Below are 55,357 nucleotides of genomic sequence, written 5' to 3' on the forward strand. Positions count from 1 at the left end.
GAAGCGGCCCTAAACCTTACACCGCGCAGTGCCTGGCACTACACGGCGTTCTCATTCGGGCTGCTTCGCAGCCCAGCGCGGGGCAAGCCCGCTCACCACAGAGGCCGTGTTGCACTTAACGAACTGGCATTCAGGCGTTCAGACGCACCTGTTTTTCCAACTCGGCCTTAAGGCCCGGCTCAAGCTTGAGCTGCCGGGCGAGTTCGTCGAGGTAGGCCTTTTCCATAAAGTTTTCCTCATCCACCAGCATGACGCTGGCGATGTACATCTCGGCGGCCATTTCCGGGGTGTTCGCGGCGCGGGCCACGTCGGCTGGGTCGAGGGGTTTGTTGAGTTCGGCGTGCAGCCAGTTTTGCAGTTCGCGGTCGTTATCCAACTTGGTGAACTCGCCTTCGATCAGCGTGCGTTCGCGCTCGTCGACGTGTCCATCGGCCTTGGCGGCGGCGACCAGGGCCTTGAGGATGGCCTGGCTGTGTTGCTCAACCTGGGCCGGTGGCAGGCGGTCGATGGTTTGCGGCTCGCCTTTGGGCGCATTGGCCTGTTGCGCCTGCCAGTTGCCGTAAGCCTTGTAGGCAATGACGCCCAACGCCGCCAGACCGCCATAGGTGAGAGCCTTGCCACCGAATTTGCGGGCTTTCTTGTTGCCCAGCAGCAGGCCCATGGCGCCGGCCGCCAGGGCACCACCGCCCGCGCCACCGAGCAAGCTTCCCAGGCCACCACCGCCGAGCAAGCCGCCCAGCGCACCTTTATCGTCCTGTTTACTCTGGCCGCCGGCCTTGTTTTGCAGCATGTCCTGGCCAGATTTGAGCAGTTGATCGAGCAATCCACGGGTATTCATTCGCGGCCTCCAGGCACTTGGGTTCGTAGGAGCAATAGGCCCCCAGCGTAAAACTAAGTGCCAAAAAACCCTGTTCTAGAGTGCTTCCAGATGTAACGCCGCTGACGTTCGCATAAATCGATATACACTCGGGCAAATCGATAAAAACACCCCACTGGTACTTCCAGCATGATGACGTTGCGTCAAATCCGGCATTTCATCGCCGTGGCCGAGACCGGCTCGATCTCTGCGGCCGCGCAAACCGCGTTTATTTCCCAGTCCACCCTGACCCTGGCGATCCAGCAACTGGAACAGGAAATCGGCGTCACCCTGTTCAACCGCCATGCCAAGGGTATGACCCTGACCCACCAGGGCCATCAGTTCCTGCGCCAGGCGCACCTGATCCTCGCGACTGTCGACAACGCCAAGCGCAGCCTGCAACAGAGCACCGACCAAGTGGCCGGGCAGTTGATCATCGGCGTGACCAGCCTGGTGGCCGGCTATTACCTGGCCGATTTGCTCACCCGTTTCCAGCGCGCCTACCCCAATGTGGAGATCCGCGTCATGGAGGATGAGCGCCCCTACATCGAGCACTTGCTGGTGAGCGGCGAGATCGATGTGGGCGTGCTGATCCTCTCCAACCTCGAAGACCGCCACGCCCTGCAAACCGAAGTGCTCACCCACTCGCCCCACCGCCTGTGGCTACCGGCGCAACACCCGCTGCTGGAGCACGACAGCATTAATCTCGCCGACGTGGCGCGTGAGCCGCTGATCCAGTTGAACGTGGATGAAATGGGCCAGAGCGCCCAACGCCTGTGGACCGGCGCGGGCCTGCAACCGCGCGTCACCCTGCGCACGGCGTCCACCGAAGCGGTGCGAAGCCTGGTGGCGGCGGGCCTGGGCGTGTCGATCCAACCGGACATGACCTACCGCCCCTGGTCACTTGAGGGCGACATTATTGAAGCACGGCCCATTGCTGACCTTAGCCAGACCCTCGACGTCGGCCTGGCCTGGCGCCGTGGCACGGCGCGGCCTGCGCTGGTAGACCCGTTCCTCACGGTAGCCCGCGAACAGCCCCACCCACGCAAGCCATCTATTTAATCGAATGCTGCATTCAGTATTTAGTATTTGTTGACCTCGCGCTTGACCACTAGTCTCTGCTGATCCCGTAGGAGAAGGTCAGGCGCCTCGTAAGAGAACGCCCATGATCGAACAACAAAAGAGATCGCGAAAAATGTCCGGCGCGCCCACCCCGCTGCTTACTGCGTTGCTGATCGACGGCGAACTGGTCCAGGGCCAGGGTTTCGTCGAGCCGATCCTCAATCCGGCCACCGGCGAAGTACTGACCCAGATCGCTGAAGCCAGCACCGAGCAGGTCGAAGCCGCGATCCTTGCCGCCTACCGTGCCTTTACCGGCTGGTCGCGCACCACGCCGCAGCAACGTTCGAACATTCTGCTGGCCATCGCCGACGCCATCGAACAACAAGCCGACTACCTGGCCCGCCTGGAATCCCTGAACTGCGGCAAGCCATTGCACTTGGCGCGCCAGGATGACTTGAGTGCCACGGTGGACGTGTTCCGCTTCTTTGCCGGTGCCGTACGTTGCCAGACCGGCCAGCTCAGCGGCGAATACCTGCCGGGCTACACCAGCATGGTGCGCCGAGACCCAATCGGTGTGGTGGCGTCAATTGCGCCGTGGAACTACCCGTTGATGATGGCCGCGTGGAAGATCGCGCCAGCGCTGGCCGCCGGTAATACCCTGGTGTTCAAGCCGTCGGAACACACGCCGCTGTCGATCCTGGCGCTGGCCCCTGCCCTCAGCCAACTGCTGCCGCGCGGCGTGATCAACATCTTGTGTGGCGGTGGCGAAGGCGTGGGCAGTCATCTGGTCAGCCATCCCAAAGTGCGCATGGTCTCGCTGACCGGCGATATCGTCACCGGGCAGAAGATCCTGCAAGCCGCGTCCAAGACCCTGAAGCGCACGCACCTGGAACTGGGCGGCAAGGCGCCGGTGATCGTGTGCAACGACGCCGACCTGCAAGCGGTGGTCGAAGGCGTACGCGCCTATGGTTACTACAACGCCGGCCAGGATTGCACCGCCGCGTGCCGCATCTACGCCCAGGCGGGGATCCACGACACGTTGGTCGCCGAGTTGGGGGCGGCGGTCAGCAGCCTGCGTTTTGCCGGCAAGCGTGACGCCGACAACGAACTCGGCCCGCTGATCAGCACGCGCCAACGCGACCGCGTGGCCAGTTTTGTCGAACGCGCCCTCGGCCAGCCGCACATCGAACGCATCACCGGTGCCGCCGTGCATTCCGGTGCGGGCTTCTATTACCAGCCCACCCTGCTCGCTGGTTGCAAGCAAAGCGATGAAATCGTGCAGCGCGAAGTGTTCGGCCCAGTGGTCACCGTGACCCGCTTCGAAGAACTGGAACAGGCGGTGGACTGGGCCAACGACTCCGAATACGGCCTGGCCTCCTCGGTCTGGACCCAAAACCTGGACAAGGCCATGCAAGTGGCGGCGCGCCTGCAATACGGCTGCACTTGGATCAACAGCCACTTCATGCTGGTGAGTGAAATGCCACACGGCGGGTTGAAGCGCTCAGGGTATGGGAAGGATCTGTCCAGCGATTCGCTACAGGACTACAGCGTGGTGCGCCACATCATGGCGCGCCACGGCCAGCATCTCTAAAAACAACAACTAAGCTTTTTGCGTGACCGGTTTCACACACTGCCCCGACCATAATTAAAGAAGAGGGAACCCCTATGTCCGCGCACACGACCGCACTGCTCAGTGCCTTGACTACCGCGCTGCTGGCCAGCGCCAGCCTGCAGGCTGCCGAACCGCTCAAAGCGGTCGGTGCCGGCGAAGGCCAGTTGGATATCGTCGCCTGGCCCGGCTATATCGAGCGGGGCGAAAGCGACAAGGCCTACGACTGGGTTACCGGTTTCGAGAAGGAAACCGGCTGCAAAGTGAATGTGAAAACCGCCGCCACCTCGGACGAAATGGTCAGCCTGATGGCCAAGGGCGGTTATGACCTGGTGACCGCATCCGGCGATGCGTCGCTGCGCCTGATCGGCGGCAAGCGCGTGCAACCGATCAACACCGCATTGATCCCCAACTGGAAGTCCATCGACCCGCGCCTCAAGGATGCGCCGTGGTACGTGGTCGGCCAGCAGACCTACGGCACCCCGTACCAGTGGGGCCCGAACGTGTTGATGTACAACACCAACGTGTTCACAACCCCGCCCACCAGTTGGAACGTGCTGTTCGAGGCGCAAAACCTGCCAGACGGCAAGCCGAACAAAGGCCGCGTGCAAGCCTATGACGGCCCGATCTACATCGCCGACGCGGCGCTGTACCTCAAAAGCGCCAAGCCGGAATTGGGCATCCAGAACCCCTATGAATTGACCGAAACCCAGTACAAAGCCGTGCTCGACCTGTTGCGCGTCCAGCAACCGTTGATCCACCGCTACTGGCACGACACCACCGTGCAAATGAGTGACTTCAAAAACGAAGGCGTGGTGGCCTCCAGCGCCTGGCCGTACCAGGTCAACGGCTTGCAGAACGAGAAACAGCCGATCGCTTCGACCATCCCCAAGGAAGGCGCCACCGGCTGGGCCGACACCACCATGTTGCACAGCGAGGCCAAGCACCCCAACTGCGCCTACAAGTGGATGGATTGGTCGCTGCAACCCAAGGTTCAGGGCGATGTGGCGGCATGGTTCGGCTCGCTGCCGGCGGTGCCTGCGGCGTGTAAAGAAAGCGAACTGTTGGGTGCCGAAGGGTGCAAGACCAACGGTTTCGACCAGTTCGACAAGATCGCCTTCTGGAAAACCCCGCAGGCTGAAGGCGGCAAGTTCGTGCCGTATAGCCGTTGGACCCAGGATTACATTGCGATCATGGGTGGGCGCTGAGGTGTCACTGGCGACCTGAATCCAATGTGGGAGCGGGCTTGCTCGCGAATGCGGTGTGTCAGTTGACACATGTATGTCTGATGTACCGCATTCGCGAGCAAGCCCGCTCCCACATTTGGACCGAGTCAGATTCAGAACCGAGTTTACTGTCCAGAAGCCTCACCGGGCCGCTGCGACGACCCCTGCTTTTTCGGAGCTCCGCACCATGACGCTTGCAGTTCAATTCACTCACGTCAGCCGTCACTTCGGCGATGTCAAAGCCGTGGACCGGGTCTCCATTGATATCCAGGACGGCGAGTTCTTTTCCATGCTCGGCCCCTCTGGGTCCGGCAAGACCACCTGCCTGCGCCTGATCGCTGGGTTCGAGCAACCCAGCGCGGGCTCGATCCGCATCCATGGCGCCGAAGCCGCCGGTTTGCCGCCGTACCAGCGCGATGTGAACACGGTGTTCCAGGACTACGCGCTGTTCCCCCATATGAATGTGCGCGACAACGTGGCCTATGGCCTGAAAGTCAAAGGCGTGGCCAAGGCCGAACGCCTCAATCGCGCCGAAGAAGCCTTGGGCATGGTCGCCCTCAACGGCTACGGCGACCGCAAGCCGGTGCAGCTCTCCGGCGGCCAGCGCCAGCGCGTGGCCCTGGCCCGTGCGCTGGTCAATCGCCCACGGGTACTGCTGTTGGATGAACCGCTGGGGGCGCTTGACCTCAAGCTTCGCGAGCAGATGCAAAGCGAACTGAAAAAGCTGCAACGCCAGCTGGGCATCACCTTTATTTTCGTGACCCACGACCAGACCGAAGCGCTGTCGATGTCCGACCGTGTGGCGGTGTTCAACAAGGGCCGTATCGAGCAGGTCGACACCCCGCGCAACCTGTACATGAAGCCGGCCACGGCGTTTGTCGCCGAGTTCGTCGGCACCTCCAACGTGATTCGCGGCGAGTTGGCCCAACGTCTCAGCGGCAGCACCCAACCCTTCTCGATTCGGCCCGAACACGTACGCTTTGCCGAAGGCCCGTTGGGTGCCAACGACGTAGAAATCAGCGGTGTGCTGCACGACATCCAATACCAGGGCAGCGCCACCCGCTACGAGCTGACACTGGAAAACGGCCAGACGCTGAATATCAGCCAGGCCAACCACCAATGGCTGGACATCAGCTGCGGCCACCAGATCGGCCAGCCGATCACCGCCCGTTGGGCGCGCGAAGCCATGACCCCGCTGACCGACAGCGCAGGCGAGGTGTGACATGAGCCCTGCCCTTTCCCAAGCGCCGATGCGCAGGTTTTCCAACCTGCTGTACCGCAAGCCCAACCTGTACCTGGCGATGTTGCTGGTACCGCCACTGATCTGGTTCGGCGCGATTTACCTGGGCTCGTTGCTGACCTTGCTGTGGCAAGGTTTCTACACCTTCGATGACTTCACCATGGCGGTCACCCCGGACCTGACCCTGGCCAACTTCGCCGCGCTGTTCCAGCCGTCGAACTTCGACATCATCCTGCGCACCTTGAGCATGGCGATTGGGGTGTCCATCGCCAGCGCCATCGTCGCCTTTCCCATCGCCTACTACATGGCGCGCTACACCACGGGCAAGACCAAGGCGTTTTTCTACATCGCCGTGATGATGCCGATGTGGGCCAGCTACATCGTCAAGGCGTACGCCTGGACCTTGCTGCTGGCCAAGGGCGGCGTGGCGCAATGGTTTGTGCAGCACCTGGGGCTGGAGCCGGTGTTGCAGTTCGTGTTGGGCATTCCCGGTGTGGGTGGCAGCACCCTGAGCACCTCGCACCTGGGGCGGTTCATGGTGTTCGTCTATATCTGGCTGCCGTTCATGATTCTTCCGATCCAGGCGTCACTTGAGCGGTTGCCGCCGTCGTTGCTGCAAGCCTCGGCCGACCTTGGCGCGAAGCCGCGCCAGACCTTCCTGCAGGTGATTCTGCCGTTGTCGGTGCCGGGGATTGCCGCCGGTTCCATCTTCACGTTCTCGCTGACCCTGGGGGATTTCATCGTGCCGCAGCTGGTGGGCCCGCCGGGGTACTTCGTCGGCGGCATGGTGTACGCCCAGCAAGGCGCCATCGGCAATATGCCCATGGCGGCGGCGTTCACCCTGGTGCCCATCGTGCTGATCGCGATCTACCTGTCCATCGTCAAACGCCTGGGGGCCTTCGATGCACTCTGACAAAGCGTCTATCGGTTTGCGCATTGCCGCCTGGGGCGGGTTGGTGTTTTTGCACTTCCCGATCCTGATCATCTTCCTCTACGCCTTCAACACCGAAGAAGCCGCGTTCAGCTTTCCACCCCAGGGTTTCACCTTGAAGTGGTTCAGCGTGGCCTTTGCGCGGCCGGACGTGCTGGAGGCGATCAAGCTGTCATTGCAGATCGCGGCCATCGCCACGTTGATTGCCATGGTGCTGGGTACGCTGGCCTCGGCGGCGTTGTATCGCCGGGAGTTCTTCGGCAAGCAAGGCGTGTCGCTGATGCTGATCCTGCCGATTGCGCTGCCGGGGATCATCACCGGTATCGCGTTGCTGGCGACCTTCAAGACCCTGGGCATCGAGCCCGGCATGTTCACCATCATCGTCGGCCACGCGACCTTCTGCGTGGTGATCGTCTACAACAACGTCATCGCCCGCCTGCGCCGCACCTCCCACAGCCTCATCGAAGCCTCGATGGACCTGGGCGCCGACGGCTGGCAGACCTTTCGCTACATCATCCTGCCCAACCTGGGCTCGGCACTGCTGGCCGGCGGCATGCTCGCCTTTGCGCTGTCGTTCGACGAAATCATCGTCACCACCTTCACCGCCGGCCATGAACGCACCTTGCCGCTGTGGCTGCTCAACCAACTGAGCCGCCCACGGGATGTGCCGGTGACCAACGTGGTCGCCATGCTGGTGATGCTGGTGACGATGTTCCCGATTCTCGGTGCCTACTACCTGACACGCGGTGGTGAAAGCGTGGCCGGTAGTGGCGGTAAATAACGGTTTTTTCAAGGAGCCAATCCCATGCAATTCCAGTTTCTACTTCCTACCAAAATTGTCATGGAGCCCGGCCTGCGTGCACGTACCGCCGAGCATTTGCAGCCGCTGGGGCTCAAACATGTGTTGCTGGTGACCGATGCCGGGGTGAAAAACGCCGGCCTGCTGGAAGACATCTACACCAGCCTGAACCAAGCGGGCATTCGCTTCGATGAAATCAGCGACGTCAAGCCCAACCCCCGCAGCGAGGACTGCAACCGCGCCGCCGAGCGCTTTCGCAACACCGGCATCGACGGCCTGCTGGCCGTGGGCGGCGGCAGTGCGATGGACGCGGCCAAGGCCATCAGCGTGCTGTTGACCCACGAAGGCAAGGTTGAAGACTACGAAGGCGCGTTCACCCTCAAGCATGCGGTACTGCCGATTGTCGCCATCCCCACCACCGCCGGCACCGGCAGCGAAGTGACGTTCTTCTCGGTGATCACCGACACCCAGCGCCACTTCAAAATGAGCCTGCTGGACTACCGCCTCGGCCCGGTATTGGCGCTGCTGGACTCCAACATCACTGCCACCCTGCCACCGGCCATTGCCGCCAGCACCGGGATGGATGCACTGACCCACGCCATCGAGGCCTACACCGGCAAGCCGGCCAACCCCATCAGCGATGGCCTGGCCCTGCATGCGATCCGCCTGATCAGCCGTCATCTGCTGCCCGCCGTGCGCGAGCCCGACAACCTCAACGCCCGCGAACAGATGCTGGTGGCCAGCCTGATTGCCGGCATGGCCTTCGGCAACGCCGACATCGCCAGTGTGCACTGCATCTCTGAAGCCATCGGCGGCATGTACGACACGCCCCATGGCGTGGGCAACGCGATTTTCCTACCGTTCGTGTTCAGCCATAACCGCGATGCCGACCTGGAACGGCACGCCGATGTGGCCTACGCGCTGGGTATCGACCCCAACCTCAACGCCGCCGACGCCGCGCAAGCAGCGGTGGAGCGGCTGTTCAACATGAGCCGGGAATTGGGCATTCCGAGTTTCAGCGAGGTGAAGGGCGTGCGTGAGGAAGACTTCCTGACCATCGCCGAAAAGTCCAAGAGCAATATTTCCGATGCCAGTAACGCCAAGCCCATGACCGTGGAGAGTTATCTCCAAGTCATCCGCGACGCCTTTCATTACGCCTCCTGACATTAAGAGCCTTCGCAATGAGCACTGACACTGAACATTTGAAACGAACCCTCGGCCCGGTTTCCGTGGTGCTGTTTGGCCTGGCCTTTATTGCCCCGCTGATTGTATTCGGCACCTACGGCGTGATCGCCGAGGCCAGCCAGAACACCGTGGCGCTGTCCTACCTAGTGGCCTCCATCGGGGTATTTTTCACCGCGTTGAGCTACGGGCGCATGGTGCGCGTGTTTCCGGTGGCGGGCTCGGCCTACACCTACACGCGCAAAATGCTCAACGCCAACTTCGGCTTTATGGTGGGTTGGGCGGCGCTGCTGGATTACTTCTTTATCCCGATGCTGATCTGGCTGCTGGGCGCCAGCTACCTGGCCCTGGCCTTTCCCGATGTGCCGCAGTGGTGCTGGATCGCGGCGTTTATTGTGTCGACCACGCTGCTGAACATCCTTGGCATTCAGATCGCCAACCGCTTCAACATTTTTCTGATGCTGGTGCAGATCTCGATCATCGTGGTGTTTATCGCCCTGTGCTGGCACTACGTGTCGGCGGCCAATGGCGTGGGCGGCCTGTTGTCGGCCAAGCCGTTCTTCAATGCCCAAGTGCCGTTCTCGGCGACCATGGCGGGCGCGGCGATTGCGGCCTACTCGTTCCTGGGCTTCGATGCGTTGTCGACCTTGAGCGAAGAAACCGTCAACCCGAAAAAAACCATTCCCCAGGCAATCCTGCTGGTGGCCCTTATCGGCGGCACGGTGTATGTGGGTGCGGCGTACTTCATGTACATGGCGCACCCGCTGCCGGAGTTCGCCAATATCGACGGCGCCGCGTTCGAGATCGCCAAGATGATCGGCGGTGACCTGTTCTTCACCGTGGTATTGGCGGGCATCATCCTGGCGCACTTTGCCGCTGGCCTGTCCTTCCAGGCCAGCGTCGGGCGCCTGCTGTTTGCCTTGGGTCGCGACAACCTGTTGCCGCGTGCGCTGTTCGGCGTGCTGCACCCGCGCTTCAAGACCCCGGTGTTCAACATCCTGCTGGCCGGCGTGTTCGGGTTTGTCGGCCTGGGCCTGACCATCGCCACCGCCACGTCCCTGGTGAACTTCGGTGCGTTCCTGGCGTTTACCTCGGTGAACCTGTGCGCATTGAAATTGACCTTCGACAAGGTGGTTGGCGACCAGCCCGGCGTGTTTCGTGGCGTGATCTGCCCGTTGATCGGCGCCACCACCTCCGCGTGGATGCTGATCAGCCTGGACAAGGACGCGCTGATCCTCGGCTGCCTGTGGCTGCTGCTCGGCGGCCTGTACCTGGCGTTCATGACCCGCGCCTTCCAACGCCCGGCGCCGGAAGCTGCGCTCTGAATTTTGTGCAACAAGTGGAGAACCACCATGCAAATCAAACTCTTGATCAATGGCCAGTTGGTGGCCGGTGAAGGTCCGGCCCAGCCGGTGTTGAACCCGTCGCTAGGCCAAGTGATCGTGCAGATCAACGAGGCCAGCGAAGCCCAGGTGGATGCCGCCGTGCGTGCGGCGGATGCAGCCTTTGAAAGCTGGTCGCAGACTGCGCCCAAGGACCGATCCTTGCTGCTGCTGAAACTGGCAGACGCAATCGAAGCCCACGGCGAAGAACTGGCCAGGTTGGAGTCGGATAACTGCGGCAAGCCCTACAGCGCCGCGCTGAACGATGAGATTCCGGCAATTGCCGACGTGTTCCGCTTCTTTGCCGGGGCCAGCCGCTGCATGAGTGGCTCGGCCGGTGGCGAATACTTGCCGGGGCATACGTCGATGATCCGTCGTGACCCGGTGGGTGTGATCGCCTCGATTGCGCCGTGGAACTACCCGTTGATGATGGTCGCGTGGAAAATCGCCCCCGCCTTGGCCGCCGGTAATACCGTGGTGCTAAAACCGTCGGAACAAACCCCGCTGACGGCGTTGCGTTTGGTGGAGCTGGCATCGGAGATTTTCCCGGCGGGTGTACTCAACCTGGTGTTCGGCCGTGGGCCGACAGTGGGCAGCCCGCTGGTGAACCATCCGAAAGTGCGCATGGTGTCGTTGACCGGTTCCATCGCCACCGGCGCAAATATTATTTCCAGCACCGCCGACAGCGTGAAGCGCATGCACATGGAACTGGGCGGCAAGGCGCCGGTGATCATCTTCAATGACGCGGATATTGATGCCGCTGTGGAAGGCATTCGTACCTTTGGTTTCTACAATGCCGGGCAGGATTGCACGGCGGCGTGCCGGATTTATGCCCAGGCCGGCATCTACGATGCGTTCGTCGAGAAGCTTGGCGCGGCGGTGGCAAGCATCAAGTACGGTTTGCAGGATGACCCGGCTACCGAGTTGGGCCCGCTGATTACCGCGCAACATCGCGACCGGGTCGCCGGTTTTGTCGAGCGCGCTGTGGCGCAGCCGCATATTCGCCTGGTAACAGGTGGCAAGGCGGTGGCGGGCGATGGGTTCTTCTTTGAGCCAACCGTGCTGGCCGATGCGCAGCAGGACGATGAGATTGTGCGCCGCGAGGTGTTCGGGCCGGTGGTGTCGGTAACCCCGTTCAGCGATGAGGCGCAGGTGCTGGGCTGGGCCAACGATTCGGACTACGGGCTGGCGTCGTCGGTGTGGACCGCCGATGTGGGGCGCGCCCATCGGCTGGCGGCGCGCTTGCAGTACGGCTGCACCTGGGTGAATACCCACTTCATGCTGGTCAGTGAGATGCCCCACGGCGGTCAGAAACTGTCGGGGTATGGCAAGGATATGTCGATGTATGGGTTGGAGGACTACACCAGCGTACGGCACGTAATGTTCAAGCACTGATGGCCACTTTGTAGTGAGCGGGCTTGCCCCGCGCTGGGCGGCTTCGCCACCCAGCGCGGGGCAAGCCCGCTCACTACAAATCGCGTAAAGCGTCGATCACGCCACCTGCTTGATCCCAGCCTTGGCTTCCAGCTCACGTACCAGCGGCAACACGCGCTTGCCGAAGTACTCCACTTCTTCCTGAAAGTGCAGGAAACCCGCCAGCACCAAATCCACGCCCACGGCCTTGAGCGCGACAATGCGCTCGGCGATCTGCTGTGGCGTGCCGATCAGGTTGGTCTTGAAGCCATNGGAAACGTCTTGTTTCACATGCAACGCCATCACCCCGCTATCAATCATTTTTCCTACGTCATCGAACCGCTTAAGCTATCCGGCGTCTGTTTATTGTCCGTTGCGTTTGGCCGAAGGCATGTCCGAACCGTAATTTCTTATCCGCTACGCGCCAGGAACGGCGCGGGATTTGCTCACGACAGGTTGTCTCTATGCACCGCAGGAATTTGCTCAAAGCGTCCATGGCCATTGCGGCTTACACCGGTTTATCGGCCAGCGGCCTGCTCGCCGCACAGGCGTGGGCCGGGAACCGTGCTGCCGATGGCAAGGCCGTGTCGTTCGATTTTGAAACGCTCAAAGCCCAGGCCAAGCAACTGGCCGGCACCGCGTATAAAGACACCAAGCAAGTGCTGCCGCCCACGTTGGCGACCATGACTCCGCAGAATTTCAACGCCATCGGCTATGACGGCCAGCATTCACTGTGGAAAGAATTGAACGGTCAACTGGACGTGCAGTTCTTCCACGTGGGCATGGGTTTCAAGACGCCGGTGCGCATGCACAGCGTCGACCCCAAGACCCGCGCATCCCGCGAGGTGCATTTCCGCCCTTCACTGTTCAACTATGAAAAAACCACGGTGGACACCAAGCAGCTCACCGGCGACCTGGGTTTCTCTGGCTTCAAGCTGTTCAAGGCGCCGGAGTTGGATCGCCATGACGTGCTGTCGTTTCTTGGCGCCAGCTACTTCCGCGCAGTGGATTCCACCGGCCAATACGGCCTGTCCGCCCGTGGCCTGGCCATCGATACCTACGCGAAAAAGCGCGAGGAGTTCCCTGACTTCACGCAGTTCTGGTTCGAAACCCCAGACAAGGATGCTACCCGCTTCGTGGTCTACGCCCTGCTCGACTCGCCAAGCGCCACCGGTGCCTATCGCTTCGATATCGACTGCCAGGCCAACCAGGTGGTGATGGCCATCGATGCCCATATCAATGCGCGTACTACCATCGAACAACTGGGCATCGCACCGATGACCAGCATGTTCAGCTGTGGCACCCATGAGCGCCGCATGTGCGACACCATCCACCCACAAATCCACGACTCGGACCGCCTGGCCATGTGGCGCGGCAACGGCGAGTGGATCTGCCGTCCGCTGAACAACCCGGCCAAGTTGCAGTTCAACGCCTTCGCCGATAAAGACCCGAAAGGCTTCGGCCTGGTGCAGACCGACCATGAGTTCGCCAGCTACCAGGACACCGTGGACTGGTACAGCAAGCGCCCAAGCCTGTGGGTCGAGCCGACCACCGCCTGGGGCGAAGGCTCCATCGACCTGCTGGAAATCCCCACCACCGGCGAAACCCTGGACAACATCGTGGCCTTCTGGACCCCGAAAAAACCCGTGGCCGCTGGCGACTCGCTCAACTACGGCTACAAGCTGTACTGGAGCGCCCTGCCACCGGTAAGCACGCCGTTGGCGCAGGTCGATGCCACCCGTTCGGGCATGGGCGGTTTTACCGAAGGCTGGGCCCCGGGCGAGCACTACCCAGAGGTGTGGGCCCGTCGTTTTGCCGTGGACTTCAAGGGCGGCGGCCTGGATCGCCTGCCGGCCGGCACCGGGATCGAACCGGTGGTGACCTGTTCTCACGGTGAGGTGAAGGATTTCAGCGTGCTGGTGCTGGATAACATCAAGGGCTATCGCATTCTGTTTGACTGGTACCCCACCAGCGACAGCGTGGAGCCGGTGGAACTGCGTTTGTTTATCCGCACTCAGGACCGCACCTTGAGCGAGACCTGGTTGTACCAGTACTTCCCGCCGGCGCCAGAACAGCGTAAGTACAGCTGATGCAAAAAGTGGGAGCAGCAACTGCTCCCACTGTTTTAGAGGGTCTAGAACCGCGACACACTCCTCATCGCCCCAATCAGATACCGCATCGCTACCTGATCACTCTCGGTCAGCGCACGGTACTGCGCCACCAACTCTGCCTCTTCCAGACTCAACCTGCGGCCACGCAAGGACAACCTGCGGGTGAGAAATGACGCCACTGCACCCGCCACACCATAGGACTTGGCCATGGATTGCTACTCCTGATATCAATCAAACACTCCTGGTGCCCACCACCCGCCACCCGTGACGCGCAATGCCTCAGCGGGCAAACACACTGACTCCCTGGGCCAGAAATCAGACTCACCCTAAGCGTAGAAACTATCTCGCCCACTGTGGGATTTTTTTAGAGTATTCACTTAAAAAACTACTGCGGTAACAAATACCTACAGGCATATCTCACTCTACAGGTAATAAAAAACCCACCGGATAAGAGTGGGTTCTGGTGCAGCGTCTGTAGGCTCAATCCCTCAAGTCAGACTCATGGATCGGCTGATCACGGTGAGTGGCCCGTTGGTATTGTGCCGGCCAGATCGCCTTGCGGCCGCCCAGGTCATCGTCGGCATGCAGCGGCCAGTACGGATCACGCAGCAGCTCCCGAGCCAAAAAGATGATATCGGCCTGGCAAGTGCGCAGGATGTGCTCGGCCTGGGCCGGTTCGGTGATCATGCCAACGGTGCCGGTGGCGATGCCCGACTCCTTGCGCACACGCTCGGCAAAGCGTGTCTGGTAGCCGGGGCCGGTGGGGATTTCGGCATTGGCGGCAGTGCCGCCAGAGGACACGTCGATCAGGTCTACGCCGAGGTCTTTGAGGCGGCGCGCCAGCTCCACGGTTTCGTCGGGGTTCCAGCCGTCTTCCACCCAGTCGGTGGCGGACACCCGTACAAACAGCGGCAGCTCCTGGGGCCATACTTCGCGCACCGCTTGGGTAACCTGCAACACCAACCGGATACGGTTTTCAAACGAGCCGCCGTATTGGTCCTGGCGCTGGTTGCTGATGGGAGAGAGGAATTGATGCAGCAGGTAGCCATGGGCGGCGTGGATCTCGACCACCTCGAAACCGGCGGTCAACGCGCGTTTTGCAGCGGCGACAAAGTCGGCGATCACTTGCTGGATCTGCCCTGCATCCAATTGCTTGGGTTGGGTGTGCTGGGGGTCGAAAGCAATCGGCGATGGGCCCACCGGCGTCCAGCCACCGTCTTCGGGCTTGACGCTGCCGTGCTTGCCGATCCACGGCCGGTGGGTGCTGGCCTTGCGCCCGGCGTGGGCCAGTTGGATGCCCGCCACGGCGCCTTGGGCCGCGATAAACCGAGTGATGCGTTGCAGCGGTTCGATCTGGGCGTCGTTCCATAGGCCCAGGTCTTGGGCCGTGATGCGGCCATCGGCGGTCACCGCAGTGGCCTCGGTAAAAATCAGCCCGGCACCGCCCACGGCGCGGCTGCCGAGGTGCACCAGGTGCCAGTCATTGGCTAGGCCATCTTCAGAGGAGTATTGGCACATCGGCGACACCGCAATGCGGTTGGGCAGGGTCAATTGGCGCAGGGTATAGGGTTCGAGCAGCTGACTCATGGCGCACCTCTTCTGGGTTCTGTGGGCACTTCTGTAGGAGCGAGCTTGCTCGCGAAGGCCTCAATGTCGCCGCGTCCATCCAGGATTTACGCGTTACCGTTGACGTTTTTCGCGAGCAAGCTCGCTCCTACAGAGCCTAGTCGACAACGCCCGATTGCACAGGGTTCAGAAGCAAAGCGGGAGCCGATTGCCGGCTCCCGTGCTGCCAACGCTTACATTTCGACCTGGGTGCCCAGCTCGATCACCCGGTTTACCGGGAGTTTGAAGAAGCGCAGGTTACCGTTGGCGTTCTTCAACATGAAGGCGAACAGACTCTCGCGCCAGCGCGCCATGCCCTTGATGCGCGAGGCGATGACCGTCTCGCGGCTGAGGAAGTAGGTGGTGCGCATCGGGCTGAAATCCAGGTTATCCAGATGGCATAGCTTCAGCGCTTCGGGCACGTCCGGCTCATCGGTGAAGCCGAAATGCAGGATGACGCGGAAGAAGCCGTCACCAAAGGAGTCCACTTCGAAGCGCCGCTCCACCGGCACCCGTGGGATATCTTCATAAACGACTGTCAGCAACACCACTTGTTCATGCAGCACCTGGTTATGCAGCAGGTTGTGCAACAGCGCGTGGGGCACGGCGTCTGGGCGGGCGGTGAGGAACACCGCCGTGCCCTGTACGCGATGGGGCGGCTGTACGCGGATGCTGCTGATAAAGATCGGCAGCGGCAGGCCGCCTTCGTCGAGGCGCTCCACCAGCAATTGCTTGCCGCGCTTCCAGGTGGTCATCAGTACGAACAGCACGATCCCCGCCAGCACCGGGAAGGCGCCGCCCTGGATGATCTTCGGCACGTTGGCGGCAAAGTACAGGCCGTCCACCAACAGGCAGCAGACCAGCACTGGTACCGCCAATATCGGTGGCCACTTCCACAGCAGCAACATGACGGCGGACACCAGGATGGTCGTCATCAACATGGTCCCAGTCACCGCCACGCCGTAGGCCGACGCCAGCGCGTTGGAGGACTCGAAGCCCAAAACCAGCAGGATCACGCCCACCATCAGCGACCAGTTCACCGCGCCAATATAGATTTGGCCCTGCTCGGCGCTGGAGGTGTGCTGGATATGCATGCGCGGGATGTAGCCCAACTGGATCGCCTGGCGAGTCAGCGAGAACGCGCCGGAGATCACCGCCTGGGACGCGATCACAGTGGCCAGGGTGGACAACACCACCAGCGGGATCAGCGCCCAGCTCGGTGCCAGCAGGTAGAACGGGTTGCGTGCGGCTTCCGGATCGCCCAGCAGCATGGCGCCTTGGCCGAAGTAATTGAGCACCAGGGCTGGCAACACCAGAATGAACCAGGCGCGGGCAATGGGCTTGCGGCCAAAGTGACCCATGTCGGCATACAGGGCTTCGGCGCCGGTCAGTGCCAGCACCACCGCACCGAGGATGGCCACGCCAATGCCCGGGTGTGCCTCGAAGAAGCGCACGGCCCACATCGGGTTCATAGCACTGAGCACTTCAGGGTGCAGGGTGATGCCATACACACCCAGCCCACCCAGCACCAGGAACCAGGTCACCATCACCGGCCCGAACAGCTTGCCGATCTGGTCGGTGCCGTGCTTCTGGATCAGGAACAGCGCCACCAGCACCACCAGGGCGATGGGCACGACCCATTTCTCCAGACCGTCGAACGCCAACTCCAGGCCCTCAACCGCCGACAATACGGAAATCGCCGGGGTGATCATGCTGTCACCGTAGAACAGCGCCGCGCCGCACAAGCCGCACACCACCAGGAAATTGCGCAGCTTCTTGCGCTCCCCCGCCGCCCGCCGCGCCAACGCCGTCAGGGCCATGATGCCGCCTTCGCCCTGGTTGTCAGCGCGCAGTACAAACAGCATGTATTTGATCGACACGACCCAGATCAGCGACCAGAAAATCAGCGCCAGAATCCCCAAGACGCCGTCATGGTTGACCTGCACCCCGTAACCGCCGTTGAACACCTCTTTGAGGGTGTAGAGCGGGCTGGTCCCGATATCGCCGTAAACCACCCCGACCGCTGCCACCAGCATGCCAATCGGCTTTGCGGTGGAATGCTCGGCGCCTGCCGCCGGACTACTTGCCTGACCCATCAACCACTCCTGCCTTTTGACCTGAGGTCTTTTATAAACAGCGCGCCTTAGCTGACCGTAGCATGCGCTGTTTTACTTCTCGTAACAGACGTTTTATTGACCTCGGGGTTCTACCCGTGTGCAACGGCGCGAAGCATAGCGCAGCAGTCGGTGCATTTCTCTGCTCAAGCGCGTTACGCAAAAAAGATGGCGGAATTTGGAAGCTTTTTGCCTGTATTGAAGTTATTGAGCGCCAGCGATATTTTCCTCCCCTGCGTTTTCCGACGCATGGAATGCCTAACCTCGTCATCAGCACAAAAAGCGTTTGATCAACTTCGTTAACAGAAGCCATACTCAAAGCGTAGCCACAATGTAGCTACATTTTTTGTGAAGGAGTCAGGATATGTCCACATTGTTGAAAACCACTGACGTGCGCTGCCGCATTGACGAGGATCTAAAAGAGCGGGCGACTGCCGTGCTTAATGCCTGCGGGCTTAGCCTCAGTGATGCCATGCGTCTTTTTCTGCGGCAGGTCGTTACAACACAGGGCCTGCCCTTTGAGGTGCGTGTCCCTTCAGAAAAAACCGCCCGCGCCATGGCGCAAGCGCGCGAGATTCGTCACCAATTTGAGTCGATCGACGACATGCTAAGGGATGTTGATGGCGAAACCGGAAAAGAAGCAAAAACGCGCTGATCTGCCAAAGCAGTGCGCACAGACGCCTGAATTTAAAAAGTCCTGGGAACGCTATAAGCGGGCAGGACGCCGAGATATGAATGAAGTCCGTACAGTGATGGTAATGCTCTTCTTGGGCGAACAACTGCCCGCCGAGTATCGCGACCATGCGCTCACTGGGAATTGGGACGGTTTCAGGGAATGCCATATCGGCGGTGATTTTCTGATGATTTATGAGAACTCGCGGGCTGACCTGATCACCTTTGTGGACTTGGGCAGCCATGCTGAATTGTTCGCGTAGTCATTGGTGAATTTTATAGCGCCACACTCGTCGCATTTCCCCGCATAAAGCTGGTCAAGTGCGTTGCCCGTCGCTAGAATTGCGCACTTTTTGATCAGAGGCACACCAAGTGCCCGTCTACCGCCTTGTCGTGCCCGACTGGCGGCGTCATTCAATACCGAGGTTAGACATGTCCACCACCATCGCAAAAGCCAACCCCAAGGTTGGCTTTGTTTCCCTGGGGTGCCCGAAGGCACTCGTCGATTCCGAGCGCATCCTTACGCAACTGCGTATGGAAGGTTACGACGTCGTGTCCACTTACCAGGACGCGGACGTGGTGGTGGTCAACACCTGCGGCTTTATCGACTCGGCCAAGGCTGAGTCCCTGGAAGTGATCGGCGAAGCGATCAAGGAAAACGGCAAGGTCATCGTTACCGGCTGCATGGGTGTGGAAGAAGGCAATATCCGCAACGTGCACCCAAGCGTGCTGGCCGTGACTGGTCCGCAGCAGTACGAGCAGGTGGTCAACGCCGTGCACGAAGTCGTGCCGCCGCGTCAGGACCACAACCCGCTGATCGACCTGGTGCCGCCCCAAGGCATCAAGCTGACCCCGCGTCACTACGCGTACCTGAAGATTTCCGAAGGCTGCAACCACAGTTGCAGCTTCTGCATCATCCCGTCGATGCGCGGCAAGCTGGTCAGCCGCCCGGTGGGTGATGTATTGGACGAGGCCCAGCGCCTGGTCAAATCCGGCGTAAAAGAGCTGTTGGTGATCTCCCAGGACACCAGCGCCTACGGCGTCGACGTGAAATACCGTACCGGCTTCTGGAACGGCGCGCCGGTGAAAACCCGCATGACCGAACTTTGCGAAGCCCTGAGCAGCCTGGGTGTGTGGGTGCGTCTGCATTACGTTTACCCGTACCCGCACGTGGACGAGTTGATCCCGTTGATGGCCGCCGGCAAGATCCTGCCGTACCTGGACATCCCGTTCCAGCACGCCAGCCCGAAAGTACTCAAGGCGATGAAACGCCCGGCTTTCGAAGACAAGACCTTGGCGCGTATCAAGAACTGGCGCGAGATCTGCCCGGAGCTGATCATCCGCTCCACCTTCATCGTCGGCTTCCCCGGCGAAACCGAAGAAGACTTCCAGTACCTGCTGGACTGGCTGACCGAAGCGCAGCTGGACCGCGTCGGCTGCTTCCAGTACTCGCCGGTTGAAGGCGCCCCGGCCAACCTGCTGGACCTGGCCGTGGTGCCGGACGACGTCAAGCAAGACCGTTGGGAGCGTTTCATGGCGCACCAACAGGCGATCAGCTCGGCGCGCCTGCAACTGCGCATTGGCAAGGAAATCGAAGTATTGATCGACGAAGTTGATGAGCAAGGCGCGGTTGGCCGTTGCTTCTTCGATGCGCCGGAGATCGACGGTAACGTGTTTATCGACGATGCCAGCGGTTTGAAGCCAGGCGATAAGGTCTGGTGCACCGTGACAGATGCCGACGAATACGACCTGTGGGCGGAAAAGCGCGACTGAGTCGGTAAAAATTGAAAAAGCCCTGCCTCTGGACAAGAAGCGGGGCTTTTTTACGTCTATCGTTTTGCCCAGCAACCATTATTGTTGAGGGGCAGCGGGCATGCGTCAGCATTCGGTTATCCATACACCTAAAACCAGCGACTACACGGAGTTGGCGCGGATTTGGGAAGCCTCGGTAAGAGCGACCCATGACTTCCTGCCAGACAGTTACATCGTGTTGCTCAAGAACCTGGTGCTGACGCGTTACTTGGACTCCGTGATGTTGATCTGCACCAAAGATCTGCGCCAGCGCATCACCGGGTTTGCCGGCGTGGCGGCGGGCAAGGTGGAGATGCTGTTTATCGACCCGCAGCATCGGGGCCAGGGGCTTGGCCGACAATTGTTGAAATACGCCATCGAATACATGAATGCCGATGAACTCGACGTCAACGAACAGAACCCGCAGGCACTGGGCTTTTACTTCAAGCAAGGGTTCGAGGTGGTCGGACGTACGGAGCATGATGGCCTGGGGCAACCTTATCCGTTGCTGCACATGCGTTTGCGCCAGGTGCAGCAACAAGCTCGCCAGGGCTAATTGAAATGGGGCCGGGATTAACCGGCCCCACACAGGTACAATAGCTGCCCCCTTTTGTTACGGCCCTTGTCATGACTGACCCCATACGCCTCTCCAAACGCCTTATCGAACTGGTCGGTTGCTCCCGTCGGGAGGCTGAGCTGTTTATCGAAGGCGGCTGGGTCTCGGTGGACGGTGAAGTGATCGACGAGCCGCAGTTTAAGGTCACCACTCAAAAGGTCGAGCTGGACCCCGACGCCAAGGCCACCGTGCCGGAGCCGGTGACCATTCTGCTGCACGCCCCTGCCGGCGTGGATGCCGAGACCGCGCTGGCCACCATCAGCGCCGACACCCTCTCCGAAGAACACCGCTTCGGTAAGCGCCCGCTCAAGGGCCACTTCCTGCGCCTGACCGCCAGCGCCGACCTGCAAGCCAAGGCCAGCGGTCTGCTGGTGTTTACCCAGGACTGGAAGATTCTGCGCAAATTGACCGCCGATGCCGCCAAGATCGAGCAGGAATACGTGGTGGAAGTCGAAGGCGACATGGTTGCCCACGGCCTCAACCGCCTGAACCACGGCCTGACTTACAAAGGCAAGGAACTGCCGGCGGTCAAAGCCAGCTGGCAGAACGAAAACCGCCTGCGCTTCGCCATGAAAAACCCGCAGCCGGGCGTGATCGCGCTGTTCTGCGAAGCGGTTGGCCTCAAGGTCGTCGCCATTCGCCGCATCCGCATCGGCGGCGTGTCCATCGGCAAGGTGCCGGTCGGCCAGTGGCGTTACCTGTCGGCAAAAGAGAAGTTCTAAGCCGCTCCCCTTTCTCGACACCGCCAGATTTGCGCGGTGTCCTCAGTTGAATACCAGGATTACCCACCATGATTCACAACGACGTACTGCGTAGCGTGCGCTACATGCTCGACATCAGCGACAACAAGATGGTCGAGATCATCAAGCTCGGCGGCATGGACGTGACCAAGGAAGACCTGCTGACCTACCTCAAGAAAGATGAGGAAGAAGGCTTTGTGTTCTGCCCGGACGACGTCATGGCGCATTTCCTCGATGGCCTGGTGATCTTCAAGCGTGGCAAGGACGAAAGTCGTCCGCCGCAGCCGATTGAAACCCCGGTGACCAACAACATCATCCTCAAGAAGCTGCGCGTGGCCTTCGAACTGAAAGAAGACGACATGCATGCCATCCTCAAGGCCGCCGAGTTCCCGGTGTCCAAGCCAGAACTGAGCGCGCTGTTCCGCAAGTTCGGCCACACCAACTACCGCACCTGCGGCGACCAGTTGCTGCGTAACTTCCTCAAGGGTCTGACGCTGCGGGTTCGTGCGTAAGCCATGAGTTATCAGGTCTCGCCCGTCGGCTTCGTACGCTCCTGTTTCAAGGAGAAGTTCGCCATCCCGCGCCAACCACAACTGGCGCCCGCCGCCCGTGGCGTGCTGGAACTGGTGGCGCCGTTCGACGGCGGTGAGGCCGTGCAGGGCCTGGAGCAGGTCAGCCACGTGTGGCTGTTGTTCCTGTTCCATCAGGCCCTGGAAGATAAGCCACGCCTTAAAGTGCGCCCGCCGCGCCTGGGCGGCAACACCTCCATGGGCGTGTTTGCCACCCGTGCGACCCACCGCCCAAATGGCATCGGCCAGTCGGTGGTGAAGCTGGACAAGGTGGAGCCGGGCAAGCTGTGGATTTCCGGAATTGACCTGCTCGATGGCACGCCGGTGCTGGATATCAAGCCGTATGTGCCGTACGCAGACATCATTGACACCGCCACCAATGACATGGCCAGCGGTGCGCCTGCACTGATTCCCGTGCAGTGGTTGAAGACCGCCTTGCACCAAGCGCAAAGCCACGCCCAGCGGTTGGATGAACCGTTGGTGGCGTTGATTGAGCAGTGTTTGGCCCAGGACCCGCGGCCGGCATATCAGACGCCTGGGCCTGAGCGGGAATATGGTGCGCAGTTCTGGGATGTGGATGTGCGTTGGCACTATCCCGAGGCTGGGGTGATTTGTGTGCTGGAAGTGCTTCCAGCGCAGTAACTCGCACAAACGAAAAAGCCCGCGCTGCCTGTGAAGGCTGCGCGGGCTTTTTTTGCGAATGCATTCTCTGTAGGAGCGAGCTTGCTCGCGAAAAACGCAAACTCACCGCGTTAATCCAGGATGCCAGCGTTATCGTTGGCGACCTTCGCGAGCAAGCTCGCTCCTACAAGTAACCCGAGGTTACTTCTCGACGAACGCACGCTCGATCAAGTAATCACCCGGCTCACGCATCCGTGGCGAAACTTTCAGGCCGAAGCTGTTCAGCACTTCGCTGGTCTCGTCCAACATGCTCGGGCTGCCGCACAGCATGGCGCGGTCGTCCTCGGGGTTGATCGGCGGCAGGCCGATGTCGGTGAACAGCTTGCCGCTGCGCATCAGGTCGGTCAGGCGGCCTTCGTTTTCGAACGGCTCACGGGTCACGGTTGGGTAGTAGATCAGCTTGTCACGCAGGGCCTCACCGAAGAATTCGTTCTGCGGCAGGTGCTCGGTGATGAATTCACGGTAGGCGACTTCGTTGACGTAACGCACGCCGTGGCACAGGATCACTTTTTCGAAACGCTCGTAGGTTTCCGGGTCCTGGATCACGCTCATGAATGGAGCGAGGCCAGTGCCGGTGCTGAGCAGGTACAGGTGTTTGCCCGGCTTCAAATCGTCAAGCACCAAGGTGCCTGTCGGTTTTTTGCTGATGATGATCTCGTCGCCTTCCTTCAAGTGCTGCAATTGGGAAGTCAGCGGGCCATCCGGCACCTTGATGCTGAAAAACTCCAGATGCTCTTCCCAGTTCGGGCTGGCAATGGAGTAAGCGCGCATGAGCGGGCGGCCGTTGGGCTGTTGCAGGCCGATCATCACGAACTGACCGTTCTCGAAGCGCAGGCCCGGATCGCGGGTGCACTTGAAGCTGAACAGAGTGTCGTTCCAGTGGTGAACACTGAGGACACGCTCGTGGTTCATGTTGCTCATGTACGGGGGACTCCTGGAAATGGGTCTGCGCAGTCTTGAGGCGCGCAATTGCACCGCATTCTAATCGCGGCGACAATATCTGTTAACTGGATTATTAAGATAAGGGTTATCGGTTATATCGATATGCGATTTACTCTCCGTCAACTGCAAGTCTTCGTCGCCGTCGCCCAGCAGGAAAGCGTCTCACGCGCTGCTGGCCTTCTGGCCTTATCGCAATCCGCCGCCAGCACGTCGATCACCGAGCTGGAGCGCCAATCCAGCTGCCAATTATTCGACCGCGCGGGCAAGCGGCTGAGCCTCAACGCCCTCGGTCATCAGCTTTTACCGCAGGCCGTGGCGCTGCTGGACCAAGCCAAGGAGATCGAAGACCTGCTCAACGGCAAGTCCGGCTTCGGCTCCCTGGCGGTCGGCGCCACGCTGACCATCGGCAATTACCTGGCCACGCTGCTGATTGGCAGCTTCATGCAGCAACATCCCGAGAGCCAGGTGAAGCTGCATGTGCAGAACACTGCCCATATCGTGCACCAGGTGGCGCACTACGAAATTGATCTGGGTCTAATCGAAGGCGACTGCAGCCACCCCGATATCGAGGTGCAAACCTGGGTCGAGGATGAACTGGTGGTGTTTTGCGCACCGCAGCATCACCTGGCCAAGCGCGGCGTGGCGAGCATGGATGAGTTGACCCATGAGGCATGGATCCTGCGGGAACAGGGCTCTGGCACGCGCCTGACGTTTGATCAGGCCATGCGCCATCACCGCAGCGCGCTGAACATTCGCCTGGAGCTGGAACACACCGAGGCGATCAAGCGGGCCGTGGAATCTGGATTGGGGATTGGCTGCATCTCACGACTGGCACTGCGCGATGCGTTCCGCCGCGGCAGCCTGGTGCCGGTGGAAACCCCGGACCTGGACTTGGCCCGGCAGTTTTATTTCATCTGGCATAAACAGAAGTACCAGACCTCGGCGATGCGCGAGTTTCTGGAACTGTGCCGCGCTTTCACCGCCGGGGTGCAGCGCAGCGACGAGATCGTGCTGCCGAGCATTGCCTGAGGCTTAGATCAGGATGACGGCCCACACCAGGGTAATCATGGTCAGGGCTACGAATTGCGCTGCGCTGCCCATGTCCTTGGCGTTCTTGGACAGCGGGTGGCGGTCCAGGGAGATGCGGTCGATGGCCGCTTCCACCGCCGAGTTGAGCAACTCGACGATCAACGCCAGCAAGCACACCGCGATCAGCAACGCACGCTCGACCCGGCTGACATTCAGGAAAAAGCTCAGCGGGATCAGGATGACATTCAGCAACACCAACTGGCGAAAAGCGGCCTCGCCGGTGAAAGCTGCGCGCAAGCCATCCAGAGAGTAGCCCCCCGCATTGAAGATACGCTTGATACCGGTTTGACCCTTGAAAGGCGACATAGACATAGGCAACTGAACTAAAGGAGTGGGGAAACTAGAGCACGCCAAGTCAAAAAAGCGTGAATCGGTTCCAGCTTAATGCTGCGAAATTGACTCAAGTTGTTGCAAGAGCAGCGCCGCCTGGGTGCGGGTACGCACGCCCAACTTGCGGAAGATGGCCGTCACGTGGGCTTTGATAGTCGCTTCCGACACACTCAGCTCATAGGCAATCTGCTTATTCAGCAAGCCTTCACAGACCATGGTCAACACGCGGAACTGCTGGGGTGTCAGGCTGGCAAGGCCATCACGGGCGGCTTTGGCTTCGTCGGACACGTTGATTTCTTCAAACGCCTGCGGCGGCCAGGACACATCGCCATCCAGCACGGTGCGCACAGCTTTCTGGATGTCTTCCATGGCGCTGGACTTGGGGATGAACCCACTGGCGCCAAACTCCTTGGAGCGCACCACCACGTCGGCTTCTTCCTGGGCCGAGACCATCACCACGGGAATCTGCGGGTATTGCCCACGCAACAGCACCAGACCGGAAAAACCGTAGGCGCCAGGCATGTTCAGGTCGAGCAGCACCAGGTCCCAGTCGGATTTTTCGGTGAGGCGGGCTTCCAGTTCGGCAATGCTGGCCACTTCGACCAGGCGCACGTCAGGGCCAAGGCCAAGGGTCACTGCTTGATGCAAGGCGCTGCGAAACAGCGGGTGGTCATCGGCTATCAGGATTTCGTATGTGGCCATTGATTAAATGATCCTGTTTTTTATGGCAGCCCTGATGGGTTCAGGGTTCGCCAGTACACAAGGTGACGGCCAGGCAGCCATCACCCGTGGGCACGCTCAACGTCAAACGCACTGCAAACGACGTCGAAAATTCACGGTTGCGCCCTAATCGGCGCCCAGCATGCCCAGCGCAGCCTGGAGGGTCAAGCACTACGCCCGTGGGCATTTTAGCGGGTTGCCGGCTCAGGGTGCCATCATGCAAACGTCGTCTGGCTATCCCGCCGGTATATAGGGCGCAAGGCGAGTATGGACGATGTCGGCCGGGTCCAGGGGCAATTGGAACTTGGCCGCCAAATAGTGGGTGCTGAACACGTCGAGGTAGGCGTCCAGCACTTCGCTGGCGGCTGCGTCGTCGGCCAGCTCCAGGCACAGGGCTGCGACTTCGGCCGTGCAGAAATGGTCATCACGCTTGGAGCGGCGCAGCTTGTAGCGCGACAGTTGCTCGGGCGCCAGGCTCAGTACCGGCAAGTGCTCCAGGTACGGGCTCTTGCGGAACATCTTGCGCGCTTCGCTCCAGGTGCCGTCGAGCAGGATGAACAGCGGGCGTTTGCCCTCCTTTACCGTCACTTCGCTGACCACCCGTTCAGGCGCGACGAATTCGCCGGGGAACACGATATAGGGCTGCCATTGCGGGTCGGCCAACAAGGTGAGCAAGTCGGGGTCGACTTCGGTGCGCGACCAGGCGAAGGCTGTGGTGTCATCGATTACGTCTGCGATCAGCCAGCCAGTGTTACTGGGCTTCATCGGCTCGACATCGTGCATCAACAGGCACATGGCGGAACGGGCTTGGACCTTGGGGCGCCAGGCACACAGGCAGTACTCGGGGATCACCCGGCAGCCGGGGCAGCGCTCGGCACGGGAACCACGGTTAAGGAACGGCCTGACGGCGCGAGCCAGGCGCTGGGTGCGCAGGCGGGAGACGGCGTGACTCATCGTATGCGCCGTGGGTGCGGGTAAATCGACACGGTAAAAACTCGTGAAAGGCTTAAGTGGCCGCAGTTTACCAGCGATACGCCTGGCTGTAGTGGCAACGGGTCACCTATAATTGCGCGCCACTGAACGCACAGCGCAGTGGCTGGTCTATGCACCAGTACCCGAATCAGGAGAGTTTCATGCTGCGTTCCATGCTGCGCCTTGCCGCCCCGTCCATCGCCCTTGCGCTGGTATTGCCCGTGGGCGCCCAGGCGGCCTCGCTGCTGGAGGCCCAAATGAACAGGAAGCTGCAGAGCGTAGCCGCCGAGAGCAACAAGGACCTGCCCCGGGAAATCGACGAAAAAACCCTGGAAGTGGCCTACACCGTTGAAGGCATGCAACTGATTGACCACCTCAGTGTGCAACCCGACCGCGCCGAGCAGATGCGCGCCAACCCCAAGGCAGTGTATTTCCAATTGGGCCAAAGCGTTTGCCTGAACAAGGGCTATCGCGAACTGATGGCCAAGGGCGCGGTGATGCGCTATGAAATCACCGAGAACAAGACCAACCGTCCTGTCGCCTCTGTGAAGTTCGCGGAAGCGGACTGCCCAGCTCCGGCTGCGGCGAAGAAGAAAAAGTAACGGCTTGACCTTCGCGCGCTGCCGTCCGGTGGCGCGTACTCCCCCGCTCCACGTCTCTACTGGCAGCTAAACTCCCTCTGCAGTGACCAATAACTGGTTGCCATCAAAGGGTTTTGCGGCCCATGATCGAATCATCCCAACCGTTCATTCACAGCGCTTTTCATGCTGTTCTGTAATATTTTCAGGGCAAAAGAAGGTTGCCCCCTGCGGCAAGCAGCGACACATGCAGTGTCGTAGCCTCCGGCGAATCACTCGTCGGCCACCCGGGCCCTGCAAGAAGGAGAAGTTGAATGCCTTACGAACCGAATGACCGCCTGCTCCAGCTCTTTGAAGAAAACGGGGCCGACCTCACGCAGCAGGTCGAAGCACAACTCCAACTAATCGCCCCCAACAGCCCGAATATCCCCTTGTATCGCGACATGATCCTCACCGTGCTCCGCATGGCCAAGGACGACCGCAGCCGCTGGAACGCCAAGATCACCCTGCAAGCCATCCGCGAATTGGACAATGCCTTCCGGGTGCTGGAGCAATTCAAGGGGCGTCGCAAGGTTACGGTGTTTGGCTCGGCGCGCACGCCTGTCGAAAGCCCGCTGTACGCCCTGGCCCGGGAAGTCGGTGCGCTGCTGGCGCAATCGGACCTAATGGTGATCACCGGTGGCGGCGGCGGCATCATGGCGGCGGCACACGAGGGTGCGGGGTTGGAACATAGCCTGGGATTTAACATCACCCTGCCGTTCGAACAGCATGCCAACCCGACCATTGATGGCACCGAGAATCTGCTGTCCTTCCACTTCTTCTTTACCCGCAAGCTGTTCTTCGTCAAAGAGGCCGACGCGCTGGTGTTGTGCCCGGGCGGTTTTGGCACATTGGATGAAGCGCTGGAAGTACTGACCTTGATCCAGACCGGCAAGAGCCCACTGGTTCCCGTCGTGTTGCTGGACGCGCCAGGTGGCGGCTTCTGGCAAGGCGCCCTGGACTTTATCCGCAGCCAACTGGAAGCCAACCGCTACATCCTGCCCACCGACCTCAAACTGGTGCGACTGGTGCACAGCGCGCAAGAGGCGGTGGATGAGATCAACCGGTTTTATGCCAACTTCCATTCCACCCGCTGGTTAAAACGCGAATTTGTGGTGCGCATGCATCACCCACTCAGTGATCGGGCGTTGGCCCACTTGCAGGGCGAGTTTGCCAGCCTGCGGTTGAGTGGAGAGTTTCAGCAGCTTGCCTATACGGGCGAGGAACATGACGAGCCGAGGTTCAGCCATCTGACGCGGTTGGTGTTTAACTTTAACGGGCGTGATCAGGGGCGGTTGCGGGAGTTGGTGGATTACATCAACTTACCCGAGAACTGGGCCCAGGCTCAGGGGAAGGTGCAGCAAAGGGTGACGCCGGAGCCGGCGTGATTTTTTGAATGCGAAAAAAGGCCCACTATTTTTATAGTGGGCCTTTTTTGTGGGCTGTGGTGAAGTGCTTGGGGCTGCTACGCAGCCCAGCGCGGGACAAGCCCGCTCACCACAGCAAGCCCGCTCACCACAACAGGCCTGCTCACCGAGGACCTCAGTCGTCCATGTCTCGGCCGCTCAATAGACGGCTGATCATCTCCATCGAAAACCCGCGATAGCTGAGGAAGCGCCCCTGTTTCGCACGCTCCCTGGCATCGATTGGCAGATGACCAGAGAACTTGCGACGCCAGGTGTCTTCCAACTGCGACTGCCAACTGATCCCGCACTCACGCAGGGCGAGATCGATATCAGCACGCTGCAGACCGCGCTGACTCAGCTCTTCGCGAATCCGCGCCGGGCCGTAGCCAGAGCGGGCTCGGTAGGAGACAAAGCTTTCGAGGTATCGGGCTTCCGACAGCAGCCCTTCTTCCGTTAAACGGTCGAGAGCGGTTTCGATCATCTCGGGCTCTGCGCCGCGCTGACGCAGTTTACGCGTCAGCTCGACTCGACCATGCTCGCGACGAGCGAGCAGGTCCATTGCAGTGCGCCGAACGGCGACGAGTGTATCCAGTACAACTGTCATCGTTGAGATCAGATGTCGGTGTCAGCTTCTTCTACTTCTTCAACCGGTTCACGGTTGGCAGCCGCTTTCACGTCGGGTGCAGCAGTCAGCAACTTGTCGCGGATCTGCTTCTCAAGCGTGGCTGCGATGTCCGGGTTCTCTGCAAGGAACTTGGCCGAGTTGGCCTTGCCCTGGCCGATCTTGCTGCCGTTGTAGGCATACCAGGCGCCGGATTTTTCGACGAAACCGTGCAGCACACCCAGGTCGATCATTTCGCCGTTCAGGTAGATACCCTTGCCGTAGAGAATCTGGAACTCAGCCTGGCGGAAAGGTGGGGCCACTTTGTTCTTCACGACTTTAACGCGGGTTTCGCTACCGACAACCTCGTCACCTTCCTTCACTGCGCCAGTACGGCGAATGTCCAGACGGACCGAAGCATAGAACTTCAACGCGTTACCACCGGTGGTGGTTTCCGGGCTGCCGAACATCACGCCGATCTTCATACGAATCTGGTTGATGAAGATCACCAGGCAGTTGGCGTTCTTGATGTTACCGGTGATTTTACGCAGCGCCTGGGACATCAGACGGGCTTGCAGGCCCACGTGCATGTCACCCATTTCGCCTTCGATTTCAGCTTTAGGTACCAGGGCTGCCACGGAGTCGACCACAATCACGTCGATGGCGTTGGAACGCACCAGCATGTCGGTGATTTCCAGGGCTTGCTCACCGGTGTCCGGCTGGGAAACCAGCAGGTCGTCAACGTTGACGCCCAGCTTGCCAGCGTATTCAGGGTCCAGGGCGTGCTCGGCGTCGACGAACGCGCAGGTGGCGCCCATTTTTTGCGCCTGGGCAATCACCGACAGGGTCAGGGTGGTTTTACCGGAAGATTCAGGACCGTAGATTTCAACGATACGGCCTTTTGGCAGGCCGCCAATGCCGAGCGCGATGTCCAGACCCAGAGAGCCAGTGGAAATAGCCGGGATTGCCTGACGGTCGTGATCGCCCATACGCATTACGGCACCCTTGCCGAATTGACGTTCGATCTGACCCAGGGCCGCAGCCAAGGCTTTCTTCTTGTTGTCGTCCATTAAAGTCCTCACGTAATCAATAAGGCCTGACGGCCAACACCTGTATAAGTAGACAGTATTGTTCCACAAAGATCTGAAATCGCCTACCCCTGATTTTCTATTTCTACTGCAGCTCGTCGCAACAAGCCCTCTAGGGCGGCCTTTACCGTTTGTCGGCGGACCTCGTCGCGGTTGCCGGCGAAGTGCTGGAGTTCGGCTGTCACCTCTTCGCCGACGCCAAAGGCCAGCCAAACGGTGCCCACCGGTTTGTCCGGCGAGCCGCCATCCGGGCCTGCCACGCCACTGACCGCCACGGCAAAATGCGCCAGGCTTTTTTCCTGGGCACCACGCGCCATCGCTGTTACTACTTCCTGGCTGACAGCCCCGACCTTTGGAAACAAGGTTTCCGGCACATTCAATTGCCGGGTTTTCTGCCTATTGGAATAGGTGACATAGCCCGCCTCGAACCAGGCCGAACTCCCTGGAATCCGCGTGATAGCCTCGGCGATGCCACCGCCGGTGCACGACTCGGCCGTGGTGACATGGGCATTAAGCACCTGTAGGCGGCGCCCCAGTTCGGCAGCCAGTTGAGTGATTTCCTTCATGGTCGTCTCCAGAAGTAGGCGGGGGATTGGCCTACCCTACAGCAGCCCATCGACCACGCAAGTTACAGATTGCATCAGCAGGCTAATGCGCCAGTGGAACGCATAGCACCGCCTGCGCCCGCCCCCACAACCGCACACGGTCCTCCAAGCCATTGAGCCCGCCATTGATGCGCCGCGTGATGGTGGTGAACTGGTCCTTGTCAGCCAAAAGGTTGAGGCCATTGCTCTGCCAGAACCAGGCGGCGGATTCGCACGCCCATTGCGCTTGCTCCAACAACTCCGGGCGCTGCAACAGCCGCTCGTCACCGAACAACGCCTGACTGCACGCCAGGTAATTACGCCGCCCCGTCACCTGAATCAACCCCCTCCCCCGGTACTTCTGGCCATCGCCATCCGCCTCGGGCGTATTGCCCAGGCGCGCGGCCAACGCGCCGGTATCGTAGCGATTCAAATAGTGGTCACTGCCCAGTTCACGTACGTAACGCAACTGGCCGGATTCATGGGCGATTTGAGCGAGGAAGGCCGCAATGCGCCGAGCACTGTTGATCTCGTACCGCGCAAACGCCGCATTTAGCGCAGGCAAAAAAAGGCCCGCGTTCAGGCGGGCTCCAGGCATGATTTGAATCAATTGCGCCAGTGTGATCACCCTCAGTTCCCTCCTGGAAACACGCTATGTCGACAATCCTTGCGCCATGATCGTGCTGCGATAGCCCGTCGCCGGGTCCCCTTCATTGACCACCTTGGTAATCGACCATCGCCCCTGCATGTATGAAGGCCAGGTCTCATCCAGCAACACCAAGCCTTCGGCAGCCAGCAGCGGGTTGCCAGGGCAATCGATCGTCAACTCCAAGCCCTCGCGCCCGACACGGCGCAACTGCGCTTCGGCGACGGTCCGTGCTTCGGTCTCATTCTGGCAGCGCTGGCGCAAGGTCTTGAACGGTGCGATCCCTACCTGCACCACATGCTGACGGCCCCCGGCGCTGTCCCACCAGGTGACGCGGCTGCCCTGGTACTTCGAACGGGTTTGCTCATTGAGTACGGCGGTGATGAAGGCGTGGTCGCCGGGACGATTATCCTGGGTCACGGACAACTTCACTGGTGGCAATTGTTGAAGGGAAAGCGACTTAACCTGCCCGGCTTCAGCCAATACGTATAGCTCATTGAACGGCTTGGTGACCGCGCAGTAGCGCTTGGCAAGCCGGCTGATGAAAGCCATGTCGCTTTCGTTGGATTGATCGATATGGGCAATCGCAATGCCTTCCAGCGACGCGGCCACACGCGGTGAAAAACCGTGCCGGCCGACAAGTTGCCGAAACAGCGCGCCCAGGGTGGTCGGGCCATAACTGGCGGAGCGGCGCTGGCGGTACCCACTCGAGTCTACCCGGCTGAAAGGCGCCGCCGTGGCCACGATCATCAGTCGCATGGGGAACAGCACCGGGGTTCGCTGGGTGATGACGAATTGCCCCTTCTCCACCAGCCCCGACTCTGTGTAACCGACGCGCAACCCGATCTTGCCACTCATGCTGGGCAGGCCTTCGAGCCCCTCGATGTTGAGCGTCAGCTCCAACCGATCCGACTCGATGCCCGCGGCGTCAGTGTGTTTCCAGTGCATGATGCGTTGATTGAGTAGCGCCGCATTGGCACCGTAAAACTCAACGATTGGCGTAAATCCCTGTGCCATGCTGCCTCCTTAATCCCAGGCCAGAACGGGGTGCGCCGCAGCCGGGCGCTCGTCCAATTCTGGCACGATCACCCAGACGCCAGCCGGCAGCACGGGGCCATATTCGGCAAGCCCGGGGTTCAAGCGCCAGAGGGTCTCCTCCGCCGTATCATCGCAACGGCCCAACTCGCGATACAGCAGCAGGTTGACCGAATCACCGGCAATACTTCGCACTCTACGCATTGGTGAACTCCTCCAGTTCCAGCGTCCAACCGATAACCATGGCAGTGCCGTCGTCGATGATGCTGCTCTGCTTTTCCGCCACCGCGTTGATCCGCCACAGGCCCCAGTTGCGGCCGATGCCATCCACCAGTGGCAACGGCGCGCGCCGGTTCTGCAGGGCACGTAGCTCATCAAGCCGCTGCATGCCCACGGCGTACATGGCGGTGCCGCCGAAGGTCAGTTTTTCCAGTTTTTGACCGCTCTGCCGCGATTGGGGCTTGCTGGCAATAATCGCAAGGTCAGACCAGCCGCCGTCGCTGTTACGCGACAGCGTGGAATAAGCAAACCCTCGGGACAGACCAAAAATAAAGTCGCCCAGTACCATTTGCTGCTGCATCAATCACCTCCTGGATCGGCCAGTGCCGCATTGCGCCGCACACCAAGGGCGTCGGTAACCATCGGCATGCACTGAAATTGCAAAGCCTGGATCACCTGGTTGACCACCTGTTGGGCGTCGGCAGGGTTTACGCCAGTGATCTGGATGCTGGGGGCAATCGACACTTGCACGTTGTCTGCGCGGGCACTGTTGAGCTCGTTGCTCACGGCGTCGGGCGACGACAGGCGATCACTGGGCGCGAAGAGTTTTTCACCCAGCCAGGTGCCCACCTCGCTACCCACAATGCCGCCGATAACACCGCCGACGGCAGTGCCGACGCCTGGCAAAATCATCGTGCCAATGGCCGCACCGGCGGAGGCGCCCGCCCAGGCACCACCGCTGGCAGTAAGGCCTGCGCCGATGGCATTGGGGTCGCCGTTGCGTACGCCTTGGATGACGTTCAGGGCGGCTTCGGCGGTTCTGAGTGGCACAAGCCGTCGGACGCCAGCGGATTCGAATTTGGCGAACACGCCGCTAAAGGCACCAACAAGACCACCCGGCAAATTGGGCGCAGGGACTGGGCTTCTTGCACTGGCAAACGATTGAAAGCCCTGGGAGGCCGTTCCCGAATGATTGCCCCCTTGTGAGTCGCCCAAAGCCTTGATGAGTCTTTCGAAGAGGCTACCGAGTGCTGTGTCGCTGCGTGCGATTTTTTTGCCGCCTCTTTTGATCTGCTTGCCGGCTGCATCGACCGCAACATCAAGCAACTTGTCCACGACCTTATCCTTGGCCGAGTCCACAACGCCCGCCCAAAAACCTGCGGGTTGCTCCTCTTGCTTTTGCGCATTGTTCAACGCGCTGGGGGCGATATCAGCCTGCTTGGGCGCCAAGGTATTGCCATTGATGAACAACGTACTGGTCAGCGTCTCCACGCTTTCACGCAAGCGCATCTGCTCAAGGGTCAAACGGGTGATTTCAAGGCTGGCGTTCGCCAGTGCCAGAGTTAACGCCGAGGCAGGCTCTGGCGCCGCATCCAGAAATGATGACGGCACCAACGGTGACAGCGTGCTCGCCAGATCTGAACCTGCGCCATTGCCCAAGCCGGGATAGGTCAGCCACCGCTTATCCTCATCCGTGAGCTTGAGTGAATATTGATTGTCCTGCATCCCGCTCTACTCCTGTTTGACGCCAAGGCGAGTGATCGCGATGGCGTAGCGGCGCAATGCTTTTGCGGCGTCCCACTCCAGGATCTCCGCTTCCGTTACCGAGTAAACCAGCGGCACCACATCGAGGATTACGTCGATGTCGCGTTGCGAAAGAAAGCCGCTGGTTGATTTAAAAAATCGTCGATGCGCCCCTGCAATTCGGTCCAGTCCGGCACGGTCAGGCCGGCAAGATCGGGGATCATCAGGCCGGCGCAATGAGCGGTGATGAATTCGGCGCGCTCTTTGGCGGTGCCGAGCTTTTTCATCACTTTGGTGGCGCGCAGAGCGGGCATTTCCAGGGCGAGCGCCGTGTGAACACGGCCGGCGGCGTCCAGCGGCAGCAGCAGTTGGACCGGCTGTTCATGGGTCGATGCCGCTTGCTCGCCAAGAAAGAACGACGTAGGACGCGTCGACATCTCATGCACGTACTGGGCGAGGGTGACGTAATCCGGGCGCATGAGTTGGTCGAGCTCTTTTTCCGACAGGCCGGTGGCGAGTTTCGCCAGTTCGAAAAACTGGTCATCCTCGTCTTCACCGGCCCGGGCCAGCGCAGCTTTTTGCGCGGCGTAGTACAGCGGCTTGAGTTGTACCTGCTCGATCGTCGCGCCAGTGTCAGCGGTAATCGGCGAGAGCAGGCGGTGCAGCGGTGGCATCCAGGCCATGGGGCAGTTCCTTCTGCAATTGGAGAGGGCGAGCGGGCCCGCCCTCAAGGACTCAGGGCATCAGCACCGCACGGCGCGCATCGCCGAGGATATCGACGCCATTGAGCACGAACTTCTGGGTACGCACATCGATGTCGATCACCGTGATGCCGTTTTCCAGGCGATTGTAGGTACGGCAGGACAGCTCCAGGGTGGTGGTGGCCTTGTCACCCATTTTCAACTTGGCCTCCTCCAGGGATTTGAGCTTGCCGCCGACGGTGTGGTAGGTGAAATAGGTCTTGCCGTCCTGATCCTGGCCGGCCTCGCGCACGTTCAGCAGGATGTCATCACCTAGGCGCACGCCCAGAGCCAGCATGATTTCCGGCCCCGCGCCCTGCAGGACCAACTTGGCCCCCAGCACCTTGCCGCTCTTGGCCATTTCTTCGGCAATGAATCGCCCACCGGACATGGCCTCCATGTCGAACTCGATCTTCGGCGGGGTGAACTCCTCCACCGTCGCGGACAACGGCAGGCCTTGCAGGGTGGCCGCAATGGCCTGTCTGACTCGATTGGTAAACATTAGAGAACGTCCTCCAGGAACTGCTCGATGATTTCATCGCGGGCATTGAGTTGATAAATCATGTGTTCGTTCGGCGCATAGCGGCCGTAATCGATGACGATGTACCAGGTGCCGTTCTTGTACTTCTCGACATTGTTCAACTCCGGGTGCAGGTACACGCTGCCGCCAGGGATGGTTTCGTCAGCCACCAGGGTTTGCAGCCAGTCGTTGATGCGCTTGACCTCTTGGTCCATGAACGACTTGGTCAGGTTCTTGGCCATCGCTTTCTGGCCAGCCTTGACCAGCTTGCGGCTGATGGCGTCTTCCAGGCCGACATAACTGATGAACTTGCCGGTGATGGAGCGGTTACCCAGCAGCGAGAAACCGCCGAGGATGGTGCGGGCGTAATAGCTCACGCCGTAGCGGTTGAGCAGATCGCCTTCGGTGGAGGTGTCGAGGATGTTGTACTCGACCACGCGGGAAACATCCTCGGCGAACGTCACCTGGTTGCCTGGACTTTCCCATTGTTTGACCTTGGCCAGGGCGGCGATGGCCAGGGACGACGGCGACAGGAACACATTCTTCTTGGCTGCCTTGGAGTACACCGACGGCATGTTGTGTACCAGCAGGCAGCGGTCGAACCCCAGGTCGGCACCGCCCAGTTCACCGCTGTAGGTCACTTGGTCGGCGACGCTTGCGTCCTTGCCGTCCAGCACCACGCGGGCCTTGATGCGCTTGCCGAACGAGGCGAACTCGCCCGCCACCGCCTTGACGCCGGTGAAGCCTGGGGCACCGATGATGGTCAGGTCTTCCGGCACACTGGCCAGTGCAGCCAGGCCCAGTTTGCGACCGGTGATAGGCTCGTCGCCGCCGATCACATTGTTTTGCGTATCAGCCGGTGTCGCGCCCTCCTCCACGATCACCACGTAGACAGGCACCTTCACCACTTTGAGGATCTGGTACACCGCGTGGAACAGCGTCCCAGTTTCCGCGCCGGTAGGGTCCAACAGCGCCTGGGTGGTGAAGCTGTTGATGCGGAACGGGGCATTTTTGGGGATCGATGCATGCGCGTTTGGCGCAGTGCCGACCAACCCGATCACGTTATCGCCCAAGCCACCCATGGCCTCGGGGGATTCGGTGGCATTGACGGTGATGCCGTTGTGCTCGAAGTTCAAAACCTCAGCCATGGTTAGTCAGCCTTCTTAGTGGTGGCCTTTTTGGCCGGGGTGGCGTTGAAGACGCTGGTCAGTTCCAGGCGTCCGGCGGTGCGCAGGGCGGATGCTTCGACGTCCAACAGGTCCAGTTCCTCGCCGACGACAGACCAATGGCCGGCGTGGGTGGGGAAAGGGATTAGGACGGTGTAGGTTTGGCGGTGGGGCATATGTAAGGTCTCCAGGCACAAAAAAGCCGCTCAGGGCGGCGGGTATTCAGATCGGAAATAAAAAAACGCCCCATTGGCAGGGGCGTTTATTTGACAGGAGCGTCGTGTGGTGCTTGATCAGGAGATAGCGGCCAAAGAATTTCAGTCGGAAAACCCTCTTGCTGCTCAATCCGGTTTAGGTCTACTCGATACCCCTTCCACTGTGCCAATAGCGTCACGTCTTCATCCGTTGCACGACCAATATCGACAGCATCTTGTAATGGCCCCATTCGATTCGATGCTGTGATCAGAAGTCCGTCTCGTGTTTTACCAACCGCCAAAACCATCTCGTTAAAGGTAAGCGGTAGAGGAATAGGCCTAGGGGGGATATCGATGGAATACCATTCATCTTTAGTAACATCATCTCGCCGAGAAACTGAACGCCAACCCTGCTTATCATTGCGTACGGCATAACTCATAGTGTGTCTCTCCACCCAATCAAGTTGAGCACGTTGCCGGTGCCCTGCGACGTCCAAGCAATGCTAGTTCCCTTAAGCATTACTTCGGACAGTATGGATGACCGAAAGACGCCACCACTGTTCGGGCCAGAACCAAAACTGTAATCGCTAACCAAGGAGTAGGACGTAGATGGAAATACTCCGACAGCGTTATTGGCTGCAGAATCAGCAAATGCAACACATTTGATATGACTGGCAGTTGGAGGCACAAAACTCGACACCGACACGGAGACCGCCACACCGCCAGTGCTTCCACTAGCCATAGCAGGTAAAACGGCCAAATTGGAACCGGCGGCCTTGTCCACCTCAATAAAACAGTCTGTCTGATTGAACCGCCAAGGGAATCTATTCGCGGTGGAGTCTGTCCGAATCCATCCTACTCGAGCCTTATCCGTATAGCCGGGTGGCATCGTTGGTGACGTGGCGCTCAGTGAAAGCAGCCCTGCCTTTTCAGAATCGTTCCAGATCACCCAAACGCTGTACCAAGTTGAAGCCGCCAATGCGTTAGCATCAAGACCGTTTGCCCCTACAGTCAAACCACTGAAGCTCAAATTTACGGCGCTAAGCGAACGCATACGCTCCCCGGTCCCAACGATCAATTGATCCGCAGAAACATTCACCAATGCATTCAACCCCGAGGACGAGAGCTTAAGGTTTTTGCGACTACCAAGAACAACCAAGTTCTTATACTTCCCCAGCTCCAACTCCAGCGCAGCGATATCAATGCTTCCTTGATTTACCGGAGCATTCCAGGCCTTGATGCACCACATAACCGCCAGGTTTCTCGGACGCGTTTCTGTCGAAGTTCTTACTACTCTGGAAGCATCAAATGAAAGAGAGCCGGCCTGTTGTCCACCCACCGGTCCGTCTGCAAACGCGTTTGCGCTGCGCTCTGTTAGGATAAACGCGCCGCTTGCACTAAGGGCTTCCCCCAAGAACTGATTTACCGAGCTGGCGCTTGAATCCATCCGCCCGGTGATGTTCTGAATCGTATCGTGTTGATAACTACCCACTGCACGATCAGAGTCCATACTTCGCCCATGGTCCCACCCCCGAAAGAACTCGCCGCGAGACTCCGGCAATCGCGTATACCCAACCGCATCACCCGCAACGTTAAACTTCTTCCCCAGATACGCTGCAAGATCCGGATAAACCTCATCCTTGAACAGACTGTTATCCACCTCAAGATATCCAGGTGGAACGGTCCCCAGCGGAAACGGCACCATCACCCCCACCGGCAACGCCGAAGCCTTGGCAATCAACCCCTCAATCTCAGCCTTCGAATACGTCCCCTGCTTCAGGTAATCCATCACCCAAGCCCGAGTCGCCTTCACCACCGTGTCATCGATCAACAACGTCACAATCGACGCATTACTCGTCTCGAAAATCGAGCGGATATAAAACTCTTTCCCCGACCCCGACGTCGCCAACACCGGCTTATACGACTCCGGATATTTCACGATGGCATACAGGATCCCGGTGTCCGTCCACAGCCCGGCCTCCCGCACATACCAGCCGCCCACGTCCGAAGGGATGGTGACTTCGGCCATCAACCAACTGGCGTTTTTCTCATCTTGAAACAGCGCATTCAGCGGCCCGCGCCAGACCTCGCGCTTGAGCGCCTTGGCGCTGGCATCCGGGTTGTACACCGCGCCATTGCCGTCACCGACGGAAATGTGCGCGAGTTTGATCGGTACGCCTGCGGCCTTGCAGGCGGTTTCGTAGGCGATCCCCGCGTCGGTGAGCAGGGTGTAATAGTCAGCCATTTAGTGCTCCTGTGGATAAAGGGTGGTGGTTTCGACGCTGTAGAGAGCAGCCGCCATAAAGGCGCGGCCCGTGGCTTCAACGCCGGCCAGCACGTTGGGGTAGATCGTGGTGAATTCGCCGCACAACGTGGCGGCGCCGATGCTATGGCGGCCGAAAGCGCTCAGGCCTACGGAGATCGACAGGATGTCGCGCTCGCTTTTGGCGTCGGCCAGGCGGCGGTCGAGTCGGGCATCGACGGCTTCGCTGTAGGGCAATTCGGTCCAGGCCCGTACGGCAAAGCTGTAGGGCACGCCCTGCGGTGTTTGCTCGTACCAGGCGCGCACGTCGGGGCTCAGTTGCAGCCCCTTGGCGGCGTTTTCCAGGGCCTGGCGGGTGCCGGCCTGGCGAGCGGTGGGCCAGGCGAGTTTGACGGTGAGGCGTTTCTCGGCCTCGGGGGCGGTGGTGCTCCATTCGCTGACAGCGCGGTCTGCCGCCAAGTAAGGCAAGAACCCCGTCGGTGTGCGATCCGGGTCCATCAGCTCGGGAAACGGTGGCGTGACCCGTTCCAGCAACTCGGCAAAACCCAAGTCCAGGGCCTTTTCCAGCGGTGAGCTGTTGGCGGGCAACAGGCTCGCTTTGGGCTCACTCATAGCGTGCGCACCTCCACCTCGACGCCCGTGCAATACGGGGCCTGGAACGCTGAACTGATGATCGGCTCCAGCGGTTCGAGGATTTGCAGTTGCGCCGCGCCGGCACTGTGGATGGCGTAGTCGATCCAACTCGGGTCCACGCGACCTTCCAGGCGATGACAAGAGTCGGCGTAGGTTTGCAGCAATTGCTGAGCGGCCACTTGGGTCAGACCGGAATCCGGGCCAGCGTTGATCTTGGCCACCACGCGGATTTTGTAGGGCTGGATCTGCGCGCCCTGCACGGTGACCCGATCGGTCTCCGGCCTTACATCGGGACGTGCGAAATGTCGCCGTACACCGTCAAGCAAATCGGCGGAGGCACTGCCATCGCCTTCCCTGGAAAGTACAGTGACCATCACCTCGCCGGGGGCGGTGCGGCGTCCATTGCCATCCTTGACCTGGGCCGCATAGCCGTCCGGATCAAAGGTATAGCTGACAGTGACCACGCCGGCGGTAGCGCTTTGCACCTTGACCGAAGGCCGCTCGCCCAATGTGAATACCTCTCGGCGATACTGCATGCGCGAACCCGCCGCCGGGGCGTGGGGCGCCAGGTAATAGCGCAGGCGTGCGTCGTCGTCGCTTTCGAGTGTTGGCGCCACAGGCGGGAAAGCGACCGGGTCACCGGCGTCGAGTACTTGGCGCTCCAAGCCCATGTCCGCCAGGCGGGCATCCAGATTGCTACCGGTGGCCCACCACGCCAGCATCTGCTTGATACGCGCGTTGTATTTGCGCTCGTGGGTTTGCAGGCGTACGCAAAAGGCCTCAAGGGCCAGGGTCAACAGTTCGCTTTCATTATCGAGGCTGACCTTGAGCTTGACCGCATTTTGCGGTGCACGGGTGGCAACGTAATCGACGACAAACGCCTTGAACTCGGCCAGCAACGGCTCGAACTCATCGACCGCGATAATCGCCGGTTCCGCCAGTTGGTTCTGGCCTGGGATCAGCATGCTCATGTGACGACCTCGAAGGATTGTTGGCGGTTTTTCCAGGTGCCGGCAAAACGCAGCAACACACCGGCGCCCTGGCGGGTGGCGACGATGACCTGGGGTTGAAAGTCGGTGATGCCGTTGTGGGCGTTGTAGAACGCCTGGGCGGCGTGGCTTTGGGCGAGGATCAGCAGGTCATCGCCAAGGTTCTGGCCGAGTAATTGTGGGATCAGCGAGCCGTAAAGCGGACGCTTTTGGCGAGTGCCCACGGGGGTGGTCAGCGCTCGGGTGGCGCGCTGAACGAATTGCAGCCAGTCATCGACGGCTGCCCCGGTGTTCCTATCGATTCCGATCATGGCAAGTCCTTATGCGCTGCTGATCACGCGGCCTTGGTGATCCACCACCGGGCCGCTCAAATGCACACCGGCGGCATCCAGCAAAATGCCGATGGCGCCGAGTTGCAGGGTGATGCTGTCCGCGCTCATCGCCAGGCTGGCCGCGCCGACGATGACGTTGATCTGTTCGCGGGAGCCGGTGACGGTAGTCGTGCCATTACTCCAGTTGAGGGTGTGACTGGCATCGTCGTAGTCGCTTTGGGTGCCGTCCTGATAGCGGCGCCGGGTCAGTGAAGCCTCGCTGGACACTGGCGGAAAAAGACTACTGTTGAGCCCGAACAACGCCACAGACTGCGCGCCACCTTCCCCACCGCCATAGTTGAGTAGCAGGCATTGCTCACCGACCGATGGAATGCGGGATTCGCTTTGCGCACCGGCGCTGGGGTTGAAGAACCGGATAGCCGGGCTGAGCAAATCGCCATGACTGACCTTGCAGGTGTTACTGGCCGCGTCGACCTCCTGGCACACGCCAATCCGACAGAAACTTTCCGCACGCCGATACAGGTCTTCAAGCTGGGCTTCCATTTCCGCCAGGCGCTCGACAATCGGCCCCAGTTGCATGCGTAGCATTGCGTCGAACATGGACTACTCCTGCAGGGGGCGGTATTGATCGGGGTCGTTGATATCGCTGACTTCCCACGTGCGGGCAAACAACGCTGTGCCTGTGGGATCGTCGAGCAGCAATGGGCCGAGATAGAGGGTTTGAATGAAGGAAACGGTCCAGGTGTCGTAGTCCGTTTCCGCGCTGGCCAGCACGGCAGGCGCAGCGACAATGGATACGGGAACGTCGCATTGATCCGGCGGCAGGCCCCAGCGATTGTCCAGGGCTAGGTCCATCAGCTGACTGGCGAGGTCGCAAGCATCAAACGGGGCTGACCCGCTGGCAACCACGGCCTTGAGCGAAACCGACAAGGCATGCGCCTTGCGCCCATCGGGGGAGCGAACGCCGGGACCGTTGCGGTCCACGCTGATCAGCACGCTGGCGTTATCGCCGACGGCGGTGAAGTCCTGGTGGTTGCCTACAAGCAATTGTGGGAAAGCACTTTTCAGTGCCGCCCCAATCGCCAAGGGCAATTGGGAGGGTTTTTCGAGAGATGTCATGGTGGTGCGTCCTTGCAGCGGTTACTGCTGATCCGGGCGGTTGATTCCGATGCGCTTGGCCGCCCATCGTTCGTAAAGGCCGATGGCGACATCCGCGCCGGCCATGGCGGTGAGGCAGCCAATGGCGCCTGCGGTCCAGATGGACATACCGGCGGCGTAGCACAGCATCAATGCCGAGACCCCGCAGACCATGCATGCCCCGGACCGCAAGGCCAGGCGCCGTATCAGCGACCAACCGCGAGCGCCCTCCTTATCGGCGCGCCACATCTCGCCGCTGACCCCGCCGATCAAAGCCAGTACGATCACCAGCCAGATAGGCATTTCCGCTAACGCTTGCTGCTCGTTTGTCATGTCACGCCTCCTGGCTGAGCAATGCCGGCAACGTGCCGGGGTTTGGGTACTTCCGTGTGCCGGTAGGCATTCCAAAAAGCCCGGTTGCCCAGGCTTTTCAGTAATGAGTTCCTCGATCGTTCGGCGCTACTGGCGCGGTACGGATCTTTCCTCGATGTTTTTCCGACCACGATCCCTGTCCGCCGGATAACTGCTTCTGGTGTTTTACGCTGCACACCCGGGTCAGTTGCCAACCCTCTGAACCGTTGAGGCCGGTTCATCGCTGCCTGTTCTTGTAACGCAGTGAAACTAAAGAGCGTCGGCATCCTTGCCGGTGTTACCTGGCGTCCTTGCCATCGCTCTGATGGCGTCCTTGCCGATGTTGCGTGCCTTCCTTGTCTTCCTTGGCAGCATCCTTGCCGCCTCCACCAGGCCTTGTTGGCTGGCTTGAGATGGAGAATATGCATGTATGCATATACAGTCAATGCATCAATGCATTTATTTTTACCAAATAAATGCGCTTGTGCATTTAAGGTCTTGCGGGCACAGGGCTTGGTGGTTTTTGACAGACGAAAAAAAGCCCGCTGATGGGCGGGCTTTGTCTTACGTAATGAGGTTAACGAGCGTACATACCCCACCAGAACACATGACCGAGGATGCTGATCTGTTCATCCTGGATGTCCTGAAAGCTGTAGTCTTCGTCCGGGTGTTCATCGCGATTGAAACTGCGCAGGCGAATTCCGGAAGGCAGGCGGTAGAGCTGTTTCACCCGCAATTGGCCGTTGTGATTGATCGCGTACAAGTCGCCATCAACGATATCGCCAATGCCGCTCTTGCCCGCATTCACCCCGACCGTTGCGCCATCACGCAGTACCGGCAGCATGCTGTTGCCGCGCACGGTCACGCACTTGGCCTGGTCGAACTGCACACCGTTATGTCGCAGGCTGCGCTTGCCGAACCGCAGGCTGGCCTTCTCGCTTTCCTCGATGACGAATCTTCCTGATCCAGCAGCCAATTCAACCTCGCGCAGAAAAGGGATCGACACCTCGTCATCATTAACGGGAGTGTCGTCGTCCCACAGGCTTATGTCCTTGAGTTCCGAATGCATCGGGTCGCGTGCATCCTCCCGCGAGACGCCCAGTGCTAAGCGCCCGCGCAGTTGGTCGGTGCTGATGCCAAAGTACTCGGCGATACGGGAAATGTGCTTGTCCGACGGGTCAACGATCTTGCCGCTGAGAATCCGGGACAACGTGGACTGAGGCACACCGGTACGCCGGTGCAGCTCCGTGGGGGAGATCCGGTCGCGGTCGAGTAGCTCGCGTAAGACGATAGAAACGTTGCGTTTTTGCATAGCGCGGATAGTGACGGGGGTTTGGGGTGTTGGCAAATGCTAATTTGCATATTTAATGCATAAACAGGGATGTGTTAAGGGAGGTTTCGACCAGTAGATCGGCTTTAGCCCTATGATAGTCTTTCGCACATCAGTGAACGTGAGGGGCGCTTTATGGAACAGGCAACTCCCGTCGTTAGCAGGATGACACCTACAGAGACCGAGATCTCAGAGCAAGCACTTCGCTTCGCCCGCTCAAATAAAAAGCCAATCGCCAAACGCATCACAGACAAATCAATCTATCCGCCGGAGGAATCACCCGTATCTGTCTTCATGGCTGGATCGCCCGGTGCAGGAAAAACAGAGGCCTCAATCGCTCTTGTAAACCTGTTCGCCGATACTCCAATTCTGCGTATCGATCCTGACGATCTTCGCAACGAGTTTGAAGCTTATCAAGGGGCGAACTCATGGTTATTTCAACGAGGCGTATCCATTTTAGTCGAAAAAATACTCGACCTTGCACTGGACCAACGACAGTCCTTTCTGCTCGACGGTACGTTTTCGAACCTCAAAGTCGCTAAAAGCAATGTTGAACGCTCATTGAAAAGGGGGACGGTTCGTACAAATCCTTTACGTGTACCAAAATCCAATGCTTGCCTGGGACTTTGTAAAGGCCCGTGAAGAGGCTGAAGGCAGAAGGATTCGTAAAGAGCATTTCATCGAGCAGTATTTTGCTGCACGTGACGTAGTGAACGCGCTTAAGCTAGATTATGGAGCCGATGTTCACGTGGACTTGCTCATCAAGCACATCGACAATTCTGGACGGCTCTATAAAGCAGGGGTCGATAAAATTGACTACCATATCCCTGAGCAACATACGCGGGCCGATCTAGAGGCCAGCCTCAGGCTACCATCAGGAGCGCATTGATGATTTCGATCAAGCTAGGCTTGTCCAAAGGCGTGAAAAGCTCATTTGCCGACTTTATTCGTGACGCAAAATCCGATCAGAAAAAGCGTGTTTACAGCGAAGTGCTTACCGAGGCGACCAAGCAACAGAACCTCGTAATGATGAAGGCTGAGGCAAAACGAGCCTGATAGCCGTCAAAAAATTTTCTAAAGCCCGGCCCAGCGCCGGGCTTTTTATTGGGTCAATGCTTCCCCCCGACGTTCCGCTGCGAACCCACGACGTCGCATGTTAACCTTGCCGCCATCGCAAAATCGCAGGGCCGAATGCCCCACCTTTGCCCCACTCCTTTCAACGAATTTGCTAATTATCTGATGAGTAAGAACACTTCCGATCTCTCCTCCCACACCCCGATGATGCAGCAGTACTGGCGCCTGAAAAACCAGCACCCTGATCAGTTGATGTTCTATCGCATGGGCGACTTCTACGAGATCTTCTACGAAGACGCGAAGAAGGCCGCCAAGCTGCTGGACATCACCCTGACCGCGCGCGGGCAGTCGGCTGGGCAGTCGATTCCGATGTGTGGCATTCCTTACCACTCGTTGGAAGGCTACCTGGTCAAGCTGGTAAAGCTGGGCGAGTCGGTGGTGATCTGTGAGCAGATCGGCGATCCGGCGACCAGCAAGGGGCCGGTGGAACGCCAGGTGGTGCGCATTATTACGCCGGGGACGGTGAGTGATGAAGCGTTACTGGATGAGCGTCGCGATAACCTGATCGCGGCGGTGTTGGGTGACGAGCGTCTGTTCGGCCTTTCGGTGTTGGATATCACCAGCGGCAATTTCAGCGTGCTGGAGATCAAAGGCTGGGAGAACCTGCTGGCGGAGCTTGAGCGCATCAACCCGGTGGAACTGTTGATTCCGGATGATTGGCCCAAGGACCTGCCAGCGGAAAAGCGTCGTGGGACCAAGCGTCGTGCGCCGTGGGACTTCGAGCGCGATTCAGCGCTGAAAAGCCTGTGCCAGCAATTCTCCGTGCAAGACCTTAAAGGCTTCGGTTGCGAAACCCTGACCCTGGCCATCGGCGCCGCCGGTTGCCTGCTCAGCTACGCCAAGGAAACCCAGCGCACCGCCCTGCCGCATTTGCGCAGCCTGCGCCATGAGCGGCTGGACGATACCGTGGTGCTCGACGGTGCCAGCCGTCGCAACCTGGAATTGGACACCAACCTGTCCGGCGGGCGTGACAATACCCTGCAATCGGTAGTAGACCGTTGCCAGACCGCCATGGGCAGCCGCTTGCTGACTCGCTGGCTGAACCGCCCGCTGCGGGACTTGAGCGTGCTGCAAGCGCGTCAGACGTCTATTACCTGTCTGCTGGACGGCTATCGCTTCGAGAAGCTGCAACCACAGTTGAAGGAAATTGGCGATATCGAACGCATCCTGGCGCGGATCGGCCTGCGCAATGCGCGGCCTCGCGACCTGGCACGCCTGCGCGATGCCCTCGGCGCCTTGCCACAGCTGCAAGCCGCGATGACCGACCTGGACACGCCGCACCTGCAACAACTTGCCGTAATTGCCAGCACCTACCCGGAACTGGCCGCGCTGTTGGAAAAAGCCATCATCGACAACCCGCCGGCGATCATCCGTGACGGCGGTGTGTTGAAGACCGGCTACGACACTGAACTGGACGAGCTGCAAGCCCTGAGCGAAAACGCCGGGCAGTTCCTGATCGACCTGGAAGCCCGCGAGAAAGCCCGCACCGGCCTGGCCAACCTCAAAGTCGGCTACAACCGCGTGCATGGCTACTTTATTGAGCTGCCCAGCAAGCAGGCCGAGTCGGCACCCATCGACTATCAACGCCGCCAGACGCTCAAGGGCGCCGAGCGCTTTATTACCCCAGAGCTCAAAGAGTTTGAAGACAAGGCGCTGTCGGCCAAAAGCCGAGCCCTGGCGCGGGAAAAAATGCTCTATGAGGCCTTGCTCGAAGACCTCATCGGCCAATTGGCGCCATTGCAAGACACCGCCGCCGCACTGGCCGAGCTGGATGTACTGAGTAACCTCGCCGAGCGTGCGCTGAACCTTGACCTGAACTGCCCACGTTTCGTGAGCGAGCCATGCATGCGCATCGTGCAGGGGCGCCACCCGGTGGTGGAGCAGGTGCTGACTACGCCGTTCGTCGCCAACGACCTGTCGCTGGACGATGACACCCGCATGTTGGTGATCACCGGTCCCAACATGGGTGGTAAATCCACCTACATGCGCCAGACCGCATTGATCGTGTTGCTGGCGCACATCGGCAGCTTTGTGCCAGCAGCCAGTTGCGAACTGTCCCTGGTGGACCGCATTTTCACCCGGATCGGCTCCAGCGATGACCTGGCCGGTGGCCGTTCGACCTTTATGGTGGAAATGAGCGAAACCGCCAACATCTTGCACAACGCCACCGAACGCAGCCTGGTGCTGATGGACGAAGTGGGTCGCGGCACCAGCACCTTCGACGGCCTGTCGCTGGCGTGGGCCGCGGCCGAGCGTCTGGCGCACCTGCGGGCCTATACGCTGTTTGCCACTCACTACTTCGAACTGACCGTACTGCCGGAAAGTGAGCCGCTGGTGGCCAACGTGCATCTCAATGCCACAGAGCACAACGAGCGCATCGTGTTCTTGCACCACGTGCTGCCGGGGCCAGCCAGCCAGAGTTACGGTTTGGCCGTCGCACAATTGGCCGGCGTGCCGAACGAGGTCATCACCCGCGCGCGCGAGCACCTCAGCCGCCTGGAAACCACAGCTTTGCCCCATGAAACTGTGGTGGCAAGCACAGCTAAAGGCTCGAGCAAACCAGCAGCCCCGCACCAGAGCGATATGTTCGCTAGCCTGCCCCATCCGGTGCTGGAGGAGCTGGCCAAGCTCGACCTGGACGACATGACGCCGCGCAAAGCGCTCGAAATGTTATATGCACTGAAGGTTCGGATATAACGCTCGGCCTTGCAAGCTGGTAGACTCTCGCGCGGTTTGGGATGCTGCTGGCTTTTAGCCTGGCTTGCAGACTATCGCTCCCAAACCTCGCGAGCCCTGCCACAAAGGGTTTCGCTGCCGCCGCCTGAGGAGAGAATTAGAAATGACCTTCGTCGTCACCGACAACTGCATCAAGTGCAAGTACACCGACTGCGTGGAAGTATGTCCGGTGGACTGCTTCTACGAAGGCCCGAACTTCCTGGTAATCCACCCGGACGAGTGCATTGACTGCGCCCTGTGTGAGCCAGAATGCCCGGCCGTCGCGATTTTCTCCGAGGACGAAGTCCCGGCAGAGATGCAGGAATTTATTCAGTTGAACGTCGAGCTGGCGGAAATCTGGCCGAATATCACTGAGAAGAAAGACTCGCTGCCGGATGCGGCCGAGTGGGATGGCGTCAAAGGCAAGATCAAAGACCTCGAACGCTAACTGCGTCGCCGCCAAACAAAAAAAGGCCCTTAGGGGCCTTTTTTGCGTTCTGGGGTACACGCAGTCACTTTTCTACAGGCAAAAAAAAGGGGCGGTATGACCCGCCCACATTTTTTCCCTAGTCCCTGTATTCCTTTTCATCATCCTGATGAATCGCATCCTGCGACGTTCCTTTAAACCATCGTTCCGTGATGGCTGTGTCAATCCGTGGACACAGGGCTGATCTTAGAGAGTTCCAAAAGATGTTCAACGGGATGCAACGTGAGGACTAACGGGTTCAACAACTTGAGAGGCGTTAAATATTTGTTATATTTCAAATAGATAGAAAACCCTCTCACGATTTCGAGTCGCTCATGCCGGCTTAAAAAACCATTCGCTTACGAAAAAGTAAGCGAATGCTTACACCAGCAACCACGTAAAAGCGTAACAAGACCCCTTCTCACTCAGTCGTCGCTGACAGTAATGGTCGGCATGGCTGGCGCTGCGGCTTCCTGCAGGACGATTCGCGCCCCTACATGACGAGCCAATTCCTGGTAGATCATGGCGATCTGGCTGTCCGGCTCAGCGACCACGGTGGGTTTGCCACCATCGGCCTGCTCACGGATCAGCATCGACAACGGCAGTGAAGCCAGCAGTTCGACACCGTACTGTGTCGCCAACTTCTCACCACCGCCTTCCCCGAACAGATGCTCGGCGTGGCCGCAGTTGGAGCAGATGTGCACGGCCATGTTTTCCACGACACCCAGCACTGGAATATTGACCTTACGGAACATCTCCACGCCTTTTTTCGCGTCGAGCAGCGCCAGGTCCTGGGGCGTGGTGACGATCACCGAACCGGCCACCGGAACCTTCTGCGCCAGGGTCAGCTGGATATCGCCGGTGCCTGGCGGCATGTCGATCACCAGGTAGTCCAGGTCGCCCCAAGCGGTTTGGGTGACCAACTGCAGCAACGCACCGGACACCATCGGCCCACGCCAGACCATCGGCGTGTTGTCATCCGTAAGGAAGGCCATGGACATGACTTCCACGCCCAGGGACTCGATGGGCACAAACCACTTCTGGTCCTTGACCTTCGGCCGCGTACCTTCGGCGATGCCAAACATCACACCTTGGCTCGGGCCGTAGATATCGGCGTCGAGAATGCCCACACGCGCACCTTCACGGGCCAAAGCCAAGGCCAGGTTGGCGGCGGTAGTGGATTTGCCCACGCCGCCCTTGCCGGATGCCACGGCAACCACATTCTTGACGTTGGCCAGGCCAGGGATTTGTGCCTGGGCCTTGTGCGGGGCGATCACGCACTGGATGTCGACCTTGGCCGAGCGCACGCCCTCCAGGCCTTCGATGGCCATTTGCAGCATCTGCGCCCAGCCGCTCTTGAACAGGCCTGCGGCATAGCCCAGCTCCAGCTGGACCGACACCTGGTCGCCCTGGACCTCGATGGCACGTACACAACCGGCGCTGACCGGGTCTTGGTTCAAATAGGGGTCGGTGTACTGGCGAAGAACGGCTTCCACCGCTGCGCGATTGACGGCGCTCATGGGCTACTCCCGAAAAAAGACTGACTGAAACAGGCGGCTATCCTAACCGTTCCAGCCGCCCAGCGGCATGCTTTCGCAGGCGAGTAAGCTGCTGAAACAACGCCACGGGGTGAAATATATTTCCCGGCGCTTTATAGTGGCCGACCTCCGTTTCATCAAGTAGCCGAGCCCCATGTCCGAGCCACGCAAGATCCTCGTCACCAGCGCCCTGCCCTATGCCAATGGTTCGATCCATCTTGGCCATATGCTTGAGTACATCCAGACCGATATGTGGGTGCGCTTCCAGAAGCATCGCGGCAATCAATGCATTTATGTCTGCGCGGACGACGCCCACGGCTCGGCCATCATGTTGCGCGCCGAAAAGGAAGGCATCACCCCGGAACAACTGATCGCCAACGTGCAGGCTGAACACAGCGCCGACTTTGCCGAGTTCCTGGTGGATTTCGATAACTTCCACTCCACCCACTCCGAAGAAAACCGCGAGCTGTCGAGCCAGATCTACCTGCGCTTGAAGGAAGCCGGGCATATCGACCAACGTTCGGTCACCCAGTACTTCGACCCGGAAAAGAAAATGTTCCTGGCCGACCGTTTCATCAAGGGCACTTGCCCGAAATGCGGCACCGAAGACCAGTACGGCGACAACTGCGAAAAATGCGGTGCGACCTACGCGCCGACTGAGCTGAAGGATCCGAAATCGGCGATCTCTGGCGCCACCCCGGTGCTCAAGGACTCCCAGCATTTCTTCTTCAAGCTCCCGGACTTCCAGCAGATGCTGCAAGCCTGGACCCGCAGCGGCACCCTGCAGGACGCCGTCGCCAACAAACTCGCCGAATGGCTCGACAGCGGCTTGCAGCAGTGGGACATCTCCCGCGATGCGCCGTACTTTGGCTTCGAGATCCCGGGCGAGCCGGGCAAGTATTTCTATGTGTGGCTGGATGCGCCGATCGGCTACATGGCCAGCTTCAAGAACCTGTGTGATCGCACGCCGGAGCTGGACTTCGACGCGTTTTGGAACAAAGACTCCACCGCTGAGCTGTACCACTTCATCGGCAAGGACATCGTCAACTTCCACGCCCTGTTCTGGCCGGCGATGCTGGAGGGTTCGGGCTACCGCAAGCCGACCGCCATCAACGTGCACGGTTACCTGACGGTCAATGGCCAGAAGATGTCCAAGTCCCGCGGGACCTTTATCAAGGCGCGCACCTACCTGGACCACCTGTCGCCGGAGTATCTGCGCTACTACTACGCCGCCAAGCTGGGCCGTGGCGTCGACGACTTGGACCTGAACCTGGAAGACTTCGTACAGAAGGTCAACTCGGACCTGGTAGGCAAGGTCGTCAACATCGCCAGCCGTTGCGCCGGGTTTATTCACAAGGGCAACGCTGGTCTACTGGTGGCCGAGAACGCTGCGCCAGAGCTGACCGATGCATTCCTGGCCGCTGCGCCAAGCATTGCCGATGCCTATGAAGCCCGCGACTTTGCCCGCGCCATGCGCGAGATCATGGGCCTGGCCGACCGCGCCAACGCCTGGATCGCCGATAAGGCACCGTGGTCGCTGAACAAGCAGGAAGGCAAGCAGGCAGAGGTCCAGGCGATCTGCGCCACGGGCGTGAACCTGTTCCGCCAGTTGGTGATCTTCCTCAAGCCGGTGCTGCCGTTGCTTGCCGCCGACGCCGAGGCGTTCCTCAACGTCGCGCCGCTGACCTGGAACGACCACGCGACTCTGCTCAGCAACCACCAGTTGAACGAGTTCAAGCCGCTGATGACCCGTATCGACCCGGTGAAAGTCCAAGCCATGACCGACGCATCCAAAGAAGACCTGGTCGCCAGTCAGACCGACACCGGCGAATCGGCGCCTGCTGGTAATGGCGAGTTGGCCAAAGACCCGCTTTCTCCGGAAATCGAGTTCGACGCCTTCGCCGCCGTGGACCTGCGAGTGGCGCTGATCATCAAGGCTGAAGCGGTGGAAGGCGCCGACAAGCTGTTACGCCTGACACTGGATATCGGCGACGAGCAACGCAACGTGTTCTCGGGCATCAAGAGCGCTTACCCAGACCCTTCCAAGCTCGATGGGCGCCTGACCATGATGATCGCCAACCTCAAGCCGCGGAAAATGAAGTTCGGTATCTCTGAAGGCATGGTGATGGCGGCCGGCCCTGGCGGCGAAGAGATCTACCTGCTGAGCCCTGACAGCGGCGCCAAGCCGGGCCAGCGTATCAAGTAAGCCTTGTCATAAAGCCCTGTCTTGCAAGCGACAGGGCTTTTCAGCTAGTCCCCCCTTCTCGCTTGCCGGATAATCAGCTTCTATTTGTTTAACCGGCATGCCAATGATCACAGCATGAATCTCACTCAACGTATCGACGCGCTGCTACCGCAGACCCAATGCGGTAAATGCGGGCACCCGGGCTGTAGGCCCTACGCCGAGGGCATCGCCAAAGGCGAGGCCATCAACAAGTGCCCGCCGGGTGGACAAGAGACCATCGTCAGCCTGGCGCATCTGCTAAGCGTTCCGGTGCTGGATCTGGACACCACACGTGGCGAAGCGCCAGCGCAGATCGCCTATATCCGTGAGGCCGAGTGCATTGGCTGTACCAAATGTATCCAGGCTTGCCCGGTGGATGCGATTGTCGGTGCCGCCAAGCTGATGCATACCGTGATCATCGACGAGTGCACCGGTTGCGACCTGTGTGTGGCGCCCTGCCCTGTTGACTGTATAGAGATGCGCCCACAGGCGAGCGTGCTGCCGATCGTGGGCGGCCTGGCGAGTACCGACCACGAACGTCGCGAACGTGGGCTCAAGCGTGATCGTGCGCGGCGACGGTTTGAACAGCGTAACGCCCGCCTGCAACGGGAAGAAGAGCACAAGCTCGCCGAACGCCTGGCCCGCGCCAAGCGTTCAGGCCCCGTCGAAGCACAACAGCAAGCCCCCCATCAAGCGGCCAACGACGCGGCGATCAAGAAAGCCAAGATCGGTGTTGCGATGAGCCGCGCCCAGTTGCATAAGTCCCTAAAGGCATTCGGCCATCCGCCGACCTTTGAGCAGCAATCCCAGTTGGTGGTCCTGCAGCACCAATTCGAAACCGCAGAGCAAGCACTCGCCATGCTGGAAGCGAGCAGCCCACCGCCGCCGCCAACAGCGAAAGACCCTGAGCTCAAGCGCGCAAAAATCCAGCTGGCCATGCGCCGCGCCGAACTGAAAAAAGCCCAGGACCAGAATGCTGACCCACAGCAACTGGCAGCCTTGAGTGCTGCGCTGGCCGTTGCGGATCAAGCCCTGCATGCGGCTGAAGCAATCTCCGAGCAACCGCTACCAGAGCTACAACGCATAGAGAAGCGCCCCATCGACAGCCAACTGCGCCAATTGAAAACTGCCCTGGCCTACGCCCGCGCCGATGTCAGCAAGCTGCAACGCCAACCCGAGGTCAGTGTGGATGAACTTAACGCGGCTCAACACAAGCTTGAAGAAGCACAACGCCAGGTAGACGCCCATGTCAGCGGGTGAATCGTCACTTGTTACGTATCACTGACGACGCCACATTGGCCGCTTGCCTGGGCTATTACTGACATTCCGCTGACCGCCTGCAAGGAGCCATCAGTCCCATGAACGCAGCAAAACGCCTGGAAATTTTTCGCAGGCTTCACGAAGACAATCCAGAGCCCAAGACCGAGCTGGCCTACTCCTCGCCGTTCGAGTTACTGATTGCGGTGATTCTGTCGGCCCAGTCCACGGACGTTGGCGTAAACAAGGCCACGGCCAAACTGTACCCGATGGCCAACACCCCGGAGGCTATCTACGCCCTTGGCGTGGAAGGGTTGTCGGAGTACATCAAGACCATTGGCTTATATAACAGCAAGGCCAAGAACGTTATCGAGACGTGCCGCTTGCTGGTGGAGTTGCATGGCAGCGAAGTACCGCAGACCCGCGAGGCCCTTGAAGCCTTGCCGGGTGTAGGCCGAAAAACCGCCAACGTGGTGCTCAACACCGCTTTCCGGCAACTGACCATGGCGGTGGACACACATATTTTTCGCGTGAGCAACCGCACCGGCATCGCCCGAGGCAAGAACGTTGTGGAGGTGGAAAAGCAGTTGATGAAATTTGTACCCAAGCCCTACCTGCTTGATTCACACCACTGGCTGATCCTGCACGGACGCTATGTTTGCCAGGCCCGTAAGCCGCGCTGCGGCAGCTGTCGCATCGAAGACTTGTGTGAATACAAGGACAAGACCTCCGACGATTGAGGATTCATTAGCTTTCTCGATAAGCCGATTGAAAAAATCTTTTTTACCCATTCATGGATTATCGTTATAAGGAGCGCCAACGGCAGTCTTAGCCCGGAGTGAACCTTATGAGCACTGGCAAAGAACAACTGGAAGTGGAAGACGACCTTGTTGAGTCGGATGACGATGGGGCAGAAGCACCTGTGGCAGAGGTGGCCAAGACCAATCTGAGCAAACGCCGCACTATCGATAACCTTCTGGAAGAGCGACGCTTGCAAAAACAACTGACCGATTATGACTTTGACCTCTGAATTGGGCAGTCGACGACCGGAAGCCTCCTGACGGAGGCTTTTTTTGCCGGTGAAACAGGCTAATCGATTTGCAACGCGCGCCCTACACCAGCCCGTTACGCTGGGCCAGCTCAATCAAGTCCACCAGTGAGCGAGCATTGAGCTTTAGCAGCAGGCGGGTTTTGTAGGTGCTGACGGTCTTGTTGCTGAGGAACATGCCGTCGGCGATCTCCTTGTTGGTCTTGCCCCGCGCCAATTGCTGCAACACCATCATCTCCCGGCCCGACAGGCGTTCGACCATGTCGGCCTCGCTGGCATTGCCCATCGTGGAGCGCACCGAGTTGAGCGCTTGGTTAGGGAAATAGCTGTAGCCAGAAAGCACAGCCTTGATTGCACTGAGCAACTCCGTCAGGTCCTGCTGCTTGCACACGTAGCCAGCAGCCCCCGCCTGCATACAACGCATGGAAAAATGCCCAGGCGCCTGAGACGTCAACACCAACACCTTGAACGGCGTCGGTTGTTTGGTGGACGAAAGCCGGCAAATAACTTCCAGGCCATCAAGTTTGGGAATTCCAATATCCAGTATGACAATGTCCGGCATATGCTCCCGCGCAAGTTGCAACGCATCGACACCGTTATCGGTCTCTGCAACGACCTCATAACCATGACGCTCCATCAGCATACGTACAGCAAGACGAATGACGGGGTGATCATCCACGATCAGCACTTTATTCATGTGAAAGTCCAATTTCGCTGTTCGAATTATTTAGAGCAAGCACAATAGCCTAGTCGTTTCCTAGTTGGCATAGCATTCCCCCCCAAGCAACAGCAAGCAGAGACCCAACCCACAAACATAAAGGAAATGCCCTACAAAAAAACGCCGACCCAGATGTATCCACTTTTATGGAGCCTTTCAGACCTTTCCCGGGCCTTACATGTTTTGACTCAAATCTGCCAGAAATACGGGGGGCACGGTATACGTGCCGC

General features: G+C 59.7%; 57 protein-coding genes and 3 pseudogenes. 28 read left to right on the top strand and 32 right to left on the bottom strand.

Going from position 1 to position 55,357, the window contains the following annotated elements:
- Positions 1-130: 130 nt before the first annotated feature.
- Positions 131-838 carry a tellurite resistance TerB family protein gene (locus ACLD1Y_RS13975; protein WP_429478509.1) on the bottom strand — a complete coding sequence of 236 codons (708 nt, stop codon included), beginning with the start codon at positions 836-838 and terminating at the stop codon, positions 131-133.
- 168 nt (positions 839-1,006) lie between these two features.
- Between ACLD1Y_RS13975 and ACLD1Y_RS13980 the strand changes: the two genes are divergently transcribed.
- The 9 genes from ACLD1Y_RS13980 to ACLD1Y_RS14020 all read left to right on the top strand — a co-directional run bounded on the left by ACLD1Y_RS13980 (position 1,007) and on the right by ACLD1Y_RS14020 (position 11,682).
- Entirely contained in the window at positions 1,007-1,918 is a 912-nt protein-coding gene (locus ACLD1Y_RS13980) for a LysR family transcriptional regulator (protein WP_429478510.1), read from the top strand.
- Positions 1,919-2,051: 133 nt separating this feature from the next.
- Complete coding sequence (locus tag ACLD1Y_RS13985) at positions 2,052-3,509, top strand: gamma-aminobutyraldehyde dehydrogenase (protein WP_429478704.1); 1,458 nt, start codon at positions 2,052-2,054, stop codon at positions 3,507-3,509.
- Positions 3,510-3,583: 74 nt separating this feature from the next.
- Positions 3,584-4,735: a putative ABC transporter substrate-binding protein YdcS gene (ydcS, locus tag ACLD1Y_RS13990; protein ID WP_429478511.1), complete on the top strand. Its 1,152-nt coding sequence runs from the start codon at positions 3,584-3,586 to the stop codon at positions 4,733-4,735.
- 205 nt (positions 4,736-4,940) lie between these two features.
- Positions 4,941-5,975, top strand: a complete 1,035-nt coding sequence (locus tag ACLD1Y_RS13995) for an ABC transporter ATP-binding protein (protein WP_429478512.1) — start codon at positions 4,941-4,943, stop codon at positions 5,973-5,975.
- A 1-nt stretch (position 5,976) separates the two neighbouring features.
- Positions 5,977-6,906 carry an ABC transporter permease gene (locus ACLD1Y_RS14000; RefSeq protein ID WP_429478513.1) on the top strand — a complete coding sequence of 310 codons (930 nt, stop codon included), beginning with the start codon at positions 5,977-5,979 and terminating at the stop codon, positions 6,904-6,906.
- Positions 6,896-7,705 (top strand): ABC transporter permease, encoded by an 810-nt coding sequence (locus ACLD1Y_RS14005; RefSeq protein ID WP_429478514.1) that lies wholly within the window; start codon positions 6,896-6,898, stop codon positions 7,703-7,705. Before ACLD1Y_RS14000 ends, ACLD1Y_RS14005 begins: the two co-directional genes overlap by 11 nt.
- Before the next feature lie 24 nt (positions 7,706-7,729).
- Positions 7,730-8,887 (top strand): iron-containing alcohol dehydrogenase, encoded by a 1,158-nt coding sequence (locus tag ACLD1Y_RS14010; RefSeq protein WP_429478515.1) that lies wholly within the window; start codon positions 7,730-7,732, stop codon positions 8,885-8,887.
- Positions 8,888-8,904: 17 nt separating this feature from the next.
- A complete protein-coding gene (locus ACLD1Y_RS14015; RefSeq protein WP_429478516.1) occupies positions 8,905-10,230 on the top strand; it encodes an APC family permease in 1,326 nt (441 codons plus the stop codon).
- Positions 10,231-10,257: 27 nt separating this feature from the next.
- A complete protein-coding gene (locus tag ACLD1Y_RS14020) occupies positions 10,258-11,682 on the top strand; it encodes a gamma-aminobutyraldehyde dehydrogenase (protein ID WP_429478517.1) in 1,425 nt (474 codons plus the stop codon).
- Between the two features lie 96 nt (positions 11,683-11,778).
- Here ACLD1Y_RS14020 and ACLD1Y_RS14025 read toward each other — a convergent pair.
- Positions 11,779-11,970: pseudogene (locus ACLD1Y_RS14025) on the bottom strand (dimethylsulfone monooxygenase SfnG); the annotation flags it as partial.
- A gap of 194 nt (positions 11,971-12,164) precedes the next feature.
- Here ACLD1Y_RS14025 and ACLD1Y_RS14030 point away from each other — a divergent pair.
- Positions 12,165-13,790: a glucan biosynthesis protein D gene (locus ACLD1Y_RS14030; RefSeq protein WP_429478518.1), complete on the top strand. Its 1,626-nt coding sequence runs from the start codon at positions 12,165-12,167 to the stop codon at positions 13,788-13,790.
- A gap of 44 nt (positions 13,791-13,834) precedes the next feature.
- Here ACLD1Y_RS14030 and ACLD1Y_RS14035 read toward each other — a convergent pair whose 3' ends face one another.
- The 3 genes from ACLD1Y_RS14035 to ACLD1Y_RS14045 form a co-directional block, all read right to left on the bottom strand.
- Positions 13,835-14,020, bottom strand: coding sequence for a hypothetical protein (locus ACLD1Y_RS14035; RefSeq protein ID WP_429478519.1), 186 nt, complete (start codon positions 14,018-14,020; stop codon positions 13,835-13,837).
- A 271-nt stretch (positions 14,021-14,291) separates the two neighbouring features.
- Complete coding sequence (locus ACLD1Y_RS14040) at positions 14,292-15,398, bottom strand: NADH:flavin oxidoreductase/NADH oxidase (protein WP_429478520.1); 1,107 nt, start codon at positions 15,396-15,398, stop codon at positions 14,292-14,294.
- Between the two features lie 212 nt (positions 15,399-15,610).
- Positions 15,611-17,512 carry a potassium transporter Kup gene (locus tag ACLD1Y_RS14045; protein ID WP_429478521.1) on the bottom strand — a complete coding sequence of 634 codons (1,902 nt, stop codon included), beginning with the start codon at positions 17,510-17,512 and terminating at the stop codon, positions 15,611-15,613.
- Positions 17,513-17,894: 382 nt separating this feature from the next.
- On the opposite strand from ACLD1Y_RS14045, the gene ACLD1Y_RS14050 reads away from it, so the two are divergent.
- The 7 genes from ACLD1Y_RS14050 (at position 17,895) to tsaA (ending at position 22,560) form a co-directional block, all read left to right on the top strand.
- The gene (locus tag ACLD1Y_RS14050; protein ID WP_429478522.1) at positions 17,895-18,185 is read left to right on the top strand and encodes a type II toxin-antitoxin system RelB/DinJ family antitoxin; all 291 of its coding nucleotides are present in this window, start codon (positions 17,895-17,897) and stop codon (positions 18,183-18,185) included.
- Positions 18,151-18,465: a type II toxin-antitoxin system YafQ family toxin gene (locus ACLD1Y_RS14055; protein ID WP_429478523.1), complete on the top strand. Its 315-nt coding sequence runs from the start codon at positions 18,151-18,153 to the stop codon at positions 18,463-18,465. The genes ACLD1Y_RS14050 and ACLD1Y_RS14055 overlap by 35 nt, the downstream gene beginning before the upstream one ends.
- Before the next feature lie 169 nt (positions 18,466-18,634).
- On the top strand, positions 18,635-19,975 hold the full coding sequence (rimO, locus tag ACLD1Y_RS14060; protein ID WP_003231334.1) for a 30S ribosomal protein S12 methylthiotransferase RimO: 1,341 nt from the start codon (positions 18,635-18,637) through the stop codon (positions 19,973-19,975).
- 100 nt (positions 19,976-20,075) lie between these two features.
- Positions 20,076-20,549, top strand: coding sequence for a GNAT family N-acetyltransferase (locus tag ACLD1Y_RS14065; RefSeq protein ID WP_429478524.1), 474 nt, complete (start codon positions 20,076-20,078; stop codon positions 20,547-20,549).
- Between the two features lie 71 nt (positions 20,550-20,620).
- The gene (locus ACLD1Y_RS14070; protein ID WP_429478525.1) at positions 20,621-21,331 is read left to right on the top strand and encodes an rRNA pseudouridine synthase; all 711 of its coding nucleotides are present in this window, start codon (positions 20,621-20,623) and stop codon (positions 21,329-21,331) included.
- A gap of 68 nt (positions 21,332-21,399) precedes the next feature.
- Positions 21,400-21,861: a DUF1456 family protein gene (locus tag ACLD1Y_RS14075; protein WP_003189058.1), complete on the top strand. Its 462-nt coding sequence runs from the start codon at positions 21,400-21,402 to the stop codon at positions 21,859-21,861.
- 3 nt (positions 21,862-21,864) lie between these two features.
- Positions 21,865-22,560, top strand: coding sequence for a tRNA (N6-threonylcarbamoyladenosine(37)-N6)-methyltransferase TrmO (gene tsaA / locus ACLD1Y_RS14080; protein WP_429478526.1), 696 nt, complete (start codon positions 21,865-21,867; stop codon positions 22,558-22,560).
- Positions 22,561-22,740: 180 nt separating this feature from the next.
- Here tsaA and fpr read toward each other — a convergent pair whose 3' ends face one another.
- Positions 22,741-23,520 (bottom strand): ferredoxin-NADP reductase, encoded by a 780-nt coding sequence (gene fpr, locus ACLD1Y_RS14085; protein WP_003231344.1) that lies wholly within the window; start codon positions 23,518-23,520, stop codon positions 22,741-22,743.
- Between the two features lie 123 nt (positions 23,521-23,643).
- Here fpr and ACLD1Y_RS14090 point away from each other — a divergent pair, with 123 nt between their 5' ends.
- Complete coding sequence (locus ACLD1Y_RS14090; RefSeq protein WP_010212678.1) at positions 23,644-24,570, top strand: LysR family transcriptional regulator; 927 nt, start codon at positions 23,644-23,646, stop codon at positions 24,568-24,570.
- A gap of 3 nt (positions 24,571-24,573) precedes the next feature.
- Here ACLD1Y_RS14090 and ACLD1Y_RS14095 read toward each other — a convergent pair whose 3' ends face one another.
- From ACLD1Y_RS14095 to ACLD1Y_RS14105, 3 genes are all read right to left on the bottom strand, one after another.
- Positions 24,574-24,942: a diacylglycerol kinase gene (locus tag ACLD1Y_RS14095; RefSeq protein WP_429478527.1), complete on the bottom strand. Its 369-nt coding sequence runs from the start codon at positions 24,940-24,942 to the stop codon at positions 24,574-24,576.
- 69 nt (positions 24,943-25,011) lie between these two features.
- Positions 25,012-25,662 carry a response regulator transcription factor ErdR gene (gene erdR, locus ACLD1Y_RS14100; RefSeq protein WP_003189050.1) on the bottom strand — a complete coding sequence of 217 codons (651 nt, stop codon included), beginning with the start codon at positions 25,660-25,662 and terminating at the stop codon, positions 25,012-25,014.
- Positions 25,663-25,914: 252 nt separating this feature from the next.
- Positions 25,915-26,634, bottom strand: coding sequence for a tRNA-uridine aminocarboxypropyltransferase (locus ACLD1Y_RS14105; RefSeq protein WP_429478528.1), 720 nt, complete (start codon positions 26,632-26,634; stop codon positions 25,915-25,917).
- Between the two features lie 179 nt (positions 26,635-26,813).
- On the opposite strand from ACLD1Y_RS14105, the gene ACLD1Y_RS14110 reads away from it, so the two are divergent.
- Together ACLD1Y_RS14110 and ACLD1Y_RS14115 are read left to right on the top strand one after the other, a co-directional pair.
- Positions 26,814-27,254 (top strand): PA3611 family quorum-sensing-regulated virulence factor, encoded by a 441-nt coding sequence (locus tag ACLD1Y_RS14110; protein WP_429478529.1) that lies wholly within the window; start codon positions 26,814-26,816, stop codon positions 27,252-27,254.
- Between the two features lie 290 nt (positions 27,255-27,544).
- Positions 27,545-28,657 (top strand): TIGR00730 family Rossman fold protein, encoded by a 1,113-nt coding sequence (locus ACLD1Y_RS14115; RefSeq protein WP_429478530.1) that lies wholly within the window; start codon positions 27,545-27,547, stop codon positions 28,655-28,657.
- A 154-nt stretch (positions 28,658-28,811) separates the two neighbouring features.
- On the opposite strand, the gene recX is transcribed toward ACLD1Y_RS14115, so the two are convergent.
- The 21 genes from recX to ACLD1Y_RS14220 all read right to left on the bottom strand — a co-directional run bounded on the left by recX (position 28,812) and on the right by ACLD1Y_RS14220 (position 44,009).
- A complete protein-coding gene (recX, locus tag ACLD1Y_RS14120; RefSeq protein WP_429478531.1) occupies positions 28,812-29,279 on the bottom strand; it encodes a recombination regulator RecX in 468 nt (155 codons plus the stop codon).
- An 8-nt stretch (positions 29,280-29,287) separates the two neighbouring features.
- Positions 29,288-30,346 (bottom strand): recombinase RecA, encoded by a 1,059-nt coding sequence (gene recA / locus ACLD1Y_RS14125; RefSeq protein WP_003231359.1) that lies wholly within the window; start codon positions 30,344-30,346, stop codon positions 29,288-29,290.
- Between the two features lie 83 nt (positions 30,347-30,429).
- Entirely contained in the window at positions 30,430-30,930 is a 501-nt protein-coding gene (locus ACLD1Y_RS14130) for a CinA family protein (RefSeq protein WP_429478532.1), read from the bottom strand.
- 82 nt (positions 30,931-31,012) lie between these two features.
- Positions 31,013-31,546: a glycoside hydrolase family 19 protein gene (locus tag ACLD1Y_RS14135; RefSeq protein ID WP_429478533.1), complete on the bottom strand. Its 534-nt coding sequence runs from the start codon at positions 31,544-31,546 to the stop codon at positions 31,013-31,015.
- Between the two features lie 54 nt (positions 31,547-31,600).
- Positions 31,601-32,611 (bottom strand): phage late control D family protein, encoded by a 1,011-nt coding sequence (locus tag ACLD1Y_RS14140; protein WP_429478534.1) that lies wholly within the window; start codon positions 32,609-32,611, stop codon positions 31,601-31,603.
- A 9-nt stretch (positions 32,612-32,620) separates the two neighbouring features.
- Positions 32,621-32,833, bottom strand: a complete 213-nt coding sequence (locus ACLD1Y_RS14145; RefSeq protein ID WP_429478535.1) for a tail protein X — start codon at positions 32,831-32,833, stop codon at positions 32,621-32,623.
- Entirely contained in the window at positions 32,826-33,209 is a 384-nt protein-coding gene (locus ACLD1Y_RS14150) for a phage tail protein (protein ID WP_429478536.1), read from the bottom strand. Before ACLD1Y_RS14150 ends, ACLD1Y_RS14145 begins: the two co-directional genes overlap by 8 nt.
- Entirely contained in the window at positions 33,209-34,354 is a 1,146-nt protein-coding gene (locus ACLD1Y_RS14155) for a glycine zipper domain-containing protein (RefSeq protein ID WP_429478537.1), read from the bottom strand. The genes ACLD1Y_RS14150 and ACLD1Y_RS14155 overlap by 1 nt, the downstream gene beginning before the upstream one ends.
- Positions 34,355-34,482: 128 nt before the next feature.
- Positions 34,483-35,055 (bottom strand): phage tail assembly protein, encoded by a 573-nt coding sequence (locus ACLD1Y_RS14160; RefSeq protein ID WP_429478538.1) that lies wholly within the window; start codon positions 35,053-35,055, stop codon positions 34,483-34,485.
- A 52-nt stretch (positions 35,056-35,107) separates the two neighbouring features.
- Positions 35,108-35,614 carry a phage major tail tube protein gene (locus tag ACLD1Y_RS14165; RefSeq protein ID WP_429478539.1) on the bottom strand — a complete coding sequence of 169 codons (507 nt, stop codon included), beginning with the start codon at positions 35,612-35,614 and terminating at the stop codon, positions 35,108-35,110.
- On the bottom strand, positions 35,614-36,780 hold the full coding sequence (locus ACLD1Y_RS14170) for a phage tail protein (RefSeq protein WP_429478540.1): 1,167 nt from the start codon (positions 36,778-36,780) through the stop codon (positions 35,614-35,616). The genes ACLD1Y_RS14165 and ACLD1Y_RS14170 overlap by 1 nt, the downstream gene beginning before the upstream one ends.
- Before the next feature lie 2 nt (positions 36,781-36,782).
- The gene (locus ACLD1Y_RS14175; RefSeq protein WP_429478541.1) at positions 36,783-36,974 is read right to left on the bottom strand and encodes a hypothetical protein; all 192 of its coding nucleotides are present in this window, start codon (positions 36,972-36,974) and stop codon (positions 36,783-36,785) included.
- A gap of 86 nt (positions 36,975-37,060) precedes the next feature.
- The gene (locus tag ACLD1Y_RS14180) at positions 37,061-37,432 is read right to left on the bottom strand and encodes a tail fiber assembly protein (protein ID WP_429478542.1); all 372 of its coding nucleotides are present in this window, start codon (positions 37,430-37,432) and stop codon (positions 37,061-37,063) included.
- Positions 37,429-39,237: a phage tail protein gene (locus ACLD1Y_RS14185; RefSeq protein WP_429478543.1), complete on the bottom strand. Its 1,809-nt coding sequence runs from the start codon at positions 39,235-39,237 to the stop codon at positions 37,429-37,431. The genes ACLD1Y_RS14180 and ACLD1Y_RS14185 overlap by 4 nt, the downstream gene beginning before the upstream one ends.
- On the bottom strand, positions 39,238-39,867 hold the full coding sequence (locus ACLD1Y_RS14190; protein ID WP_429478544.1) for a phage tail protein I: 630 nt from the start codon (positions 39,865-39,867) through the stop codon (positions 39,238-39,240).
- A complete protein-coding gene (locus tag ACLD1Y_RS14195; protein WP_429478545.1) occupies positions 39,864-40,859 on the bottom strand; it encodes a baseplate J/gp47 family protein in 996 nt (331 codons plus the stop codon). The genes ACLD1Y_RS14190 and ACLD1Y_RS14195 overlap by 4 nt, the downstream gene beginning before the upstream one ends.
- Positions 40,856-41,188 (bottom strand): phage baseplate protein, encoded by a 333-nt coding sequence (locus tag ACLD1Y_RS14200; RefSeq protein WP_429478546.1) that lies wholly within the window; start codon positions 41,186-41,188, stop codon positions 40,856-40,858. Before ACLD1Y_RS14200 ends, ACLD1Y_RS14195 begins: the two co-directional genes overlap by 4 nt.
- Positions 41,189-41,197: 9 nt before the next feature.
- Positions 41,198-41,809, bottom strand: a complete 612-nt coding sequence (locus ACLD1Y_RS14205; RefSeq protein WP_429478547.1) for a phage baseplate assembly protein V — start codon at positions 41,807-41,809, stop codon at positions 41,198-41,200.
- Positions 41,810-41,812: 3 nt separating this feature from the next.
- Complete coding sequence (locus ACLD1Y_RS14210; RefSeq protein ID WP_429478548.1) at positions 41,813-42,328, bottom strand: hypothetical protein; 516 nt, start codon at positions 42,326-42,328, stop codon at positions 41,813-41,815.
- 21 nt (positions 42,329-42,349) lie between these two features.
- Complete coding sequence (locus ACLD1Y_RS14215) at positions 42,350-42,679, bottom strand: phage holin family protein (protein WP_429478549.1); 330 nt, start codon at positions 42,677-42,679, stop codon at positions 42,350-42,352.
- Between the two features lie 595 nt (positions 42,680-43,274).
- On the bottom strand, positions 43,275-44,009 hold the full coding sequence (locus ACLD1Y_RS14220) for a LexA family transcriptional regulator (RefSeq protein WP_429478550.1): 735 nt from the start codon (positions 44,007-44,009) through the stop codon (positions 43,275-43,277).
- 183 nt (positions 44,010-44,192) lie between these two features.
- Between ACLD1Y_RS14220 and ACLD1Y_RS14225 the strand changes: the two are divergent.
- From ACLD1Y_RS14225 to fdxA, 4 genes and pseudogenes are all read left to right on the top strand, one after another.
- Positions 44,193-44,916, top strand: a pseudogene (locus ACLD1Y_RS14225) (zeta toxin family protein).
- Positions 44,916-45,083, top strand: a complete 168-nt coding sequence (locus ACLD1Y_RS14230; RefSeq protein WP_177016320.1) for a hypothetical protein — start codon at positions 44,916-44,918, stop codon at positions 45,081-45,083. Before ACLD1Y_RS14225 ends, ACLD1Y_RS14230 begins: the two are co-directional and overlap by 1 nt.
- Before the next feature lie 183 nt (positions 45,084-45,266).
- Positions 45,267-47,858 (top strand): DNA mismatch repair protein MutS, encoded by a 2,592-nt coding sequence (gene mutS, locus ACLD1Y_RS14235; protein ID WP_429478551.1) that lies wholly within the window; start codon positions 45,267-45,269, stop codon positions 47,856-47,858.
- A 142-nt stretch (positions 47,859-48,000) separates the two neighbouring features.
- On the top strand, positions 48,001-48,324 hold the full coding sequence (gene fdxA / locus ACLD1Y_RS14240; protein ID WP_017738276.1) for a ferredoxin FdxA: 324 nt from the start codon (positions 48,001-48,003) through the stop codon (positions 48,322-48,324).
- Positions 48,325-48,767: 443 nt separating this feature from the next.
- Here the strand turns inward: fdxA and apbC are convergent, their stop codons facing one another.
- Complete coding sequence (gene apbC, locus ACLD1Y_RS14245; RefSeq protein ID WP_429478552.1) at positions 48,768-49,862, bottom strand: iron-sulfur cluster carrier protein ApbC; 1,095 nt, start codon at positions 49,860-49,862, stop codon at positions 48,768-48,770.
- 172 nt (positions 49,863-50,034) lie between these two features.
- On the opposite strand from apbC, the gene metG reads away from it, so the two are divergent.
- The 4 genes and pseudogenes from metG to ACLD1Y_RS14265 all read left to right on the top strand — a co-directional run bounded on the left by metG (position 50,035) and on the right by ACLD1Y_RS14265 (position 54,391).
- The gene (metG, locus tag ACLD1Y_RS14250; RefSeq protein WP_429478553.1) at positions 50,035-52,086 is read left to right on the top strand and encodes a methionine--tRNA ligase; all 2,052 of its coding nucleotides are present in this window, start codon (positions 50,035-50,037) and stop codon (positions 52,084-52,086) included.
- A gap of 114 nt (positions 52,087-52,200) precedes the next feature.
- Positions 52,201-52,587: pseudogene (gene rsxB, locus ACLD1Y_RS14255) on the top strand (electron transport complex subunit RsxB); the annotation flags it as partial.
- Positions 52,588-53,462: 875 nt separating this feature from the next.
- Positions 53,463-54,101: an endonuclease III gene (nth, locus tag ACLD1Y_RS14260; protein ID WP_429478554.1), complete on the top strand. Its 639-nt coding sequence runs from the start codon at positions 53,463-53,465 to the stop codon at positions 54,099-54,101.
- 107 nt (positions 54,102-54,208) lie between these two features.
- On the top strand, positions 54,209-54,391 hold the full coding sequence (locus tag ACLD1Y_RS14265) for a PA3496 family putative envelope integrity protein (RefSeq protein WP_429478555.1): 183 nt from the start codon (positions 54,209-54,211) through the stop codon (positions 54,389-54,391).
- A gap of 82 nt (positions 54,392-54,473) precedes the next feature.
- Here ACLD1Y_RS14265 and ACLD1Y_RS14270 read toward each other — a convergent pair whose 3' ends face one another.
- Positions 54,474-55,106 carry a response regulator transcription factor gene (locus tag ACLD1Y_RS14270; protein WP_094064811.1) on the bottom strand — a complete coding sequence of 211 codons (633 nt, stop codon included), beginning with the start codon at positions 55,104-55,106 and terminating at the stop codon, positions 54,474-54,476.
- Positions 55,107-55,357 lie beyond the last annotated feature (251 nt).

The sequence above is a fragment of the Pseudomonas sp. 18175 genome, assembly GCF_050432925.1.
In the GTDB taxonomy this organism is placed as follows: domain Bacteria; phylum Pseudomonadota; class Gammaproteobacteria; order Pseudomonadales; family Pseudomonadaceae; genus Aquipseudomonas.

Coding starts and splice junctions, on each gene's coding strand:
- ACLD1Y_RS14105 (WP_429478528.1), bottom strand. CDS start 26,634: ATGAGTCACGCCGTCTCCCGCCTGCGCACCCAGCGCCTGGCTCGCGCC.
- ACLD1Y_RS14035 (WP_429478519.1), bottom strand. CDS start 14,020: ATGGCCAAGTCCTATGGTGTGGCGGGTGCAGTGGCGTCATTTCTCACC.
- recA (WP_003231359.1), bottom strand. CDS start 30,346: ATGGACGACAACAAGAAGAAAGCCTTGGCTGCGGCCCTGGGTCAGATC.
- ACLD1Y_RS14140 (WP_429478534.1), bottom strand. CDS start 32,611: ATGGCACAGGGATTTACGCCAATCGTTGAGTTTTACGGTGCCAATGCG.
- ACLD1Y_RS14000 (WP_429478513.1), top strand. CDS start 5,977: ATGAGCCCTGCCCTTTCCCAAGCGCCGATGCGCAGGTTTTCCAACCTG.
- ACLD1Y_RS14145 (WP_429478535.1), bottom strand. CDS start 32,833: ATGCGTAGAGTGCGAAGTATTGCCGGTGATTCGGTCAACCTGCTGCTG.
- ACLD1Y_RS13975 (WP_429478509.1), bottom strand. CDS start 838: ATGAATACCCGTGGATTGCTCGATCAACTGCTCAAATCTGGCCAGGAC.
- ACLD1Y_RS14180 (WP_429478542.1), bottom strand. CDS start 37,432: ATGAGTTATGCCGTACGCAATGATAAGCAGGGTTGGCGTTCAGTTTCT.
- tsaA (WP_429478526.1), top strand. CDS start 21,865: ATGAGTTATCAGGTCTCGCCCGTCGGCTTCGTACGCTCCTGTTTCAAG.
- ACLD1Y_RS14090 (WP_010212678.1), top strand. CDS start 23,644: ATGCGATTTACTCTCCGTCAACTGCAAGTCTTCGTCGCCGTCGCCCAG.
- ACLD1Y_RS13980 (WP_429478510.1), top strand. CDS start 1,007: ATGATGACGTTGCGTCAAATCCGGCATTTCATCGCCGTGGCCGAGACC.
- ACLD1Y_RS14050 (WP_429478522.1), top strand. CDS start 17,895: ATGTCCACATTGTTGAAAACCACTGACGTGCGCTGCCGCATTGACGAG.
- ACLD1Y_RS14170 (WP_429478540.1), bottom strand. CDS start 36,780: ATGGCTGAGGTTTTGAACTTCGAGCACAACGGCATCACCGTCAATGCC.
- ACLD1Y_RS14200 (WP_429478546.1), bottom strand. CDS start 41,188: ATGATCGGAATCGATAGGAACACCGGGGCAGCCGTCGATGACTGGCTG.
- ACLD1Y_RS14070 (WP_429478525.1), top strand. CDS start 20,621: ATGACTGACCCCATACGCCTCTCCAAACGCCTTATCGAACTGGTCGGT.
- ACLD1Y_RS13995 (WP_429478512.1), top strand. CDS start 4,941: ATGACGCTTGCAGTTCAATTCACTCACGTCAGCCGTCACTTCGGCGAT.
- apbC (WP_429478552.1), bottom strand. CDS start 49,862: ATGAGCGCCGTCAATCGCGCAGCGGTGGAAGCCGTTCTTCGCCAGTAC.
- ACLD1Y_RS14230 (WP_177016320.1), top strand. CDS start 44,916: ATGATTTCGATCAAGCTAGGCTTGTCCAAAGGCGTGAAAAGCTCATTT.
- ACLD1Y_RS14095 (WP_429478527.1), bottom strand. CDS start 24,942: ATGTCTATGTCGCCTTTCAAGGGTCAAACCGGTATCAAGCGTATCTTC.
- ACLD1Y_RS13985 (WP_429478704.1), top strand. CDS start 2,052: ATGTCCGGCGCGCCCACCCCGCTGCTTACTGCGTTGCTGATCGACGGC.
- ACLD1Y_RS14135 (WP_429478533.1), bottom strand. CDS start 31,546: ATGCCTGGAGCCCGCCTGAACGCGGGCCTTTTTTTGCCTGCGCTAAAT.
- ACLD1Y_RS14190 (WP_429478544.1), bottom strand. CDS start 39,867: ATGAGTGAGCCCAAAGCGAGCCTGTTGCCCGCCAACAGCTCACCGCTG.
- ydcS (WP_429478511.1), top strand. CDS start 3,584: ATGTCCGCGCACACGACCGCACTGCTCAGTGCCTTGACTACCGCGCTG.
- ACLD1Y_RS14205 (WP_429478547.1), bottom strand. CDS start 41,809: ATGTTCGACGCAATGCTACGCATGCAACTGGGGCCGATTGTCGAGCGC.
- fpr (WP_003231344.1), bottom strand. CDS start 23,520: ATGAGCAACATGAACCACGAGCGTGTCCTCAGTGTTCACCACTGGAAC.
- ACLD1Y_RS14265 (WP_429478555.1), top strand. CDS start 54,209: ATGAGCACTGGCAAAGAACAACTGGAAGTGGAAGACGACCTTGTTGAG.
- ACLD1Y_RS14115 (WP_429478530.1), top strand. CDS start 27,545: ATGCCTTACGAACCGAATGACCGCCTGCTCCAGCTCTTTGAAGAAAAC.
- ACLD1Y_RS14075 (WP_003189058.1), top strand. CDS start 21,400: ATGATTCACAACGACGTACTGCGTAGCGTGCGCTACATGCTCGACATC.
- rimO (WP_003231334.1), top strand. CDS start 18,635: ATGTCCACCACCATCGCAAAAGCCAACCCCAAGGTTGGCTTTGTTTCC.
- ACLD1Y_RS14155 (WP_429478537.1), bottom strand. CDS start 34,354: ATGCAGGACAATCAATATTCACTCAAGCTCACGGATGAGGATAAGCGG.
- recX (WP_429478531.1), bottom strand. CDS start 29,279: ATGACAGTTGTACTGGATACACTCGTCGCCGTTCGGCGCACTGCAATG.
- ACLD1Y_RS14020 (WP_429478517.1), top strand. CDS start 10,258: ATGCAAATCAAACTCTTGATCAATGGCCAGTTGGTGGCCGGTGAAGGT.
- ACLD1Y_RS14110 (WP_429478529.1), top strand. CDS start 26,814: ATGCTGCGTTCCATGCTGCGCCTTGCCGCCCCGTCCATCGCCCTTGCG.
- ACLD1Y_RS14175 (WP_429478541.1), bottom strand. CDS start 36,974: ATGCCCCACCGCCAAACCTACACCGTCCTAATCCCTTTCCCCACCCAC.
- ACLD1Y_RS14160 (WP_429478538.1), bottom strand. CDS start 35,055: ATGGCCTGGATGCCACCGCTGCACCGCCTGCTCTCGCCGATTACCGCT.
- ACLD1Y_RS14040 (WP_429478520.1), bottom strand. CDS start 15,398: ATGAGTCAGCTGCTCGAACCCTATACCCTGCGCCAATTGACCCTGCCC.
- erdR (WP_003189050.1), bottom strand. CDS start 25,662: ATGGCCACATACGAAATCCTGATAGCCGATGACCACCCGCTGTTTCGC.
- ACLD1Y_RS14010 (WP_429478515.1), top strand. CDS start 7,730: ATGCAATTCCAGTTTCTACTTCCTACCAAAATTGTCATGGAGCCCGGC.
- ACLD1Y_RS14270 (WP_094064811.1), bottom strand. CDS start 55,106: ATGAATAAAGTGCTGATCGTGGATGATCACCCCGTCATTCGTCTTGCT.
- ACLD1Y_RS14005 (WP_429478514.1), top strand. CDS start 6,896: ATGCACTCTGACAAAGCGTCTATCGGTTTGCGCATTGCCGCCTGGGGC.
- ACLD1Y_RS14220 (WP_429478550.1), bottom strand. CDS start 44,009: ATGCAAAAACGCAACGTTTCTATCGTCTTACGCGAGCTACTCGACCGC.
- ACLD1Y_RS14185 (WP_429478543.1), bottom strand. CDS start 39,237: ATGGCTGACTATTACACCCTGCTCACCGACGCGGGGATCGCCTACGAA.
- fdxA (WP_017738276.1), top strand. CDS start 48,001: ATGACCTTCGTCGTCACCGACAACTGCATCAAGTGCAAGTACACCGAC.
- ACLD1Y_RS14030 (WP_429478518.1), top strand. CDS start 12,165: ATGCACCGCAGGAATTTGCTCAAAGCGTCCATGGCCATTGCGGCTTAC.
- ACLD1Y_RS14150 (WP_429478536.1), bottom strand. CDS start 33,209: ATGCAGCAGCAAATGGTACTGGGCGACTTTATTTTTGGTCTGTCCCGA.
- nth (WP_429478554.1), top strand. CDS start 53,463: ATGAACGCAGCAAAACGCCTGGAAATTTTTCGCAGGCTTCACGAAGAC.
- ACLD1Y_RS14065 (WP_429478524.1), top strand. CDS start 20,076: ATGCGTCAGCATTCGGTTATCCATACACCTAAAACCAGCGACTACACG.
- ACLD1Y_RS14195 (WP_429478545.1), bottom strand. CDS start 40,859: ATGAGCATGCTGATCCCAGGCCAGAACCAACTGGCGGAACCGGCGATT.
- mutS (WP_429478551.1), top strand. CDS start 45,267: ATGAGTAAGAACACTTCCGATCTCTCCTCCCACACCCCGATGATGCAG.
- ACLD1Y_RS14210 (WP_429478548.1), bottom strand. CDS start 42,328: ATGACATCTCTCGAAAAACCCTCCCAATTGCCCTTGGCGATTGGGGCG.
- metG (WP_429478553.1), top strand. CDS start 50,035: ATGTCCGAGCCACGCAAGATCCTCGTCACCAGCGCCCTGCCCTATGCC.
- ACLD1Y_RS14215 (WP_429478549.1), bottom strand. CDS start 42,679: ATGACAAACGAGCAGCAAGCGTTAGCGGAAATGCCTATCTGGCTGGTG.
- ACLD1Y_RS14015 (WP_429478516.1), top strand. CDS start 8,905: ATGAGCACTGACACTGAACATTTGAAACGAACCCTCGGCCCGGTTTCC.
- ACLD1Y_RS14055 (WP_429478523.1), top strand. CDS start 18,151: ATGGCGAAACCGGAAAAGAAGCAAAAACGCGCTGATCTGCCAAAGCAG.
- ACLD1Y_RS14130 (WP_429478532.1), bottom strand. CDS start 30,930: ATGAAGGAAATCACTCAACTGGCTGCCGAACTGGGGCGCCGCCTACAG.
- ACLD1Y_RS14165 (WP_429478539.1), bottom strand. CDS start 35,614: ATGTTTACCAATCGAGTCAGACAGGCCATTGCGGCCACCCTGCAAGGC.
- ACLD1Y_RS14045 (WP_429478521.1), bottom strand. CDS start 17,512: ATGGGTCAGGCAAGTAGTCCGGCGGCAGGCGCCGAGCATTCCACCGCA.